This window comes from Streptomyces venetus, from assembly GCF_039540295.1.
Lineage (GTDB): Bacteria > Actinomycetota > Actinomycetes > Streptomycetales > Streptomycetaceae > Streptomyces > Streptomyces venetus.
In genome coordinates, this window is the sequence record NZ_BAABET010000002.1 from 57,672 (window position 1) to 114,076 (window position 56,405).

The window sequence follows — 56,405 nt, forward strand, 5'->3', positions numbered from 1 at the left end:
CACCTTCTGTGTGGAGCTGAAGGGGAGCCAGTGGTTCCTCCAGAAGGGGAAGATGGTCGCCTACTACGGGTCGATCGACTTCAACGGCGTCGGACACGGCCGGCTCGACCGTCTTGTCCGTACGTCCTTTCATTCGCCTCTGCACGCGAGCGACTGGGTCGTGGCGGAGGGCTCGGGCAAGATGCTCCTCGCCGACCGGGCCTTCGACGTCAATTCGTACGACCTCGAGGACGGCAATCTGACCATTCGCTCCGGCAACCTGCTCGCTTTTCAGCCAAGTCTGTCGCTGAAGCAGTCAATCGTGCCGGGTTTCCTGACCCTCATCGGAACCGGAAAGTTCGTGGCCGCGTCGAACGGCCCGGTGGTGTTCATGGAACCCCCCATCCGGGTCGATCCCCAGGCGCTGGTCGGATGGGCCGACTGCCCCTCCCCCTGTCACCACTACGACCACGGGTACATGACCGGCGTGATGGGCGGTCTACGTGCACTGACGGGCCTGGGAGGCGCCTCCGGCGAGGAGCACCAGTTCGAGTTCGTCGGCGCCGGCACCGTGCTGCTCCAGTCGTCCGAAACCCTGATGGCCGAGCAGGCCACGGGGGCCGTTCCGCACCAGGCCGGCGTGCCCGGCGGCGGGCCGTCGGGGCCCCAGCCAGGTCAGTCCGGCGTACCGCGCCTTCCCGGACAGCTGGGGGACCTCCAGCGTCGCTTCGGGCTGTGAGCGGTAGTCTGCGGAGTGTGACATCGAACGCCTGCGCACCAATGTTCGGCAGGCGTGCGCCGGCACACGAAAACCCTCACTAGTTCGCCTTTCAACCTTTTAGGTAGACTTCATTCATGGAGACCGAGACGGCCACGCGCTGGCTGACCGATGCGGAGCAGTGCGCCTGGCGCACCCACCTGGAGGTCAACAGGCTGTTGACGTACCAGCTCGAAAAGGACCTGCAGCCGTTCGGCCTGACAATGAACGACTACGAGATCCTGGTGAACCTCTCCGAGTCGGAGGACCAGCGGATGCGGATGAGCGACCTCGCCTCCGCCACCCTCCAGTCCAAGAGCCGCCTCTCGCACCAGATCACGCGCATGGAGAACGCGGACCTGGTCCGGCGGGAGAACTGCGAGTCCGACCGCCGGGGGCTCTACGCGGTCCTCACCGACCACGGCATGACGACGATGCGGCAGGTCGCGCCCCACCACGTGGCGTCCGTACGGAGGCACTTCATCGACCTGCTGCCCCCCGAGGCCCTGACCGAACTCGACAAGGCCCTCAAGCCCATCGCGGAGCACCTGCGCGACCAGCGCGGACGCCCGTGACCACGCGCCGTCCCGGCTAGGCGAGAGGCAGGCGGAGTTCGAACAGGGCTCCGCCTGCGGGCCCCTGGCCGGCCGTGAGGGTGCCGCCGTGCCGTACGGCGACGTCCCGGGCGATGGCGAGCCCCAACCCGGCCCCGCCGTCGTCACGGCTGCGGGCGGCGTCCAGCCGGACGAACCGTTCGAAGATCCGCTCCCGGTCGGACTCGGGCACACCCTCCCCGTCGTCCGCCACCCCGACCACGGCCGTACCACCCTCCGGCCGGACACGCACGGTGACGGCCGACCGGGCGTGCCGCTGGGCGTTGTCGAGCAGATTGGCGAGCACCCGACCCAACTGCCCCTGCGATCCGGCCACCTCCACCGGTTCCGCGTCCACCGTCACGCCCGTCCGTCCCTCGGCCTCCTCCCGGGCCAGCCCGGCGAGGTCGACCCGTGCGTCGCCCAGCCGCTCCCCGGCGTCCAGCCGGGCGAGCAGCAACAGGTCGGCGGCGAGCCGCTGGAGCCGCACGGTGTCCTCCACGGCCCCGTCGAGGTCCAGCAGCTCGGGATGGGCCGCGGCCACCTCCAGTTGCGTCCGCAGCGAGGCGATCGGGCTCCGCAACTCGTGGGACGCGTCGGCGACGAACCGCCGCTGCCGCTCCACGGAGGTCTCCAGGGCCGCGAGCGTCTCGTTGGTGGTGCTGGCGAGCCGGGCGATCTCGTCGTGCGTGTCCGGCTCCGGGACACGCCGGGCGAGGTCCTCGGAATGGGTGATCGCGGCCATCTCGCGCCGGATGCCCTCCACCGGCCTGAGCGCGCGCCGGGTGACCAGCCAGGTCACTCCCGCGACGACGCCGAGCAGCAGCGGAAACCCGATCAGCATCACCGTCAGCGCGGTCTGCACGGCCCCGTGCTCGGCGGCCAGCGGGGAACCGGCGTAGACCTTGAGACGCCCCCGGTCCTGGGTCTCCACCTCCACCGCGGCGAACCGGTAGTCCTCCGTGTCGCCGTCGATCGTCACGGACCCGTTGCTGAAGACGCTCTTCCCGGCGATCTCCCCGGGCTTGAGGGCCTCTTCGTGGTCGTCGGGTTCGTCGTCATCGTCGTCACGAGGTGCGGCCGACGGCTGCGGCTTCACCCGATCGGAGTCGGTACCGCTGATCTTCTCCAGATCCTCACTGGCCGCGACCAGCCGCTTGTCCTCGTCGAGGACCTGTACCGGCCCGTCGTCGCCGTCCAGCCCCGAGAGCTTGTCGTACGGCGTCCCGGCGGCGAGCTCGGAGGCGACCGCCCGGGCGGACCGCTCCGCCTGCGTACCGGCCTCGCCGATCAGATTGGACCGCAGGGACAGCAGCACGGCGGCCCCGGCCGCGACGAGCGCCACCGCGACCACGAGGGTGGCACCGAGCGTGGCCCGCGCCCGAACGGACCCGAAGAACCGCCTCACGGCGAGACCTCCAGCCGGTACCCGGCCCCGCGCACGGTCCGGATCAACCCGGCCCGCAGCTTGCGCCGCAGGGTGCTGACGTACACCTCGACGATGTTCGGATCACCCTCGTACGCGAAGTCCCACACGTGTTCGAGGATCTCCGGCTTGGACACCACCTCCCCGGCTCGCAGCACGAGCTGCTCCAGCACGGAGAACTCCTTCGCGGTGAGGGTGATCTCGTCGTCCCCCAGAAACACGCGTCGAGCCGCCGTGTCCACCTTCAGATCCCCGTGCACATGCACGGGCGAGGCCCCCGCGCCCACCCCGCGCCGCCGCAGCAAGGCCTTGATCCGGGCGACGAGCACGACATACGAGAACGGCTTGGTCAGATAGTCGTCCGCCCCGGTGTCCAGCCCCTCGGCCTCGTCGTACTCGCCGTCCTTGGCGGTCAGCATCAGGATCGGCACCTCGTGCCCCGCGGCGCGCAGGGCGGCGCAGACCCGGTAGCCGTTGAGGCCGGGCAGCATGATGTCGAGGATCACCAGGTCGTACGTCCCCTCCGAGGCCTGGTGCAGCCCTTCCCTCCCGTCGTGGACGACGTCCACGGCGTACCCCTCGGCCGTCAGGCCCCTGGCGAGCGACAGGGCCAGCCGCTTCTCGTCCTCCACGATCAACAGGCGCATGCGTAAAGAGTGGCAAAGCCAACCTGAAGATCCCTTCAGGGGCCTTCAGCTTCCTCTCAGCCTCCCTCAGCCAGATTGGAAGACGTCGAAAACGAAACGACTCGGGAGGAATCCGCATGAAGCGCAACATCGTGCTCGCCGCTGTGACCGCCGCCGCTCTGGTCGGAGGCGGTACGGCCACGGCGCTCGCGACCACGGGAGGCGACGAGGGCTCGGCGCGCCAGGCGGCGAACACGCGGCTGTCGGACGACGACGGCCGGGACGACGACGCGGACGACCGGGACGACGCGAAGGCGCCCTCCGCGGACGTCACGGCGCCCGAGGCGATCTCCTCCGCGCTGAAGCACACGCCCGGCACGGTCGTCTCCGCCGAGCTGGACGACGAGGACGACGGCGACAAGGTGACCTGGAAGGTCGACGTCCTGTCCGGCGACGACACCTGGCACAGCGTGAGCGTCGACCCGTCCAGCGGCAAGGTCCTCGGTTCGCACACCGACGACGAGGACGACACGGCGCAGGTGCGGGCGGCCCTGAAGGGTTCCTCGGTCACGGCTGCGGAGGCGGCGAAGGCCGCTGCCGGCAAGGGTGTCGTGACGTCCGTCGACCTCGACGAGGACGGCAAGGACACGTCCTGGGAGGCCGAGACGCGCAAGGCCGGCGGGGCCGAGCAGGACTGGAAGATCGACCTCGACTCGGGCAAGGTCACGGCGGACGTGTCCGACGACCAGGACTGATCAGCAACTGTTCACTTTCCAACGCCCCGGCGTCGCTGCTGACGCCGGGGCGATGCGCAGCTCGGCGCCGCGGGGTGCCGCCGCGCCCACCCTCCCCCAAGCTCTCGGCTTCGCTCGAGCAGGGAGGACCCCCATCGCCCCAGCGGCACGACTGCCCGCAGCACCGGCGCCAGGTGCTCGGCGTCGGTGCCCGGCGCGGGGTGTTGCGCAGCCCGGCGGAGCGGGGTGCCGCTGCGCCCACCCGTGCCGCCCCAAGCGGCACGACTGCCCGCAGCTGGGGCGGATGCGCCCGCAGCCGCGGACGCGCGCGAGGGGCCGTGTCGGGGGGTGTTCGCCCGCAGTGGGCGGCGCGTGTGACGCCAGTGAGCCGGTAGATGACCTGGTCGCGCCGTTCCGAGGACGGACACCCCCCGGCGCGGCCCCGACCCACCCCCACGCGCCCCGCCCCAGGCTCAGCCCTCCGTCAACCCCGCAACCAGCTCATCAGCCGCCCGATAAGGATCCAGCTCCCCACCCACGATCCGCTCCGCCAACGCCCCGAGCCGACGATCCCCGTGCAGGTCCCCGATCCGCTCCCGCAACGCCGTCACCGCGATCGTCTCGACCTCCCGCGCCGCACGGGCGGCACGCCGCTCCGCGAGCACCCCCCGCTCCTCCATCCACGCCCGGTGCTTCTCCAGCGCCTCGACGACCTCGTCCACGCCCTCCCCCCGCGCGGCGACCGTCTTGACGATGGGCGGGCGCCAGTCCCCCGGCCCCCGGGCCTCCCCCAGCCCCAGCATGTGGTTCAGCTCCCGAGCCGTCGCATCGGCCCCGTCCCGGTCCGCCTTGTTCACGACGTACACGTCACCGATCTCCAGGATCCCGGCCTTGGCCGCCTGGATCCCGTCCCCCATCCCCGGCGCGAGCAGCACCACGGACGTGTCCGCCTGCGAGGCGATCTCCACCTCGGACTGTCCCACCCCCACCGTCTCGACGAGGATCACGTCGCACCCCGCCGCGTCCAACACCCGAATGGCCTGGGGCGCGGCCCACGCGAGACCACCCAGATGGCCCCGGGTCGCCATGGAACGGATGTACACCCCGGGATCCGAGGCGTGGTCCGACATCCGCACCCGGTCACCGAGCAGCGCGCCCCCGGAGAACGGGGACGACGGGTCGACGGCCAGCACGCCGACCCGCTTGCCCTGCTTGCGATAGGCCGTCACGAGCGCCGAGGTCGACGTGGACTTGCCGACCCCGGGCGACCCGGTCAGACCCACGACGTACGCCCCGCCCGTGAGGGGCGCGAGCGCAGCCATGACCTCCCGCAGCTGCGGGGACGCCCCCTCCACCAGGGAGATCAACCGGGCCACGGCCCGCGGCCGGCCCTCCCTGGCCTGGGCGACCAGCGTGGAGACGTCCTGCATCACAGCTCCGTTCTTGAAAGGGAGGTCCGAAAACCGGTGCTCAGGCCTTCGGTACCCGCACGATCAGCGCGTCACCCTGCCCACCGCCACCGCACAGCGCCGCAGCGCCCACACCCCCACCGCGCCGCTTCAGCTCCAGCGCGAGATGCAGCACGAGTCGCGCACCGGACATCCCGATCGGGTGACCCAGCGCGATGGCACCACCGTTGACATTCACCTTTTCGGTGGACAGCCCGAGGTCCTTCATTGACTGCACGGCGACCGCCGCGAACGCCTCGTTGATCTCGACGAGGTCGAGATCCTCGACGCCCAGGCCCTCCTTCTTCAGCGCGTGCTGGATCGCGTTGGACGGCTGGGACTGGAGCGAGTTGTCCGGCCCGGCCACGTTCCCGTGCGCCCCGATCTCGGCGATCCACTCCAGGCCGAGCTCCTGCGCCTTGGCCTTGCTCATCACCACGACGGCGGCGGCACCGTCGGAGATCTGCGAGGACGAACCGGCCGTGATCGTGCCGTCCTTGGCGAACGCCGGACGCAGCTTGCCGAGCGACTCCGCGGTCGTGTCGCCCCGGATGCCCTCGTCCTTGCTGAACAGCACCGGATCACCCTTGCGCTGCGGGATCTCCACCGGCGTGATCTCGGCCTCGAACAGGCCGTTCTTCTGCGCGGCGGCCGCCCGCTGGTGCGACAGCGCGGCGATCTCGTCCTGCTCGGGCCGGGCGATGCCCAGCCGGGTGTTGTGCCGCTCCGTGGACTCGCCCATGGCGACGCCGTCGAAGGAGTCGGTCAGCCCGTCGTGGGCCATGGCGTCGAGCATCTCGACCGCGCCGTACTTGAAGCCCTCACGGGACTTGGGCAGCAGGTGCGGGGCGTTGGTCATGGACTCCTGGCCGCCGGCGACGACCACGTCGAACTCACCCGCACGGATGAGCTGGTCCGCGAGCGCGATCGCGTCCAGGCCCGACAGACACACCTTGTTGATGGTCAGCGCCGGCACGTTCATCGGGATGCCGGCCTTGACCGCGGCCTGGCGGGCCGGGATCTGCCCCGCCCCGGCCTGGAGCACCTGCCCCATGATCACGTACTGCACCTGGTCGCCGCCGATCCCCGCACGGTCGAGGGCGGCCTTGATCGCGAAGCCGCCGAGGTCGGCTCCGGAGAAGGACTTCAGCGATCCGAGCAACCGCCCCATGGGCGTCCGCGCGCCCGCGACGATCACCGATGTCGTGCTGTTCGATCCAGACATGAGCTGCGATCCCCTTACCGGCTGCACTGCCGAGGAGTGAACGAGGGTTTACTTCGAATGTACTGAGTGGCACTCCGTGCCGTCATCGGGCCGTCGGTGTGATCGCGCGCACGTTGCGTAACCACCGCAGGAGCGCTGCACTGAATTCATGCTGACGCGAATCGACCACATCGGGATCGCCTGTTTCGACCTCGACAAGACTGTCGAGTTCTACCGTGCCACCTACGGCTTCGAGGTGTTCCACTCCGAGGTCAACGAGGAGCAGGGCGTGCGCGAGGCCATGCTCAAGATCAACGAGACGTCCGACGGCGGGGCCTCCTACCTGCAGCTTCTGGAGCCGACCCGCGAGGACTCCACCGTCGCGAAGTGGCTCGCGAAGAACGGGGAGGGCGTCCACCACATCGCTTTCGGTACGGCGGACGTCGACTCGGAGGCCGCGGACATCAAGGACAAGGGCGTACGCGTGCTGTACGAAGAGCCCCGACGCGGTTCCATGGGGTCACGGATCACCTTTCTGCACCCCAAGGACTGTCATGGCGTACTGACAGAACTGGTCACTTCGGCGCCTGTTGAGTCACCTGAGCACTGACCCTCGTACATAAGGGCCGGTAGGGTTGGGTCCGGTCGCCGCTCAGTCCAGGGTGACCGCGGTCCCGCCGTGCGACGGCAGGACTACCGGGGTCCGGGTTTCGGGGGACGAGCGTCGGGGCAGCAGCCCGTGCTCCGCCGATGATCTGACACCATTCCCCGGGGGCCCCGTTCGGTGGATGGACGGAGCTCGTTGGAGAGAGTTGCGACCAGGGGACGGATGGGACCGCGCAGTGCGGGGCTACGAGAGCCAGGAGCGAGAGCCGGCGGCTGACGTCGACCACCTCTCTCGGTTCGAAGCCGAGATGAAGCGGCTGAAGACCGAGCGGGAAAAGGCGATCCAGCACGCCGAGGACCTCGGCTACCAGGTCGAGGTGCTGCGCGCCAAGCTGCACGAGGCGCGGCGCACCATCATGTCCCGGCCCTCCTTCGAGGGGGGCGACATCGGCTGGCAGGCCGAGCAGTTGCTGCGCAACGCGCAGGTGCAGGCCGACCAGATCCGCGCGGACGCCGACCGCGAGCTGAGCGAGGCCCGGGCCCAGACCCAGCGGATCCTCCAGGAGCACGCCGAGCAGGCGGCCCGGCTCCAGGCGGAGCTGCACCAGGAGGCGGTGACCCGCCGCCAGCAGCTGGACCAGGAGCTGGCCGAGCGCCGCCAGACGGTCGAGTCGCACGTCAACGAGAACGTGGCGTGGGCGGAGCAGCTGCGGGCCCGCACCGAGCAGCAGGCCCGCCGGCTGCTGGAGGAGTCCCGGGCCGAGGCCGAGCAGTCCCTGGCCACCGCCCGCGCGGAGGCCGAGCGGCTGGCCAATGAGGCCCGGCAGCGGCTGACGAACGCGGCCGAGGAGGCCCGTGCCGAGGCCGAGCAGATCCTGCGGCGTGCCCGCACGGACGCCGAGCGGCTGCTGAACGCCGCCTCCACGCAGGCGCAGGAGGCCACGGACCACGCCGAGCAGCTGCGCACGTCCACGGTCAGCGAGTCGGAGTCCGCGCGCCGCGAGGCCCAGGAGCTGAGCAAGGCCGCCGAGCAGCGGATGGCCGAGGCCGAGGAGGCGCTGCGCAAGGCGCAGGCCGAGGCGGACAAGATGGTCGCCGAGGCCAAGGACGCCGCCGCCAAGGCCCTGGCCAGCGCGGAGTCCGCGAACGAGACGCGCACGCGCACGGCCAAGGAGCAGGTCGCCCGGCTGGTCGAGGAGGCCACGAAGGAGGCCGAGAACACCAAGTCCGAGGCCGAGCAGCTGGTCGCGGACGCCCGCGCCGAGGCGGAGAAGATCGTCGCGGAGGCCTCCGAGAAGGCCCGTACGCTCACCGCCGAGGAGACCGCGACCCAGCTGTCCAAGGCGGCCCGGACCGCCGAGGAGGTCCTCACCAAGGCGTCGGAGGACGCCAAGAAGACCACCAAGGCCGCGGCCGAGGAGGCCGAGCGGATCCGCAGGGAGGCCGAGGCCGAGGCGGACCGGCTGCGCGCCGAGGCGCACGACATCGCCGCGGAGCTCAAGGGCGCGGCGAAGGACGACACCAAGGAGTACCGCGCCAAGACCGTCGAGCTCCAGGAGGAGGCCCGCCGGCTGCGCGGTGAGGCCGAGCAGCTGCGGGCGGACGCGGTCGAGGAGGGCGAGAAGATCCGCGCCGAGGCCCGCAAGGAGGCCGTGGCGCAGATCGAGGAGGCGGCGCGGTCCGCCGAGGAGCTGCTCGCCAAGGCCAAGGCGGACGCGGACGAGCTGCGGACGACGGCCCAGACGGACAGCGAGAAGGTCCGTACGGAGGCCATCGAGCGGGCGACGACCCTGCGCCGGCAGGCCGAGGAGACCCTCCAGCGCACCCGGCAGGAGGCCGAGCGGCACCGCGAGGAGGTCATCGAGCAGGCCGAGTCCCTCAAGGCGGACGCCGAGCGCGCGGTGCTGGAGCTCCACGAGGAGACCGAGCGGGCCATAGAGGCCCGCCGCGCCGAGGCCGCCGAGGAGCTGACGCGGCTCCAGACGGAGGCGGAGGAGCGGCTCACCGCGGCCGAGCAGGCGCTGTCGGAGGCCCGTGAGGAGGCCGCCCGGATCCGTCGCGAGGCCGCCGAGGAGAACGAGCGGCTGCGGTCGGAGGCCGCCGAGCGGATCCGTACGCTCCAGCAGCAGGCCGAGGCGGAGGCCGAGCGGCTGCGCGACGAGGCCGCGTCCGACGCCTCCGCCGCGCGCGCCGAGGGCGAGGCCGTCGCCGTACGCCTGCGCTCGGAGGCCGCGAACGAGGCCGAACGGCTGAAGTCGGAGGCACAGGAGAGCGCCGACCGGGTGCGCGCGGAGGCGCAGGCCGCCGCCGAGCGGCTGGCCACGGAGGCGTCCGAGACGCTGGCCGCCGCCCAGGAGGAGGCCAACCGGCGCCGGCGTGAGGCCGAGGAACTGCTCGGCAGCGCCCGGCAGGAGGCCGACCAGGAGCGCGAGCGGGCCCGCGAGCAGAGCGAGGAACTGCTGGCCTCGGCGCGCAAGCGCGTGGAGGAGGCGCAGACCGAGGCCGTCCGGCTGGTCGAGGAGGCCGACCGGCGGGCCACGGAGATGGTGTCCGCGGCCGAGCAGCACGCCCAGCAGGTCCGCGACTCCGTCGCCGGGCTGCACGAGCAGGCCCAGGAGGAGATCTCCGGGCTGCGCAGCGCCGCCGAGCACGCGGCGGACCGGACGCGCCGGGAAGCCCAGGAGGAGGCGGACCGGGTCCGCTCGGACGCCTACGCGGAGCGGGAACGGGCGAGCGAGGACGCCGCCCGGCTGCGGCGCGAGGCGCACGAGGAGACCGAGGCCGCCAAGACGCTCGCCGAGCGGACGATGTCCGAGGCGATCACGGAGGCGGAGCGGATCCGCGCGGATGTCGCCGAGCACGCCCAGCGGGCGCGTACGGAGGCGGCGGACGCCATCGCCGAGGCCGAGCAGAGCGCTTCGCGCACCCGGGCGGACGCCCGTGAGGACGCCAACCGCATCCGTTCGGACGCGGCGACGCAGGCGGACACGCTCATCACCGAGGCGCGCAGCGAGGCGGAGCGGCTCACCACCGAGACGATCCAGGAGACCGACCGGCTGCGGATGGAGACGGTCACCGAGGCCGAACGGGTCCGTACCGAGGCCCTCTCCGAGGCCGAGCGCGTCCGGTCCGAGGCGGCCGCGAAGGCCGATCGGGTGCGGGCCGAGGCGGTCGCCAAGGCCGAACAGCTGGTCGGCGAGGCGACGGGCGAGGCGGAGCGGCTGCGGGCCGAGGCCGCCGAGACGGTCGGCTCGGCGCAGCAGCACGCCGAGCGGGTCCGCGGCGAGGCCGACCGCGTCAAGGCCGCCGCCGAGGCGGAGGCGGAGCGGCTCGTCACGTCGGCGCGCGAGGAGGCCGACCGCACGCTGGACGAGGCCCGCAAGGACGCCAACAAGCGGCGCTCCGAGGCGGCCGAGCAGGTCGACAAGCTCATCACGGAGACCACGGCGGAGGCCGACAAGCTGCTCACCGAGGCGCAGCAGCAGGCGCACAAGACCACCGCGGAGGCCGAGTCGCAGGCCGACACGATGGTGGGCGCGGCCCGCAAGGAGGCCGACCGGCTGGTGTCCGAGGCGACCGTCGAGGGCAACTCGCTGGTGGAGAAGGCCCGTACGGACGCGGACGATCTGCTGGTCGGCGCGCGCCGGGACGCCACGCAGATCAGGGAGCGCGCGGAGGAGCTGCGCGACCGGATCACCGGGGAGATCGAGGAGCTGCACGAGCGGGCCCGCCGGGAGTCGGCGGAGGCGATGAAGACGGCGGGCGACCGCTGCGACGCGCTCGTCAAGGCCGCCGAGGAGCAGCTCGCGAAGGCACAGGCGAAGGCCAAGGAGATCGTCTCGGAGGCCAACTCCGAGGCGGGCAAGGTCCGTATCGCCGCGGTGAAGAAGGCGGAGGGGCTGCTCAAGGAGGCCGAGCAGAAGAAGACCACGCTGGTCCGGGAGGCCGAGGAGCTCAAGGCCGAGGCGATCCGCGAGGCCAAGCGCACGGTCGAGGAGGGCAAGCGCGAGCTGGAGGTCCTGGTCCGCCGTCGCGAGGACATCAATGCGGAGATCTCCCGTGTCCAGGACGTCCTGGAGGCGTTGGAGTCCTTCGAGGCCCCGTCCCCGGCGAAGGACAACGGGGTCAAGGCGGGCGCGACGGTCGGCGCACCCCGTTCGGGTGGCAAGTCCTCGGAAGGCTAGAACCTGCCCGGCGGTCCGGGCCAGACTGGAGGGTGAGTCCGGTGTCTGCCGGGGCCGTTGACCGAGTCTTTGGCAAGCCGTCCTGTGGGGAGCCACCCAAAAGGGGTGTCATTTTCCAGATCAAACGCGCATCCGCTCGATGACACACCGTTTCGGCCCCTAGGATTCCACCTATCACCTCACCGGTCTCTTTCGACAGGAACCCCATGAGCGACACTTCCCCCTACGGCTTCGAGCTTGTGCGGCGTGGGTACGACCGCGCTCAGGTGGACGAACGTATCTCCAAGCTCGTCTCCGACCGTGACAGCGCTCTCGCCCGCATCACCGCTCTGGAAAAGCGCATCGAAGAGCTCCACCTCGAGACGCAGAACGCCCAAGCCCAGGTCAACGACGCCGAGCCGTCGTACGCCGGTCTCGGCGCGCGTGTGGAGAAGATCCTCCGCCTCGCCGAGGAAGAGGCGAAGGACCTGCGCGAGGAGGCCCGGCGCGCGGCCGAGCAGCACCGTGAGCTCGCCGAGTCGGCGGCCCAGCAGGTGCGCAACGACGCCGAGGCGTACTCGGCGGAGCGCAAGGCCAAGGCCGAGGACGAGGGTCTGCGGATCGTCGAGAAGGCCAAGAGTGACGCCTCCCAGCTGCGTTCCGAGGCGCAGAAGGACGCGCAGTCCAAGCGCGAGGAGGCGGACGCCCTCTTCGAGGAGACCCGCGCCAAGGCCGCGCAGGCCGCCGCCGACTTCGAGACGAACCTCGCCAAGCGCCGGGAGCAGTCCGAGCGCGACCTGGCCTCCCGTCAGGCCAAGGCCGAGAAGCGTCTCGCCGAGATCGAGCACCGCGCCGAGCAGCTGCGGCTGGAGGCCGAGAAGCTGCGCACGGACGCCGAGCGCCGCGCCCGCCAGACGGTGGAGACGGCCCAGCGTCAGGCCGAGGACATCGTGGCCGACGCCAACGCCAAGGCCGACCGCATCCGTTCGGAATCCGAGCGGGAGCTCGCGGCCCTCACCAACCGCCGCGACAGCATCAACGCCCAGCTGACGAACGTCCGCGAGATGCTCGCCACGCTCACGGGCGCCGCGGTGGCCGCCGCCGGTACGCCGGCCGAGGACGAGCCGATCTCCCGTGGGGTGCCGGCCCAGCAGTCCCGGTAACAGCCCGGCATACGGAGTCTGAATCTCCGCAAAGCCCTCTGCCGCTCGGGTGGCAGAGGGCTTTGTCACGTTCTAGCGTGGCGGCATGATTGAGCTCGAGGGGCTGACCAAGCGTTACGGCGAGAAGGTGGCGGTCAACAACCTGTCCTTCACCGTCAGACCGGGCATCGTCACGGGCTTCCTCGGGCCCAACGGTGCGGGCAAGTCCACGACCATGCGGATGATCCTGGGTCTCGACCACCCCACCGCCGGCCACGTCCGTATCGACGGCAAGCGATACCACCAGCTCAAGGACCCGCTGACGTACATCGGCGCCCTGCTGGAGGCCAAGGCCTGGCACGGCGGGCGGACCGCCTACAACCACCTGCTGTGCCTCGCGCAGAGCAACGGCATAGCGCGCAGCCGGGTGCGGGAGGTGCTGGAGACGGTCGGGCTGACGGCGGTCGCGCGGAAGAAGACCAAGGGCTTCTCGATGGGCATGGGGCAGCGGCTCGGTATCGCGGCCGCGCTGCTCGGCGATCCGCGGATCCTGATGTTCGACGAGCCGGTGAACGGCCTCGACCCCGAGGGCATCCACTGGATCCGCACCCTGATGAAGTCTCTGGCGGCGCAGGGGCGGACCGTGTTCGTCTCCTCCCATCTGATGAGCGAGATGGCCCTGACGGCCGAGCACCTCGTCGTCATCGGGCAGGGCCGGCTGCTCGCGGACACCTCCATGGCCGACTTCATCGCCCGCAACTCACGGTCGTACGTCCGGGTCCGCAGCCCGCAGCGGGAGCGGCTGCTCGACGTGCTGCACCAGGCCGGGATCGTGGCCGTCGAGAGCGGTGACGGGGTGCTGGAGGTGGACGGCGGCAAGGCCGAGCTCGTCGGTGAACTGGCGGCGCGGCACGGGCTCACGCTGCACGAACTGAGCCCGCAGCAGGCCTCACTGGAGGAGGCGTTCATGCAGCTCACCGCGGAGTCGGTGGAGTACCACGCACACAGCGAGACGAGCCCGCAGCCGCCACAGCAGCAGTGGGGCGACGGCTGGAAGAGGGGCTGAGCATGGCGACGACCCAGGTCGTACGGTCGGAGTGGACCAAGATCCGGTCGGTGGCGTCCACGGTGTGGACGCTCTCGCTGGTGGTGGTCGTGACGGTCGCCCTCGGCATGCTGATCTCCGCCCTGTCGAAGAACGAGTTCGACAGCATGAGCGCGCGGGACCGGGCGCAGTTCGACCCGACGTTCATCAGTTTCGCGGGGATGAGTCTCGGTCAGCTCGCGATGATCGTGTTCGGGGTGCTGGTGGTGTCGAACGAGTACAGCACCGGCATGATCCGCACCTCACTGGCCGCGGTGCCGAAGCGCGGCTCGTTCCTGTTCAGCAAGATCGCGGTGGCCACCGGTCTCGCCCTCCTCGTCGGCCTCGTCACCAGCTTCGCCGCGTTCTTCCTGGGGCAGGCGATGCTTGGCGACCACCGGGCGGAGATCGGTGACCCGGGGGTGTTGCGGGCCGTGATCGGCGGGGGCCTCTACATGGCCCTCATCGCGATGTTCTCGATGGGCGTCGCCGCGATGCTGCGCTCGCCGATGCTGTCGCTGGGCATCCTGATGCCGTTCTTCTTCCTGATCTCCAACATCCTCGGGAACGTCGACGCGACGAAAAAGGTCGGCCGGTTTCTTCCGGACCAGGCCGGCAGCAAGATCATGCAGGTGGTCACCCCCGTCGACGACGACACCCCGTACGGACCGTGGGGCGGCCTCGGGATCATGGGGCTGTGGGTCCTCGCGGCACTCGTCGGCGGGTACGTGCTGCTGAAGAAGCGCGACGCCTAGGGCGGGGGTGTCGCGCCCCACCCTTTACTTTGATTTGGGTGGAACCGTCAGCTCGTCGATAGGCTCCTAACCCTTACGGGGGCGTGTGCCCCGCTGTCCTGAACCTTGCGATGGGTGCGGAGCATGATCGAAGCAGTCGGCCTGACGAAGCGCTACGGCGACAAGACCGCTGTGTACAACCTTTCCTTCCAGGTGCGGCCCGGAGCCGTCACCGGCTTCCTCGGGCCGAACGGCTCGGGCAAGTCGACGACGATGCGGATGATCCTCGGTCTGGACAATCCGACGGCCGGGCAGGTGACGATCGGCGGTTATCCGTACCGCAAGCTGCCCAATGCCCCTCGCCAGGTCGGGGCCCTGCTGGACGCCAAGGCGGTGCACGGCGGCCGGGCCGCCCGCAACCATCTGCTGAGCCTGGCCCAGCTGTCGGGCATCCCGGCCCGGCGCGTGGACGAGGTGCTCGGGGTCGTCGGTCTCCAGGACGTGGCCAAGAAGCGGTCCAAGGGCTTCTCCCTCGGCATGGGGCAGCGGCTCGGCATCGCCGCCGCGCTGCTCGGCGACCCGCAGGTGCTGCTGTTCGACGAGCCCGTCAACGGCCTCGACCCCGAGGGCATCCTCTGGGTCCGCAACCTGATGAAGGCGCTGGCGGCGGAGGGCCGTACGGTCTTCGTCTCCTCCCACCTGATGAGCGAGATGGCGCTCACCGCCGACCACCTCATCGTCATCGGGCGCGGTCAGCTGCTCGCCGACATGAGCGTGACGGCCTTCATCTCCGCGAACTCCGCGGACTTCGCACGCGTCCGGACGCCCGACACCGAGCCGCAGCAGCGCGAGAAGCTGTCGGCCGCGCTCACCGAGGCGGGCGGTCATGTGCTGCCCGAGCAGGACGGGGCGCTGCGCGTGACCGGGCTGCCGCTGCCCCGCATCAGCGACATCGCGCACGGCACCGACGTACGGCTGTGGGAGCTGTCGCCGCACCAGGCCTCGCTGGAGGAGGCATACATGCGGATGACGCAGGGCGCGGTCGACTACCGCTCGACCATCGACCAGAAGGAAGGCCTCCAGCAGCCGCTGCCGCCGGGCGCGCAGCCGCCGATGCCGGTGCCGGGGCAGGGCCAGCCCGGCTGGTACGCCCCGCCGCCGCCCCAGCAGGGCAGCCAGCCGTTCGGGATGCCGCCGCAGGGGGCGCCGGGCCAGGCGCCGTCGGGCCCGTACGGCGCACCCGGGGTCCCGGGCGCCCCTGACGCCTCCGGCGCGGGTACGCCCAACCCGTACGCCCAGTCGGCAGGCCATGCGCCGCAGGCGCCCGCCCAGAGCGCCCCTCAGCCGCCGCAGGCCCCCGCACAGCCCGCGGGCCCGGCGCCCCAGGCCCCGGCGGCGCCCGCCGCCGCGCCCGCTCCCGTCCCGACCTCCGACCTGACCAAGCCCGAGGACGCCCGATGAGCAGCCCCCAGCCCCAGATGCCGCAGGCCGCACCCCGCTGGGAGGCGGCACCCGGTGCCACGCATCCCGCCCCCGGCTCGGCGTACCCGGGCTACACCTCGCCGATCCCGGTCGTGCGCACGCACCTCGGGCACGCCATCGCCTCCGAGTGGACGAAGATCAGGTCGGTGCGCTCCACGATGTGGACGCTCGGCGTGTTCGTCCTGCTCGTCGTGGGCATCGGCCTGCTGACCGGCGTGGTGGTGTCGAGCTCCTCCCCGGACGACGCCCTGGCCGGCGAGAACGCACTGTCCCTGGGCTTCTTCGGGCTGCTGCTCGGCAGCATGTGCATCATCACGCTGGGCGTGCTGACCACGGCCTCCGAGTACGGCACGGGCATGGTCCGTACCACGATGGTCGCCTGCCCGAGCCGCGGACGGGTGCTGGCGGCGAAGGCCATCGTGTTCTTCCTGGTCGCGTTCGTGGTGACGCTGGTGTCCGCCTCCATCGTCGCGTTCCTGCACGTGGCCATGATGGAGGGCAGCGGCGCCGCGGACCCCACCGGCGGCGAGTGGCTGAAGGCCACGGTCGGCATCGCGCTCTACATCGCGCTGCTGGGCCTGCTCTCGCTCGTCGTCGGCTCGATCATCCGGCACTCGGCGGGCGCCATCACCATCATGATCGGTGTCCTGCTGGCCCCGCTGGTGATCGCGCTGTTCATGTTCTCCGAGTCCCTCGCAGCCGTGCGCGACGCCCTGTTGGAGTACTCGATCCCGAACCAGCTCAGCGTCTTCTACGCCAACTCCCTCAGCCAGTCCGGCCCGTCCGGCTGGGACCCCCTGTGGATCATCCTCGGTGTCACGGCCGTGGCCTTCGGCGGCGCCTTCGCGCTGCTGGAGAAGCGGGACGTGTAGTCACAGGACCTGGAGCCGACCGCGAGCGGCCTAGAATCTCGGCGCGTTTCGGGACCGCCGCACCCCGGGGGTGCGGCGGTCCCGCGCGTTCCAGCAGGCCTTGTGCCAGTGCCGGCGGTCGTCGACGCCCGTGTGCTCGGACCAGGCCACCACGTGCGGCACACCGTCGGGGATCATCTGGTCGCAGCCGGGGCAGCGGTAGGACTTGCCCTGCGCGCTCGCGCCGGCCACGTGCCGCACGTTCCAGTTCTCGCCCTGCCAGTCCTGCGAGGCCTGCCAGCCGCCGTAGCGGCCGGGGCGGTCGTCCTCGGCGCTCCGGCCGGAAGAACCGGCGCCGTTGGGTCGGTTGCGACGCGGAGACACGGGACACCTCTCGGGGCTATACAGGGAGCACGGGCCGTGTCCAGCCTACGCGGCGCGGACGGGGGTACGCGTACGGCACCAATCGCCACAAGTGCCTCGTCGCGCGAGGCGGGCTCCCCGCCGGGTCTCCCCCGGGCTCCGCGCGGAACGCTCCATTCTGCAGACAATCCGCAAAATACTCCGCCCGGCCGTGTCCTCGGCACGTGTCAGACGGTTATGCCCTGTGGGGGAGCTCCGTGTCGGAGCCAAGGAAGCAGGAAAGCAATGCGCGTTGGAAGTTTCGTGTTGGCGGCCCAGTTCCCCGGTCAGGGCGAGGGAGAAGCGCTGCACCGCGCGGTCCGCTCGGCCGAGGTGGCCGAGGAGGCCGGGCTCGACACGGCCTGGCTGGCCGAGCACCACTTCGTGCCCTACGGCACCTGCCCGTCGGCCGTCACGCTGGCCGCACTGCTGCTGGGCCGCACCCGTCGCCTCCGGGTCGGCACGGCGGTCAGTGTCCTGCCCACCGCCCACCCCGTGGCCCTCGGCGAACAGGCCGCGCTGCTGCACCACACGAGCGGCGGCCGTTTCACGCTCGGTGTCGGCCGGGGCGGGCCGTGGGTCGACCTGGAGGTGTTCGGCGCGGGCCTGGAGGCGTACGAGAAAGGGTTCCCGGAGTCCCTGGACCTTCTGGTGCGCTGGCTGCGCGAGCCGTCCGTGGCGGCCGACGGGGAGCGCTTCCGCTTCCGTGCGGTCCCGGTGGTGCCCCGGCCGTCGGAGGCTCTGGGCGAGATCGCGGGGCCCGAAGTGGTCGTCGCCTGCACCTCGCCGTCGAGCGTACGGCTGGCGGCCGAGCGCGGCCTGCCGATGCTGCTCGGGATGCACGTGGGGGACGAGGAGAAGGCCGACATGGTCGCCCTGTGGCGGCAGCACGCGCGGGCGTGCGGCCGGCCGTCCGAAGAGATCCTCGGGGCGTCCCATGTGTCGGCGGGCGTCTGCCAGATCGCGGACCGGCGGGTCGACGCGGCGGAGACGCTGATGAAGGCGATGCCCGGCTGGCTGAAGCAGGGCCTGGAGGCGCACGTCACGGTCGACGGGCGCACGCGCAGGATGCGTGACCCGCTGGCCTACACCGAGCTGCTCTGCGGGCTGCACCCGGTGGGCACCCCGCGGCTGTGCGCCGACCGGCTGGCGGCGACCAGCGAGCGGACCGGCATCTCCCGCTTCGCCCTGCTCGTCGAGGGCTCCGGGGATCTGGCGGCGACCGAGGAGAACGTAAGGCGGCTGGGGGCCGAGGTGCTCCCCCAACTCGTCTGAGCGCACCGTGGATTCCTGGGGGCTTGCCGCTCCGGTACAAAACCGCACCTCCCGCGTACGGAGCGGCAAGCGTGCGGCGCCTCAGCAGTCGCGGAACTCGGGCGACTGGTTCAGCACCTGGCTGCGGACCGAGGTGAAACGGTCCAGCTTCTCGTCGACCGAGGAGTCAAGCGGGAACACGGCCACCCGGTGGCAGTTCTGGAAGGCCAGCCGCACACCGAAGTGCCGTTGCAGCGCGCCGCGTATCGCGTCACTCGCAAGCGCACGCAGCAACTGACCGCGTGCCTGCTCGTCCGGCGGAGGCGTCTGGTTGTCGGCGAACGCACCGCCGTCCACCTTCAGCTGGGCCACCAGGGAGCTGATCATCTCCCACGCATAGGGCAGGGAGGTCCGGACGCAGTCGACGAATTCCGCTTCGTCGACCTCGCCTCGCTCGGCCTGTTCGAGTAGGGCCGGTGAGACGTCGAGCGACATGAGTTCTCCTCTCGCACCCCCGCCCGGCGGGCAGGGGTTGCCGGACAGATAAGGGAGTTCGCGATACCGGACACGCTGCGTACACACGTCGCGACCTCCCGTTCATACGGTAAGCAACCGACGGTGACGGCACCAGGAGAATGAGCAGATGGCACACTCTCAATGAGCACACCATGCACACAATCGGCCATTACTGAACACGCGTTTTCCAGGGCGAATCGCGTCGACAGGCGCCTGTCGAGTAGCGTTGCCGACCATGCGTCTCGTCATTGCCCGCTGCTCCGTGGACTACGCCGGGCGGCTCACCGCCCACCTTCCCTCGGCCCCGCGCCTGATTCTGGTGAAGGCGGACGGCAGCGTCTCGATCCACGCCGACGACCGGGCCTACAAGCCCCTGAACTGGATGTCGCCGCCCTGCACGCTGAAGGAGGGCACCGGCGAGGACGAGGGCGTCTGGACCGTCATCAACAAGGCGGGCGAAAAGCTCATCATCACGATGGAGGAAGTTCTCCACGACTCCTCGCACGAACTGGGTGTGGATCCCGGCCTGATCAAGGACGGCGTGGAAGCGCACCTCCAGGAGCTGCTCGCCGACCGCATCGAGACACTCGGCGACGGCTACACCCTGATCCGCCGCGAGTACCCGACGGCCATCGGGCCCGTCGACATCCTGTGCCGGGACGCCGAGGGCAAGACCGTCGCGGTGGAGATCAAGCGGCGCGGTGAGATCGACGGTGTGGAGCAGCTGACGCGCTATCTGGAGCTGCTGAACCGCGACCCCCATCTCGCCCCGGTCCGCGGTGTCTTCGCCGCGCAGGAGATCAAGCCCCAGGCCCGCGTCCTCGCGACCGACCGGGGCATCGGCTGCCAGGTCCTCGACTACGACGCGCTGCGGGGCATCGAGGACGACAAGCTGCGGCTGTTCTGACACACCACCACGACGAAGAGGGCCGGGTCCGCGGAACGGACCCGGCCCCGCTGTGTGTACGGGTGTCAGATCACCGGCGCCGAGCTGCTCTGCGACGCGCTCGCGGTGGTGGTGGTCGGACTGCTCGGCGCCGGGCCGCTGGCCGTGTCCGAGGTGCTCGGGCTGGTCGTCGGAGTCGCCGTCGGCGGTTGCGAGGTCGGCGACTCGGACGTGGGCGGCTGCGAGGTCGGCGGCTTGGAGGTCGTCGGGGGCTTCGACGTCGTGGGGGGCTTCGACGTCGACGGCGGCTTGGACGTCGTCGGAGGCTTCGACGACGTCGGCGGCTTCGTCGTGGCCCCGGGGTCGCCGGTGCTCGGCGAACCGCTCGGTTCGCCCGTCGGTGTCGGATCGTCCGCCGTGCCCGGTGTGCCGTCCGGGCCCGGGTCGGTCGGGCGGCTCGTCGCCGCGCCCGTGTCGCCGTTGCTGTCGTCCGCCGGACGGTCGGCGCCCAGACTGCCGCCGCTCAGACCCTGGCTGGCCGAGGGGTTGACTCCGACCTGGTCGGACGGGGGGTGCCGGTCGTTGTCGGAGGTGGCGCCGAGCGTCATCACCGTGCCGAGCACGGCGACGAGGAGGGCACCGGCGCCGGCGGCCACCAGGTTGCGCCGGGCCACGCCCTTGAGGCCACCCTGGGCCGCCCGTGCGGAGGCGGGCGTGGAGCGGTGGGTGACCAGGGTCGGGGAGGCGGGCTTCTGAAGGGTCGGGAAGGCCGCCGGAACACCCTCGGCCGGGGATGCCGACTCCTCGTACCGGGCGTCGGGCACCTCCTCACCCGCGGTCGGTCCGAGGCTCAGCGGGGTGCCCGAACGGTCCGCGACCAGGGCGAGGGCGCGGCGGCCGGCGACGGTGCCGCGCTTGTCGGAGAGGGCGCCGCGCAGGCCGACGGCGGCCTCCAGTTCGGCACGGGCCCGGTCGAGCTGTCCGCGGCACAGGGCGAGGACGCCGAGCTCATGGTGGAAGTACGCCTGTTCGGCGACGTCCCCGGCGAGCCGGGCGGCCTCGGCACCGGCCCTGAGGGTCCGCTCCCAGGCGTTCCAGTGCAGTCCGGCGGCGAACGCGGGTGCGGCGGTGCGCGCCAGGTGCACGGCCGCGCTCTCCTCGCCCTCGGCGGGAGGCACGGTGAGCGGGGTGAGGACCGCCAGGGCGGCGAGGAGCGCGTCGGCCTCGGCGGACACCCGCTCCGGCGTGACCGAGGGGTGCCCGGCCCACCAGGAGTAGTGCTGGGCGGCGCTGCGGGCGCCGGCCTCGGCCTCGTCGGCGTAGCCGGCGGCTTCCAGCTGGGCCGGGACACCGGCGGCGAGCCGGTAGCGGGGGCCGACCGCGGAGACCAGGCCGCAGGCGGCCAGTTCACCGAGGGCGGCGTCGGCGTGGGTGTCGCCGACCAGGGCGGGCAGATGTGCCTGGTGCGGGACCTCACCGCCGAGGGCGACGGCGAACCGCAGCGTGGCCCGGGCGGAGGCGCTCAGCCGGGCGGCGAGCAGGGGGGCGGGGGCGGCGGCCTCGCCGAGCGAGGGCAGTGAGGCCTCGTCGGCGTCGGCGGCATCGTGCGTCTCGGCCGGGGGCGTGTCCTCGAAGGGGCCGAACTCGTCGGCGGCACCGGCGCGCAGCCGGTCCCGCTGCCGCAGCAGGGCGCCGGCCTGCACGAAGCGCAGGGGCAGGCCCTCGGACTCGAACCAGAGGTCACCCGCCCAGTTGGACTCCTCCTCGGTGAGGGGCCGGCCGACGGCGTGCTCCAGCAGTTCGCGTCCGGCCGCGCGGTCGAGGCCGCCGAGGGGGACCTCCTCGACGGCGGCGTCGGCCGAGGGCGCCGGCACGTCCGGGGTGGTGCCGAGCAGGAAGGCGCACTCAGGGGTGGCCTCCAGCAGCTCGTCGAGCGCGGCCCCGCCGAACTCGAGGTCGTCGAGGACGACGACGGCTCCGATCTCACGGACGTGGGTCAGCAGTTCGTCCCGTTCCGGGCGGTGCAGGGGGGCTTTGTACACCGCGTAGAAGAGGTCGTACAGCAGTTCGCCGGAGGTGCGGCCGAAGCCGTTGAGGCGGACGACACCGTCGGGGGCGAGGTCCGAGCAGTCCTCGGCGACGAGGTCGAGGAGGCGGGTGCGGCCGGAGCCGGCGGGGCCGACGAGGCGGACGGTGCGGCCGCGGGCGAGCAGTCGTACGAGCTGTTCGCGCTCGTCCTGGCGGGCCAGCAGCGGCAGGGCGGGCTGCGCGGGGCCGGGCGGGACGGGCGGCAGGGCCGCCCGTTCGGCCTCGGCCCGCTCGGCCGTGCCGAGCTTGACGGGACGGGCGGGCCGTTCGGCGGGCGGGCAGACCTCTATCTCACTGCCGTCGACGGGGTTGACGGTCAGCAGGAAGTCGCCGGAGACGAGCTGCACCGTGCGGGCGAGCGCGGGCGCGTGCTGGCTGAAGTCGGGCGTGAGGGATTCCCGGGGCGGACGCTGGCGCGGCCCCTGGCCGTCGCCCTCGTGGCCGTACTCCTCGGGTCCCCGGGTGTTCGGGTCCATAGGTCAAGCCCCCCAAAAGCGAGTGTGTGCTCTGAAAGCCCCTCCCGGCCTTGCTGCACACCGCGCTGTCGCTTCTGGTCCGGGCCCGCTAGAAGGGTTTCAAGGCAGCGGGCAGCCGAACCCTAAACCTTCGCACAGTATCTACGACAGTCCGGGGTGCCGTGTCGTCCGAGACGTCACGTTCTCGTGAGGATTGTGCGTGTCGCACGACCGGACGATGTCCGTCCGGGTCTCCCCGGTCGCCCGGTTCACACCCGCACGCACCGTCACACTCGGGGCAGTGTCTCCACCCCGATGCCCCCCTCGATCGCCAGGATCCGGTGCAGGCGGGTGGCGACCAGCAGGCGCTGCATCTGCGGCGGCACGCCGCGCAGGACCAGGCGCCGGCCGCAGCGGCCGGCCCGACGGTGCGCCCCCATGATCACGCCCAGTCCGGTGGCGTCCCAGGAGTCCAGTTCTGACAGGTCCAGTACCAGGTCGCCGACTCCGTCGTCGACGGCCGAGTGCAGGACCGTACGGGCGTCCGCCGCGCTCCGGACGTCGAGGCGGCCCCCGACGACCAGCTCGGCGTGGTCGCCCCTGATGTGCATATGCGCTCCCCGTGCGTGCGTCTCGTGCTCCGCGTTCTGATAAGGGTGATGCAACCTCTGACTGTGTGGAGGTCACAGAGGTTGCTTCTTGTAAGCGAACCGATACCGAATTCACCCCGGGGTGTGATGACCCCGGGGCGTGTGCGGTTTCAGTGCTTGTAGAAGCCCTGCCCGCTCTTGCGGCCGATGTCACCGGCGTCAACCATCCGGCGCATCAGCTCGGGGGCCGCGAACTTCTCGTCCTGGGACTCGGTGTAGATGTTGTTCGTGGCGTGCAGCAGGATGTCCACGCCCGTCAGGTCCGCGGTCGCCAGCGGGCCCATGGCGTGGCCGAAGCCCAGCTTGCAGGCCAGGTCGATGTCCTCGGCGCTCGCCACGCCCGATTCCTGCAGCTTCGCGGCCTCCACGACCAGGGCGCAGATGAGACGGGTCGTCACGAAGCCTGCGACGTCGCGGTTGACGACGATGCAGGTCTTGCCGACCGACTCGGCGAACGCCCGGGCGGTGGCCAGGGTTTCGTCACTGGTCTTGTAGCCGCGCACGAGTTCGCACAGCTGCATCATCGGCACCGGCGAGAAGAAGTGCGTGCCGACGACCCGCTCCGGGCGCTCCGTGGCGGCGGCGATCTTGGTGATCGGGATCGCGGAGGTGTTGGAGGCGAGGATCGCCTCGTCCTTCACGATCTTGTCGAGGGCACGGAAGATCTCGTGCTTGACCTCGAGCTTCTCGAAGACGGCCTCGACGACGACGTCCGCGTCGGCCGCGGCGTCCAGGTCGGTGGTGGCGGTGATGCGCGCGAGGGCGGCGTCGGCGTCGTGCGCCTCCAGCTTGCCCTTGGCGACGAACTTGTCGTACGACGCCTTGATGCCGTCGGTGCCCCGCTTGAGTGCCTCGTCGGTGACGTCGCGCAGGACGACCTCCCAGCCCGCCTGTGCGGAGACCTGGGCGATGCCGGATCCCATGAGGCCGGCTCCGATGACGGCGAGCTTCCCTGCCACTGTGCGACTCCCCTGACGCGCTGTTTATGTCTGCCTCTCCGGCGGACACTAGCGCTCGTGAGGGCCGGTGTGACCAGTAAGTAATGCGCGTCACGTCTCACATGACGGACATCACACCAGCAGGGGTCACGGGGCGCCTCGGACGGCGTAGTTGAGCACCTTCTCGCTCAACAGCCCCTCCATCTCGTCCAGCAGCACCAGTGTCTCGCGGGACACCTCGTTGCGGTCGCGCCCGGCGACCATCGCCCGGCCGATGGTGCCCATCACCGTCTGGTGGAGCCAGTTGAGCTGCCCGGCGATCAGGGTGGGCATCGGGTCGTCGTCCGCGGCGCCGGTCTCCTCGCGCAGGGTCGCCTCCAGGTTGTCCTGGACCTCCTGCTGGATGGCCCACAGCCGGGAGCGCAGGGGCGGCGCCTCGTGAATGACCTTCATGAACCGGTCATAGCCCTCGATGAGGCCCACCCGGGGGGACACCGCCTCGACCTCGTCGCGCAGTTCGCGCAGCACGGCGGCGGCCGCGGACTCCCCCTCGTCCCGCGCGCGCACCCAGCGCGAGAGCCGGTCGACGACGCCCTTGCTGCGGTCGAGGAAGAGGTCCTCCTTGGCCGGGAAGTAGTTGTAGACGGTGTTCACGGAGACGTCGGCCGCCTCCGCGACGTCCGCGATGGTCACCGACACGAACCCGTGCTCCAGGAACAGTCCGGTGGCGATGTCCGAGATGCGCTGTCTGGTCTCGCGCTTCTTCCGCTCCCTGAGCCCCTCTGCCATGCCCCGATCCTAGCTTCCTTGGACCCCATGAACCTTTGGGGCTCATGCATGTTTAGGGTCTATGAAATCTTGGAGGCATTGCAAAATTTCAGTGGTTCTGTTTTTCTGGACGGCATGACCATCATCAGTACGGCCGGGCTGGCCCGTACCTTCCAGACGAAACGCGGCCCCGTGGAGGCCGTGCGCGGTATCGACCTGACGGTCCGCGAGGGCGAGATCCTCGGCTTCCTCGGCCCGAACGGGGCCGGCAAGACCACGACCCTGCGGATGCTGACCACCCTGCTGGCTCCGACCGGCGGCGCGGCCACCGTCGCGGGGTGCGACCTGGCCACCGACCCGGCCGGGGTGCGGCGGGCCAGCGGTTACGTGGCGCAGTCCGGCGGGGTGGACCCGCAGATCACCGTGCGGGAGGAGCTGGTGACGCAGGGGCGCCTGTACCGGCTGACGAAGAGGCAGGCCGCCGAGCGTGCCGGGGAGCTGGCCCGCGACCTGGGCCTCACCGAGCTGCTCGACCGCAAGTGCGCCGCGCTCTCCGGAGGGCAGCGGCGCCGCCTGGACATCGCGATGGCGCTCACCCACCGCCCGAAGGTGCTGTTCCTCGACGAGCCGACGACCGGTCTCGACCCGGGCAGCCGCGCCGACCTGTGGGACCTGGTGCGCCGGCTGCGCGACGAGCACGGCACGACGGTGTTCCTGACCACGCACTACCTCGACGAGGCCGACGCCCTCTCCGACCGGCTGGTCATCGTCGACCAGGGCGTGGTGGTCGCCGAGGGCACCCCGGGCGCGCTGAAGCTCGAGTACGGCGGCTCGCTCGACGCCCCGCTCCAGGACACCTTCCTCGCCATCACCGGCCGCAATGCCGCACCGGCCGACCAGACCCCCCTCGCCGTATAGGAGCAGAGGACTCACGATGCTGTCGCACGACACCGCGCTCGTCTACGGGCGCTATCTCCGCCAGTCCCTGCGCTCCCGCTTCGCGCTGCTCTTCGGCGTGCTGATGCCGCTGCTGTACCTGTTGTTCTTCGGCCCGCTGCTGACGGATCTGCCGCTGGGCGGGCAGGGCAGCTCGTGGCAGGTGCTGGTGCCCGGGCTGCTGCTCCAACTCGGACTGTTCGGGGCGTCCTTCGCGGGCTTCTCGATCATCATCGAGAACGGCCAGGGAGTGGTGGAGCGGATGCGGGTGACACCGGTCAGCCGCCTCGCCCTGCTGCTGGGGCGGGTACTGCGGGACGCCACCGTGTTCGTCTTCCAGGCGGTCCTGCTGGTACTGGCGGCAGTGGCGATGGGCCTGCGGGCCCCGCTCGCCGGCGTCCTGATCGGCTTCGCGTTCGTCGCGCTGCTGACGGTGTCGCTGGCCGCGCTGTCGTACGCGCTGGCGATGAAGGTCCGCACCCCGCAGGAGTTCGGCCCGGCGATCAACGCCATGACGATGCCGATGATGCTGCTGTCCGGCCTGATGCTCCCGATGACACTGGGGCCGAGATGGCTGGACGTGCTGTCCCACTTCGTACCGTTCCGCTATCTGGTGGACGCGGTCAGGGACGCGTACGTCGGCTCGTACGCCACGGATCACATGCTGTACGGCGTTCTGGTGGCCGTCGGCTTCACCGCGCTGGCCGTGACAGTGGGCACACGCGTGTTCCGAACCGCCGGGGCGTAACTACGCTGGCCACATGGTCAATCTGACGCGCATCTACACCAGGACCGGCGACCAGGGCACCACCGCCCTCGGCGACATGAGCCGGGTCGCCAAGACCGACCTGCGGATCTCCGCGTACGCCGACGCCAACGAGGCGAACGCGGCGATCGGCACGGCGGTCGCGCTGGGCGGCCTGGACGAGGAGATCGTCAAGGTCCTCACCCGCGTCCAGAACGACCTGTTCGACGTGGGCGCGGACCTGTCGACGCCGGTGGTGGAGAACCCGGAGTTCCCGCCGCTGCGGGTCGAGCAGTTCTACATCGACAAGCTGGAGGCGGACTGCGACCGCTTCAACGAGCGGCTGGAGAAGCTCCGCTCCTTCATCCTGCCCGGCGGCACTCCCGGCGCGGCCCTGCTGCACCAGGCCTGCACGGTCGTCCGCCGGGCGGAACGCTCGACCTGGTCGGCCCTCGAAGTCCACGCCGAGACGATGAACCCGCTGACGGCCACCTACCTCAACCGCCTCTCCGACCTCCTGTTCATCCTCGCGAGGACGGCGAACAGGGAGGTCGGAGACGTGCTGTGGGTGCCGGGCGGCGAACGCTAGGTTCTCCCTCGCGCGGCGTGCCAGAGGCCGTTGGCGGAGAGGACCCCGCCGACGATCATCAGCACCATGCCGACCTTCGTCAGGGTCACGACGGGCACGTCCACGTCGCCGGTGAACCGCCACAGCAGCAGGCCGATCAGGAAGGTGACGACACCTTCGGTCAGATACTGCTTCGCCTTGCTCATGAGTGGCTCCTCTCCTTCGATGTCGTGACCGCCTCCGGCTCACCCGCAGGGGCCTTCCGCGGCCAGATGAAATAACTCAGCGCGATCAGTCCGTGGATCCCTGCCGCACGCCAGGCCGTGAAGCGCCAGCTCTCCAGGGGGGTCACACGGCTCGGGTCGTCCACGTACCAGATCGCGAGCTGCAGGAGCACGGTCGCGACGACCGCGCCCGTCAGCGTGCCCAGCCAGACCTTGCCCTCGTGGCGCGCCCGGGCCATCCCGTAGCGCGGGGGCCCCAGCGGGGGCGGGGCGCCGCCCAGCCGGTGGGCGGCGTGGCCGTCCAGCCATTTCACGGTGCGGTGGCCGTGGCCGACGGTGTAGCCGATGTACAGCGCGGCCAGCCCGTGCGTCCAGTTCGGCTCGGCACCGCTCCTCAGATCCAGCACGGTGGCGACCAGCAGGACGACCTCCAGCAACGGCTCGCACAGCAGCAGGCCCAGCCCCAGACGGGGCATCCGCAGCAGGTAGCGGGCGCTCAGCCCGGCCGCCAGCAGTACCCAGAAGCCGATCTCGCAGGCGGCGATCAGTGCGACGATCACGGTTCGCTCCTCTCGGTCACCTTTTCAGGCTCCCGTGGGGTGCGTCCGGAATCGTCGTCGCGACTGACGAACCCCGGGTACATCGAAAGATGCAGCCGGAGCCCCTACGCGGGGATCATGCGCGAGGCGCGACCGGCCGTGTTGGATGGTGCCATGGCCGCACGACTCCCCCGACCACGCCGTTTCGACGTCTACGTCGCCCTGGGCAGCCTGCTCGGCGGGCTGCTGCTGTGGGGTGTCGGCCTGGCCACCAGACCGAGCACCGAGGTGTACGTGCTCCTGCCGGGGCGCTGGCCGGTCCTGCTGCCGCTGTTCGTCCTAGCCGGCTGCGAGTTGCTGCGCCGGACCGCCCCGCGCACCGGCCTGCTGATCGGCACGGCCGCGATCGTCCTGGACGTCGTCACGCAGGGCAACCTGGTCTCGATCCTCATCTACACCGACCTCATGTACGCGGCCGTCCTGTACGGCCCGCCCGCCTCGGCCCACCGCATCCCGCGCATCACCGGGCTGCTCTCGGTGGCGGGGGCCGTGGTGCCGTTCGCCCTGTGGCGCCGGCCCGAGGCGCTGCTGATCGGGGTGGTCACGGGCATCGTGGCGTTCGGCCCGGCCGCCACCGGCCTGATCGTCCGCAACCACCGCGAGGCCGCCGAGGCGGCCCGGCTGCGTGCCGAACAGACCGCGCTGCTCGCCGAGATGGACCGCACCCAGGCCGTCACCGCAGAACGCGCCCGGATGGCCCGGGAGCTGCACGACATGGTCGCCAACCACTTGTCCGCGATCGCCATCCACTCCACCGCCGCCCTCTCCCTCCACGACCCGAAGACCTCCCAGGAGGCCCTGGTGGTCATCCGCGAGAACAGCGTGGAGGGGCTCGCCGAGATGCGGCGGCTGATCGGCATCCTGCGCGACAGCAGCGGTGACGTGGAGCCGGCCGCGGCCCCGACGCTCGACGGCCTGGGCTCGCTGGTGGAGAACGCCCGGACCAACGGCCTCGACGTCACCCTGGAGGCCGACCAGGGCGAAGTGCCCGCGCCCGTCGAACTCGCCGCCTACCGCATCGTGCAGGAGTCGCTGACCAACGCGCTCAAGCACGCCGCCCCGGGCCGGGTGACGGTGTCCCTCGCCCGGCGGGACGGCTCGCTCCTCGTCGACGTCACCAGTCCCTACGGCGACCGGGACGGCCCGCGCGCGCCCGGCTCCGGTGCCGGTCTGGTCGGCATGGAGGAACGCGTGGCCCTGCTGGACGGCACCTTCGCGGCCGGACCCGAGGACTCGCCCGAGGGCAAGGTCTGGGTCGTACGCACCGCCCTGCCCGTCAACGACACCGTCGAAGGAGACACCACATGAGCGGGACCGTCCGGGTCCTCGTCGCCGAGGACCAGTCCGCCGTCCGCGCGGGGCTGGTCCTGATCCTGCGCAGCGCGCCCGACATCGAGGTGGTCGGCGAGGCGGCGGACGGCGAGCAGGCGGTGGCGCTGGCCCGTGAGCTGCGGCCGGACCTGGTGCTGATGGACGTTCAGATGCCGCGGCTGGACGGAGTCTCGGCCACCCGGCAGGTCGTCACGGAAGGGCTCGCCGACGTGCTGGTGCTGACCACCTTCGATCTCGACGAGTACGTCTTCGGGGCGCTGCGGGCGGGCGCTGCGGGCTTCCTGCTCAAGAACACCGAGGCCAGGCAGCTGCTGGAGGCCGTACGGACGGTGGCGCGCGGAGAGGGCCTCATCTCCCCCGCCGTCACCCGGCGGCTCATCGCCGAGTTCGCCGCGAAGCCCAGCCGGGAGCCCGCCGCCGACCTGTCCGTCCTGGACCGGCTGACCCGGCGTGAGCGCGAGGTGCTGTCCTGCCTGGGTGAAGGTCTGTCCAACGCGGGTATCGCCGAGCGGCTCGACATGGCCGAGGCGACCGTGAAGACCCATGTCAGCCGGTTGCTGGGGAAGCTGGAGCTGCGCAGTCGGGTGCAAGCGGCGGTGCTGGCGCAGGAGTTGGGGATCTGACGGGGACGAGTGCGGTGGTCCAGACCTATTGACCGGTGGTCCAGACCTTTCTATTCTCACCGCACCTGGCGGCGTGAGGCTCAGTCACGCCCCACAACCTCATCGAGGAGGCGCAGCATGCGCTTCAGACACAGAGCCGCGGCAGGCTTCGCGACCCTGTTGCTCCCGCTGGCCGGAATGGTCGGCCTCGCCACGCCCGCCGAGGCGGCCACGTCCGCCACCGCGACCTACGCCAAGACGCAGGACTGGGGCTCCGGCTTCGAGGGCAAGTGGACGGTGAAGAACACCGGGACCACGGCCCTCAGCTCCTGGACCGTCGAGTGGGACTTCCCGTCCGGCACCTCCGTCACCTCCGCCTGGGACGCCGACGTCACCTCCTCCGGCACCCACTGGACCGCGAAGAACAAGTCCTGGAACGGCACCCTCGCTCCCGGCGCCTCCGTCTCCTTCGGCTTCAACGGGACGGGCTCCGGCTCCCCCGCCAACTGCAAGCTCAACGGCGGCAGCTGCGACGGCGGCACCACCGAACCGGGTGACAGCGCGCCGAGCGCCCCCGGCACCCCCACCGCCTCCGGCATCACCGACACCTCGGTGAAGCTGTCCTGGTCCGCCGCGACCGACGACAAGGGCGTCAAGAACTACGACGTCCTGCGCGACGGCACGAAGGTCGCCACCGTGACGACGACCTCGTACACGGACACCGGCCTGACCAAGGGCACGGACTACTCCTACTCGGTCCAGGCCCGGGACACCGCCGACCAGACCGGCCCGGTCAGCGGCGCCGTACGGGTCCGCACCACCGGCGGCACCACCGAGCCGCCACCCACCGGCGACAAGGTCAAGCTCGGCTACTTCACCGAGTGGGGCGTCTACGGCCGCAACTACCACGTGAAGAACCTGGTGACCTCGGGCTCGGCATCGAAGATCACGCACATCAACTACGCGTTCGGCAACGTCAAGAACGGTCAGTGCACCGTCGACGACACCTACGCCGCCTACGACAAGGCGTACACCGCCGACCAGTCCGTCAGCGGCACCGCCGACACCTGGGACCAGCCGCTGCGCGGCAACTTCAACCAGCTCCGCCAGCTCAAGGCCAAGTACCCGCACATCAAGGTGCTGTACTCCTTCGGCGGCTGGACCTACTCCGGCGGCTTCGGCCAGGCCGCCGCCAACGCCGCCGCGTTCGCCAAGTCCTGCAAGGCCGTCGTGGAGGACCCGCGCTGGGCCGACGTCTTCGACGGCATCGACATCGACTGGGAATACCCGAACGCCTGCGGCCTGACCTGCGACACCTCCGGCCCCGCCGCCTTCCGGAACCTGATGTCGGCGCTCCGTACGGAGTTCGGCCCGAACTACCTGGTCACCGCGGCCATCACGGCCGACGGCTCCTCCGGCGGCAAGATCGACGCGGCCGACTACGGCGGCGCCGCACAGTACCTCGACTGGTACAACGTGATGACGTACGACTACTTCGGCGCCTTCGACAAGGACGGCCCGACCGCCCCGCACTCCCCGCTCACCTCGTACCCCGGCATCCCGCAGGAGGGCTTCAACTCGGCCGACGCGATCGCCAAGCTCAAGGCGAAGGGCGTCCCCGCGAAGAAGCTGCTGCTCGGCATCGGCTTCTACGGCCGCGGCTGGACCGGCGTCACCCAGTCCGCCCCGGGCGGCTCGGCGACCGGCGCGGCTCCGGGCACCTACGAGGCGGGCATCGAGGACTACAAGGTCCTGAAGAACTCCTGTCCGGCCACCGGCACCGTCGCCGGCACCGCCTACGCGTACTGCGGCAGCAACTGGTGGTCCTACGACACCCCGTCGACCATCGCCGGGAAGATGACCTGGGCCAAGAACCAGGGCCTGGGCGGCGCGTTCTTCTGGGAGTTCAGCGGCGACACCGGAGGCGGTGAGCTGGTGACCGCCATCGACAGCGGCCTCAAGTAAGAGACGACCTAGGCGACATTGACGCGCTGTCCGGGCGGGGCTGCCTCAAGCCACGCGAGGAAACCGGTCAGCGCGTCTTCGCTCATCGCGAGTTCGAGACGCGTGCCCCGGTGCAGACAGGCGAGGATCACATGGTCGGAGAGGAGCGCCAGCTCCTCCTCACCCGCCGGGACCCGGCGGCCGGCCACCTCGATCGCCGAACGCTCCAGGATGCGGCGCGGGCGTGGCGAGTAGGAGAAGACACGGAACCACTCGACCCGGTCGCCGTTGTACCGGGCCACCCCGTACGCCCAGCCCTTGCCGTTGGAGTCGCCCTTCTCCGGGGCGTCCCAGCGCAGGCTGGCGTCGAAGGTGCCGCCCGAACGCTGGATGAGCCGGCGGCGCAGACCGAAGACGAAGAGGCCCACCACCACGAGGGCCACGAAGATTCCGCACACAGTCAGAGCGAGGACCATCGGCACCGACCTCCTCGTCTCCTAGGTAACGGAACGTAAAAAACACCCACATCCACCTCAGCCGCGGCTGGGTCCGGATCACTCCGGTACCCAGCCGCGGCTGAGTGACGTCATCACACGGCGGGCTGGTTCAGCGCGCCGCCGTGGCCGCCCGCAGACGGACGTCCGCGCGGCGCTGGGCCTCCGCGTCGTCCTCCGCCTTCGCACGCTCCAGCTCCCGCTCCGCGCGCTGGACGTCGATCTCGTCCGACAGCTCGGCGACTTCGGCCAGCAGCGAGAGCTTGTCGTCCGCGAACGAGATGAAACCGCCGTGGACCGCGGCGACGACCGTCCCGCCATCGCTCGTACGGATGGTCACCGGGCCCGACTCCAGCACACCGAGCAGCGGCTGGTGACCGGGCATGACGCCGATGTCGCCGGACGTGGTGCGCGCGACGACCAGGGTGGCCTGGCCGGACCAGACCTCACGGTCGGCCGCGACCAGCGCGACGTGCAGCTCAGCAGCCAAGGGTGGCTCCTCGGGTCACCACCCGGCGGGAGTGCCGGGTGTTGGTTACAAGTCTAATGGGCGTGAATGAGGGGGCGGGACGAACCCCGCCCCCTCATGACTCGAGCGCGGCCCGGGTCAGGAGACGCCCAGCTCCTTCGCGTTCTTCTTCAGGTCCTCGAGACCACCGCACATGAAGAACGCCTGCTCCGGGAAGTGGTCGTACTCGCCGTCGCAGATCGCGTTGAACGCGGCGATCGACTCGTCCAGCGGCACGTCCGAACCGTCCACGCCGGTGAACTGCTTGGCGGCGTGGGTGTTCTGGGACAGGAAGCGCTCCACGCGACGGGCACGGTGGACAACGAGCTTGTCCTCCTCGCCGAGCTCGTCGATACCGAGGATCGCGATGATGTCCTGCAGGTCCTTGTACTTCTGCAGGATGTTCTTCACGCGCATCGCGGCGTTGTAGTGCTCCGCCGAGATGTACCGCGGGTCGAGGATGCGGGACGTGGAGTCCAGCGGGTCCACGGCCGGGTAGATGCCCTTCTCGGAGATCGGACGGGAGAGCACCGTCGTCGCGTCGAGGTGGGCGAAGGTGGTGGCCGGGGCCGGGTCGGTCAGGTCGTCCGCGGGGACGTAGATCGCCTGCATCGAGGTGATCGAGTGACCACGGGTCGAGGTGATGCGCTCCTGGAGGGTGCCCATCTCGTCGGCCAGGTTCGGCTGGTAGCCCACCGCGGAGGGCATACGGCCGAGCAGGGTCGACACCTCGGAACCGGCCTGGGTGAAGCGGAAGATGTTGTCGATGAAGAACAGCACGTCCTGCTTCTGGACGTCACGGAAGTACTCCGCCATCGTCAGGCCGGCCAGGGCCACGCGCAGACGGGTGCCCGGGGGCTCGTCCATCTGGCCGAAGACCAGGGCGGTCTTGTCCAGAACGCCGGACTCTTCCATCTCCGCGATGAGGTCGTTGCCCTCACGGGTGCGCTCGCCGACGCCCGCGAAGACGGAGACGCCCTCGTGGAGGTTGGCGACACGCATGATCATTTCCTGGATCAGCACGGTCTTGCCGACACCGGCACCACCGAACAGACCGATCTTGCCGCCCTTGACGTACGGGGTGAGGAGGTCGACGACCTTCAGGCCCGTCTCGAACATCTCGGTCTTCGACTCGAGCTGGTCGAACGCGGGGGCCTTGCGGTGGATGGACCAGCGCTCGCCCGTGTGGGTCTCGTCGGTGTTCAGCACCTCACCGAGGGTGTTGAACACCTTGCCCTTGGTGAAGTCGCCGACCGGGACGGTGATGCCCGCGCCCGTGTCGGTCACCGGGGCCTGGCGGACCAGGCCGTCGGTGGGCTGCATGGAGATGGCGCGGACCAGGCCGTCACCCAGGTGCTGGGCGACCTCCAGGGTCAGCGTCTTCTTCTCGCCCGCCAGCGCCGGGTCGGCGACCTCGACGTGAAGGGCGTTGTAGATCTCCGGCATCGCGTCGACGGGGAACTCCACGTCGACGACCGGGCCGATGACCCGCGCGACGCGGCCCGTCGCCGTGGCCGTCTCAACAGTGGTGGTCATTTATCGGTCACTCCCCGCGGTCGCGTCGGCCAGGGCACTGGCACCACCGACGATCTCGCTGATTTCCTGGGTGATTTCGGCCTGGCGGGCCTGGTTGGCAAGCCGGGTGAGCGTCTCGATGAGCTCACCGGCGTTGTCGGTGGCCGACTTCATCGCGCGCCGCGTGGCGGCGTGCTTGGAGGCGGCCGACTGGAGCAGCGCGTTGTAGATGCGGCTCTCGACGTAGCGCGGCAGCAGGGCGTCGAGGACGTCCTCCGCCGAGGGCTCGAAGTCGAACAGCGGGAGGATCTCGCCCTTGGGCTTCGCCTCCGCGGCCACCTCGTCGAGGCTGAGCGGCAGCAGCTGGGCCTCGATCGCCGTCTGCGTCATCATCGACACGAACTCGGTGTAGACGATGTGGAGCTCGTCCACACCGCCCTCGGCCGTCTCCGTCTCGATGGCCTCGATCAGCGGGGCCGCGACCTTCTTGGCGTCCGCGTACGTCGGGTCGTCGGTGAAGCCCGTGAACGACTCCGCGATCTTGCGCTCGCGGAAGTTGTAGTGGGCGACACCGCGGCGGCCGACGATGAAGTTGACGACCTCCTTGCCCTCGGCCTCCAGCTTCGCCGTCAGCTTCTCCGCGGCCTTGATGGCGTTGGAGTTGAAGGCGCCGGCCAGACCGCGGTCGCTCGTGAGGAGCAGGACCGCGGCACGGGTCGGGTTCTCCGCCTCCGTCGTCAGCGGGTGCTTGGTGTTAGAGCCGGTGGCGACCGCCGTGACCGCGCGGGTGAGCTCGGTCGCGTACGGGGTGGAGGCCGCCACCTTGCGCTGCGCCTTGACGACGCGCGAGGCGGCGATCATCTCCATCGCCTTGGTGATCTTCTTGGTCGCGGAGACGGATCGGATGCGACGCTTGTAGACCCGGAGCTGGGCTCCCATGAGTCAGGTCCCTTCCGTCGTCACTTGCCGGCAGCCGGGGCGTCCTCGCCGAGCAGCTTGCCGTCGGAGGTCTCGAACTGCTTCTTGAACTCCGCGATGGCCTCGGCGACGGCCTGAAGGGTGTCGTCGGACATCTTGCCGCCCTCGCGGATGGAGGTCATCAGACCCTGCTCCTTGCGGTGCAGGTAGTCCAGCAGCTCCTTCTCGAAGCGGCGGATGTCGGCGACGGGGACGTCGTCCATCTTGCCGGTGGTGCCGGCCCAGACGGAGACGACCTGGTCCTCGGTGGCCATCGGCTGGTACTGCGGCTGCTTCAGCAGCTCGACCATGCGCTGACCGCGCTCCAGCTGCGCCTTGGACGCGGCGTCCAGGTCGGAACCGAAGGCGGCGAACGCCTCCAGCTCACGGAACTGGGCGAGGTCCACGCGCAGACGGCCGGAGACCTGCTTCATCGCCTTGTGCTGCGCGGAACCACCGACTCGGGAGACGGAGATACCGACGTTCAGCGCGGGGCGCTGACCGGCGTTGAACAGGTCCGACTCCAGGAAGCACTGGCCGTCGGTGATGGAGATGACGTTGGTCGGGATGAACGCCGAGACGTCGTTGGCCTTGGTCTCGACGATCGGCAGACCGGTCATCGAGCCGGCACCCATCTCGTCGGAGAGCTTGGCGCAGCGCTCCAGCAGACGGGAGTGCAGGTAGAAGACGTCACCCGGGTAGGCCTCACGGCCCGGCGGGCGGCGCAGCAGCAGCGACACGGCGCGGTAGGCGTCGGCCTGCTTCGACAGGTCGTCGAAGATGATCAGGACGTGCTTGCCCTCGTACATCCACTGCTGACCGATGGCCGAACCGGTGTACGGCGCCAGGTACTTGAAGCCGGCCGGGTCGGACGCCGGGGCGGCGACGATGGTCGTGTACTCCAGCGCGCCGGCCTCTTCCAGAGCGCCGCGCACACCGGCGATCGTGGAGCCCTTCTGGCCGATGGCGACGTAGATGCAGCGGACCTGCTTGTTCGGGTCGCCCGAGCGCCAGTTGTCGCGCTGGTTGATGATCGTGTCGACGGCCAGGGCGGTCTTGCCGGTCTGGCGGTCACCGATGATCAGCTGACGCTGGCCACGGCCGACGGGGGTCATCGCGTCGACGGCCTTGTAGCCCGTCTCCATCGGCTCGTGCACCGACTTGCGCTGCATGACCGTGGGGGCCTGCAGTTCGAGGGCGCGGCGGCCCTCGGACTCGATCTCGCCGAGGCCGTCGATCGGGTTGCCGAGGGGGTCGACCACGCGGCCGAGGTAGCCCTCGCCGACCGCGACGGAGAGAACCTCACCGGTACGCGAGACCGGCTGACCCTCCTCGATGCCGCTGAACTCACCGAGGACGATGGCACCGATCTCGCGCTCCTCGAGGTTGAGGGCGAGGCCGAGGGTGCCGTCCTCGAACTTCAGCAGCTCGTTGGCCATGGTCGAGGGCAGACCCTCGACCTTCGCGATGCCGTCGCCGGCAAAGGTGACCGTACCGACCTCCTCGCGCGAGGCCGCGTCCGGCTTGTACGCCTGGACGAAGTTCTCCAGCGCGTCCCGGATCTCCTCCGGCCGGATCGTGAGCTCCGCCATCTGGGTTCCCTGCTCTCCTTGTTGGGCCCGAAGTTTCTTAGGGGGTCTGGGGGCGACCCCCAGGATTCTTCTGCACGGCCCAACCAGGGCCGTCGTAAGTACGTTGTGCCTATTGAGTTGCTGCTCAGCCGGCGAGCCGGCGGCTGGCGTCCTCGATGCGGTCCGCGAGGGAGCCGTTGATGACCTCGTCGCCGACCTGCACCCGGATTCCGCCGAGGACCTCGGGGTCCACGTCCAGGTTGAGGTGCATCTGGCGGCCGTAGAGCTTCGCGAGGGCGGCACCCAGGCGCTGCTTCTGCGGGTCGCTCAGCGGAACCGCCGAGGTGACGATGGCCACCATGCGGTCCCGGCGCTCGGCGGCGAGCTTGGACAGGGACTCCAGTCCCGCCTCCAGGCTACGTCCCCGCGGCGCGGTCACAAGGCGCGTCACCAGACGCACGGTGGCCGTCTGCGCCCGGCCGCCGAGCAGGCTGCGCAGCAGCTCGCTCTTGGCCGTGCCGGTGGCCTTGCGGTCGGTCAGCGCGGCACGCAGCTCGGTGCTGCCGGAGACGATCCGGCCGAACCGGAACAGCTCGTCCTCGACGTCGTCGAGCTTGCCCGCCTGCTGGGCGGCGGTGAGGTCGGCGGTGTTCGCCAGCTCCTCCAGCGCGTCCACCAGGTCGCGCGACTGCGACCAGCGGGAGCGCACCATGCCGGCCACCAGGTCGGCGGCCGGGCCGCTGACCTGGGTACCGAGCAGGCGCTGGGCCAGCTCGGCCTTCGCCTCACCGGCCTGCGCCGGGTCGGTCAGGACCCGACGCAGCGAAACCTCGCGGTCGAGCAGCGCGGTGACGGCGGCCAGCTCGTCGGCGAGCCGCGCCGCGTCCACGGACGTGGAGTCCGTCAGCGCGTCGAGACGCTCTCGTGCGGCTGCCAGGGCCTCGCGGCTCGCTCCGTTCATCGTCCGGCCTCGGCCTTCTCCTCGAGCTCGTCGAGGAACCGGTCGATCACGCGGCTCTGACGGGCGTGGTCCTCGAGGGACTCGCCGACGAGCTTGCCGGCCAGGTCGGTGGCGAGCTTGCCGACGTCCTGGCGCAGCGCGGACGCGGCGGCCTTGCGGTCGGCCTCGATCTGGGCGTGACCGGCGGTGACGATCTCCTCGCGCTGCCGCTGGCCCTCGGCCCGCATTTCGGCGATGAGGGCGGCACCCTGCTCCTGCGCCTCCTGGCGCAGACGCGCGGCCTCGTGCCGGGCCTCGGCGAGCTGTGCCTTGTACTGCTCAAGGACGCTCTGGGCCTCGACCTTCATGGTCTCGGCCTCTTCGATACCGCCTTCGATCGCCGTGCGGCGCTCCTCCAGAACCTTGTTGATGTTCGGAAGCAGCTTCTTCCAGAAGAAGAAGAACACGATGGCGAAGGCGATGGTGCCGACGAGCAGCTCGGGGCCCGGAGGAACGAGCGGGTTCTGCTCTTCCTCGGCCGCCAGCTGTACCAGGTTGGCGATCACATCAGTGCCTTTCGTCGATACGTGTCGGTGGGGAAGTCTTACTTCACACCGAACACGAACGGCATGACGATGCCGATGAGGGCGAGCGCCTCACAGAAGGCGAAGCCCAGGATCTGGTTGGCGCGGATCAGGCCGGCGGCCTCGGGCTGACGGGCGAGGGCCTGGGTGCCGTTACCGAAGATGATGCCGACGCCGATGCCGGGGCCGATAGCCGAGAGGCCGTAACCGACGGAACCGATGGAACCGGAGACAGCGGCGAGGGTCTCAGTGGCAGCCATGCTGAATCTTCCTTCTCTTAACGGACCGGTGGGGGTTGGCCACCGGACGACATGGGGGTGGAGTGGGGCGGCTCAGTGGTGCTCAGCGAGAGCGCCCTGGATGTACGTGCTGGCGAGGAGTACGAAGACGTACGCCTGGACGGCCTGCACGAAAAGCTCGAAGCCGATCATGGCGATGGTCATCACGAAGGAGACACCGGCCGCCGGGATCATCCAGCTGTTCAGCAGGTACCAGGAGGCGACGGTGAACATCACCAGCATCAGGTGGCCGGCGAACATGTTGGCGAAGAGTCGCACCGCGTGCGTGAAGGGCCGGACGAGCAGGTTCGAGAAGAACTCGATGACCATCACGAGCGGCAGCACCGGACCGAGCGACTTGTCGTAGCCGGTGACGTTCTTGAAGAACCCGACGAAGCCGTGCCGCTTGAAGGTCAGCGAGACCCACGTCACGTAGACGATCGCGGCCAGGACCGCCGGGAACGCGATGATCGACGAGACCGGGAACTGCGCGAGCGGGATCACGGACCAGATGTTCATGATCCAGATGAAGAAGAACAGCGAGACCATCAAGGGGACGTACTTCTCGCCCTCCTTCTTTCCGAGGGTCTCGTAGACGATGCCGCGGCGGACGAAGTCGTAGCCCGCCTCACCGACCATCTGCAGCTTGCCCGGCACGACCTTTGCCTTGCCGAAGGCCGCGTAGAAGAAGCCGATGACGAGGATGGTGGTGATGATGGCGAGCAGCATCACCTTGTTGAACTCGAATCCTCCCACCGTGGCGATCGGCTTGAAGAGGAACGAGTGCAGGCCCGGTGCCGGAAAACCACACCCGTCGGACATGATCCGACAGCTCCAGTCAAAGGCGAGCTGGGTCTGGTCAGCACTCACCGCGGGCTCCTTCGGTGTGACGCATGGGTACGGCAACCTCGTTGTGTCGGCGCGGCGCGCAGCCGCGGATCGGCACCGGACTGGTGTTACGGATGTGAGGGCGGCTGGGGGGCATCGAGCCTCGCGTTCGAGCAGGCGTCAGCTCAGATGCCCGCGCCCGCGATGCCGCAGTTGGCACCGGACGATAGCAGGAGTTCCCAGTGCTCTTTATCGCGCCCCTACTCGTCACGACGACGGCCCGGTCTTCTCGGGCTTCTCACTCTTCGCGGAGTCCGGGTCGATGTAGAAGAGCTTGGCCTTCATGTGCGCACGAGCCTGCGCAGCCATCCACACGACGGTCGCGACGACGATCCCGGCGGCGAACGCCTTCGGATTGAAGAGAGAGGTGCCCTTGAAGAGGGCGACGAAAAGAAGAAGCAGCAGGAGCTGGGCCATGTAGAGCATCAGCCCCATGGCCTGGAACAGCTGCGGGAGCGTTTTTGCCGTCCACTGGAGAACGAAAAGGCCGATTCCCATGAAGAGGATGGCCAGCACAGCGCCGACGGCGGCTCCGACAGCTCCCTTGCCTCCGGCCACCACGCCGCTGACGGCGACCGCGACCGCACCGGCAGCGGCTGTGGGAACAGCGCACTGCAAGAGGTTCCGGGCGTCATTGGACGGCATGGCGGCAACTCCGCTTTCGCAGGGGGCAGGGGTGTCGTCATGGACGAGCGTAGTCCCGGGCTGAGTGGAGACCTCACACCAATGGACCGTCGCACTGCGGTCCTTCGGCTCTATCCGGGGGTTCTCGTGAACCGTATCACAAACTATTTGATGCAGTCTTTACCTGGGGGTGTGCGGGCTGTCACACATGAGAGTGACGCTGCGCGTCTGTGCGTGAACAGAGCCGACTTGTCTGGTATTGGGGTGCTTCGCTCCCCCATCACAACCCCACGACTTGGCAATGCTCTAGTCAGATTCTTACCTTGTGCCCGCCCGGCCCCGTTCCGCAAGACGCGAACGGGGGCCGATGGCGGTCGCCCCGTTGACGCCCGAGACTCCGGACACGACCGGCGTGCGGTGCTCGTGCGCGACGGCGGCCGGCTGTTCGGCGGCGGACGCGGGCATCGAGGCGTCGGGAGACAGGGCCGCGACCGCGCCGCGACGGCGGTAGCGCGGCGGCACGAAGCGCTCCATCCAGCGCGGGGCGCGGGGCGTGAAGCGCGGCAGCAGGAGCAGGGCCAGGCCGATCGCGCTGAGGAACACCACGCCGAGGACGATCCACATGGACGCCGAGTTGACCGAGTAGGCGAGCGCGCCGAAGGCGATCAGCGCCGACCAGAAGTACATGATCAGCACCGCGCGGCTGTGCGAGTGGCCGATCTCCAGCAGCCGGTGGTGCAGATGACCGCGGTCGGCGGCGAACGGCGACTGCCCGCGCCAGGTGCGGCGCACGATCGCCAGGATCAGGTCGGCGGCCGGCACCGCGATGATCGTCAGCGGCAGCAGCAGCGGGATGTAGACCGGCACCGTCTGGTGCACGGCCTCCTTCTCGGAGCCGACGTACAGGTTGAGCGCGTCCGGGTCGACCTGCCCGGTGACCGAGATCGCACCCGCGGCCAGCACCAGGCCGATCAGCATCGAGCCCGAGTCACCCATGAAGATCCGCGCCGGGTGCATGTTGTGCGGCAGGAAGCCCAGGCACATGCCCATCAGGATCGCCGAGAAGAGCGTGGCGGGGGCCGCCGCCTCGACGCCGTACGAGTACCAGATGCGGTAGGCGTACAGGAAGAACGCGGTGGCCGCGATGCAGACCATGCCGGCCGCGAGGCCGTCCAGGCCGTCGACGAAGTTGACCGCGTTGATGGTGATGACGACCAGCGCGACCGTCAGCAGGGTGCCCTGCCACTGAGTGAGTGCGACCGAGCCGACACCCGGCACGGGCAGCCACAGGATCGTCAGACCCTGGACGACCATCACACCGGCGGCGATCATCTGCCCGCCCAGCTTGATCAGGGCGTCGATCTCGAACTTGTCGTCCAGCACACCGATCAGCCAGATCAGCGCAGCCCCGGACAGCAGGGCCCGGGGTTCGTTCGACGTCTCGAAGACCTGGTTGAGGTTGGTCAGGTGGTCAGCGACCAGCAGACCCGCGCACAGGCCGAAGAACATCGCGATACCGCCGAGCCGCGGAGTGGGTTCCCGGTGCACGTCACGTGCCCGGATCTCCGGCATCGCTCCGGCCACGATCGCGAATTTCCGTACCGGCCCTGTCAGCAGATACGTCACCGCGGCCGTGATGCAGAGCGTCAGCAGGTATTCACGCACAGGCTTCCCCACAGGTCTCGCTGGCCATCTCAGCCCCACACCCTAGCGATGCGCGCATATGTGTGGGGACTTCCGGGTAGCGACGATGGTTGCACGAGTAGCTGTGCACCCTGGTGCGCTTACCCCGACTCAGGCCGGATACGGCGGAAATCCACCGGCCAGCTCCCGCACTTCTTCACGGGCCCTCGCGGTCTCGGTCACGCCCGTGAGCACCCCGGTGAGCAGCTTGGCGATCCGTGCCATCTCCGCCTCGCCCATGCCCTGCGTGGTGACCGCGGCCGTGCCCAGCCTGAGGCCCCGGCCGTCGCCGTGAGGAAGCGCACAGCAGTCCAGGACCAGGCCGGCGGCGGCGAGCCGGCCCCGGGCGGTCCGGCCGTCGACGCCGAGCGGTGCCGGGTCGGCGGTGATCAGGTGGGTGTCGGTGCCGCCGGTGGTGACGACCAGGCCCTCGGCGGCCAGCCGGGCCGCGAGAACCCTCGCATTGGCGACCACCTGATGGGCGTACGCGGCGAAGGCCGGTGTTGCCGCCTCGCCGAACGCCACCGCCTTGGCGGCGATGGTGTGCATCTGCGCACCGCCCTGTGTGAAAGGAAACACGGCCCGGTCGACCCGCTCGGCCAGCTCCGCGCGGCACAGGATCATGCCGCCGCGCGGTCCCCGCAGCACCTTGTGAGTCGTCGCACAGACGATGTCCGCGTACGGCACCGGGTTCGGCGCCGCTCCCCCGGCGACCAGTCCGATGGGATGCGCGGCGTCCGCGATGAGATACGCGCCCACCTCGTCGGCGACCTCGCGGAAGAACGCGTGGTCGATGTGGCGGGGGTAGGCGATCGAGCCGCACACGATCGCCTTGGGCCGCCGCGTACGCGCCAGGGTGCGCACCTGCTCGTGGTCGATGAACCCGGACTCGGCCTCCACGCCGTACCCGACGAAGTCGAACCAGCGCCCGGAGAAGTTGGCGGGCGAGCCGTGCGTGAGGTGCCCGCCGTAGGGCAGGCCGAGGGCGAGGACGGTGTCGCCGGGGCGGAGCAGCGCGGCGTAGGCGGCCAGCACCGCCGAAGAGCCCGAGTGCGCCTGGACGTTGGCGTGGTCGGCGCCGAACAGCGCCCTGGCCCGCTCCACGGCGAGGCGTTCGGCGACGTCGACGATCTCGCAGCCGCCGTGGTGCCGCGCTCCCGGGTAGCCCTCGGCGTACTTGTTGGCGAGCGCCGAGCCGAGGGCGGCCAGCACGGCCGGCGAGGTGAAGTTCTCCGCGGCGATCAGCTGGAGCGTCGTGGACTGCCGCTCCCGCTCCCCGAGCAGGACGTCGGCGAGTTCCGGGTCCTGATGGCGCAGGACGTCGGCCTCGATGGCAGGGGTGACCGTCATGGTGGGCTCCGGGCGGCGCATCTCTGGGCGGTTCGCCGTGGTGATGTACGTCCAATGTAGGCCCGGGGCCCCCGGGGCGCTCGGTCGCTACGCCCGTGCGGGGACACCCGTGAGGGCGGTGACGACCGGGTCGAGTGCCAGGTGTATCTCGTCCCCGATGGAACGGAAGAACGTCAGGGGCGCCCCGTACGGGTCGTACACCTCGTCCGCCTCGGCGTTCGGTGCCAGCAGCCACCCGCGTAGAGCCGCCGCAGCCCGCACCAGCGCACGCGCGCGTACGACCACGCCCTCTTCGAGGGACGGCAGGGTCGCCGGGTCGATGGCCTTGACCAGGCGGGTGAACTCCTTCAGCGTGAAGGTCCGCAGGCCGGCCGAGTGGCCCATCGAGATGACCTGCGCCCGGTGGTCCCGGGTGGCGGTCAGCACCAGGTCGGCGCGGATGACGTGCTCGTCGAGGAGCTCGCGCCCGGTGAAGCCGGAGGCGTCCGCGCCGAAGTCGGCCAGGACGGTCTCCGCGTGGGACTCCATGGGCGCGCCCTCGTGACCCCAGGTGCCCGCGCTCTCCACGATCAGCCCGCCGCCCAGGATGCCGAGCCGCTCCCGCACGAAATGGCGGGTCAGCCGCTCGGTGATGGGCGAGCGGCACACGTTGCCGGTGCTGACGTGGAGGATGCGGAAGCTGTCGCGCGGAAGCCCCACGAACGTCGTCGTGATCTCCGCCGCGCTTTCCCCGTTGCCTATGCCACGCCCCGTCTCAGGGGCCGTCAATTCGCCACCTCGAGGTCGGGTACGACCTTTCGCAGCTCGTCCGCCGAGAGCGCGCCCGCCCGCAGCAGCCGCGGCACCTCCTGGGTCACGTCGACGATCGACGACGGGACGTTGCCGGGGGTCGGGCCGCCGTCCAGGTAGACGGAGACCGAGTCGCCGAGCATCTCCTGCGCGGCGTCGCAGTCCTCCGGAGCCGGGTGGCCGGTGAGGTTGGCGGACGACACGGCCATCGGGCCCACCTCGGTGAGCAGCTCGATGGCGACCGGGTGCAGCGGCATGCGCACGGCGACCGTGCCACGGGTGTCCCCGAGGTCCCACTGGAGGGACGGCTGGTGCTTGGCGACCAGCGTCAGCGCGCCCGGCCAGAAGGCGTCCACCAGCTCCCAGGCCAGCTCGGAGAAGTCCGTGACGAGGCCGTGCAGGGTGTTCGGGGAGCCGATGAGGACGGGCGAGGGCATGTTGCGGCCCCGGCCCTTGGCCTCCAGCAGGTCGCCGACGGCCTCCGAGGCGAACGCGTCCGCGCCGATGCCGTACACGGTGTCCGTCGGCAGCACCACCAGCTCGCCACGGCGGACGGCGGACGCTGCCTCGCGCAGACCGGTCACACGGTCGGTCGCGTCATTGGTGTCGTATCGCCGTGCCATCTTTAGCTGGCCTCCTCGTACACGTGCTGCTGGGATGAAGACTGCGAGAGCTGTGGAGACTGCGGTGTGCTCACGGCAGCGCCTTGCGGGCCGTGGCGAAACGCGGGCGGTTGTTGAGGTCCGGGTGGTCGGCCGCGTCGGCCCAGCCCCGCTCCTCGGTGAAGATCCACGGCACCTGGCCGCCCTGGGTGTCGGCGTGCTCCACGACCACGACGCCGCCGGGGCGCAGCAGCCGGTGCGCGGTGCGCTCCAGACCCCGAATGAGGTCGAGGCCGTCCTCGCCGGAGAACAGGGCCATGTCCGGGTCGTAGTCCCGCGCCTCGGGAGCGACGTACTCCCACTCGGTGAGCGGGATGTAGGGCGGGTTGGAGATGACCAGGTCGACCTGGCCGTCGAGGTCCGGGAACGCCGTCAGGGCGTTGCCCTGCCGCAGCTCGACCCTGGACCCCTCGACGTTCTTGCGGGTCCACTGGAGGGCGTCCTCGGACAGCTCCACCGCGTGCACACGCGAGCGCGGCACCTCCTGGGCGAGGGCGAGCGCGATGGCGCCGGAGCCGGTGCACAGGTCGACGATGCACGGCTCGACGACGTCCATGGCCCGTACCGCGTCTATGGCCCAGCCGACCACGGACTCGGTCTCCGGCCGCGGCACGAACACCCCGGGGCCGACCTGGAGTTCCAGGTACCGGAAGTAGGCCCGCCCGGTGATGTGCTGGAGCGGTTCGCGGGCCTCGCGGCGGGCGATGACCTCCCAGTAGCGGGCGTCGAAGTCGGAGTCCCCGACGGAGTGCAGCTCGCCGCGCTTGACGCCGTGCACGAACGCGGCGAGTTCCTCCGCGTCGGTGCGCGGCGAGGGCACGCCGGCGTCGGCGAGCCGCTGGGTGGCCTGGGCCACCTCCGCGAGCAGCAGGTTCACGCGAGTCCTCCGGTACTCAGTACTCCTACGTCTCTTACGCGTTTACGCGGCTGCCAGCTTCGCCGCCGAGTCCGCGTCCACACAGGCCTGGATCACCGCGCCCAGGTCGCCGTCCAGGACCTGGTCCAGGTTGTACGCCTTGAAGCCGACGCGGTGGTCCGAGATGCGGTTCTCCGGGAAGTTGTACGTGCGGATCTTCTCGGAGCGGTCGACGGTGCGGACCTGGCTGCGACGGGCGTCTGCGGCCTCCCTCTCCGCTTCCTCCTGCGCCGCCGCGAGCAGCCTGGAGCGCAGGATACGCAGTGCCTGCTCCTTGTTCTGCAGCTGGCTCTTCTCGTTCTGGCAGGAGGCGACGACTCCGGTCGGGATGTGCGTGATGCGCACGGCGGAGTCGGTGGTGTTGACGGACTGTCCGCCGGGCCCGGACGACCGGTAGACGTCGATGCGGAGGTCGTTGGGGTTGATCTCGACGTCGATCTCCTCGGCCTCGGGCGTCACGAGGACACCGGCCGCGGAGGTGTGGATACGGCCCTGGGACTCCGTCGCCGGCACGCGCTGCACGCGGTGCACACCGCCCTCGTACTTCAGCCGCGCCCACACGCCCTGCCCGGGCTCGGTGGCGCCCTGGCCGCCCTTGGTCTTCACCGCGACCTGGACGTCCTTGTAGCCGCCGAGCTCGGACTCGGTGGAGTCGATGATCTCGGTCTTCCAGCCGACGCGCTCGGCGTAGCGCAGGTACATGCGCAGCAGATCGCCGGCGAACAGGGCGGACTCGTCGCCGCCCGCGCCCGCCTTGATCTCGAGGATGACGTCCTTGTCGTCGCTGGGGTCCCTGGGGACCAGCAGCAGGCGGAGCTTCTCCGTGAGCTCCTCGCGCCGCTGCTCCAGCTCCTTGACCTCGGCGGCGAAGTCGGGGTCGTCGGCCGCCAGTTCACGCGCGGTCTCGATGTCGTCGCCCGTCTGCGTCCAGGAGCGGTACGTGGCGACGATCGGGGTGAGCTCGGCGTAACGCTTGTTCAGCTTGCGCGCGTTGGCCTGGTCGGCGTGGACCGACGGGTCGGCGAGCTTCTTCTCCAGGTCGGCGTGCTCGGCGACGAGTTCCGCGACGGCCTCGAACATCTTGGGCTCCTGTGTACGGACGGGGGTGAAGGGCGGGCGACCAAAAACGCCGGTCCCGGCGCGCCCTCGGTGGGGGCGCGGCCGTGGACCGGCGAATTGAGGCTCGCTACTTCTTGGAGCCGGCGGCCTTGCCGAAGCGGGCCTCGAAGCGGGCCACACGGCCACCGGTGTCGAGGATCTTCTGCTTGCCCGTGTAGAACGGGTGGCACTCGGAGCAGACATCGGCGCGGATGGTGCCGGACTCGATGGTGCTGCGCGTGGTGAACGACGCGCCGCAGGTGCAGCTGACCTGCGTCTCGACGTACTCGGGGTGGATGTCGCGCTTCAAGGTGTCTCCTAGGTTTCGGGAGGGCGCCGGGTCGCTGACGCGGGATGCGGGAGCGTGAACCGGAGCCGACGTACCAGTCTGCCAGGACTGGGGCCTACTCCCAAAACCGGGGGTTGCCGTTGTTTGTTCCCCGCGGCAGGGGGGTGGGTTGCTCGCGCAGTTCCCCGCGCCCCTACGGGGCGCTGACGACACCCTTGGCTTCGCCCGAGGCCGAGCCGGACGTCGCCGACTTCGGGATCGGCTTGTCCTGCTCCAGGGCGTTCCAGATCTCCTGGGCCTTCTTCTTCTGGAGGAGGACGCGGTTGGGGTCGTCCGGGTCGTAGGCGACCGGCATCGTGACCATGTGCATGTGGGACGGGCTGATGCCCTTGAGTCCGTCCGCGAAGGACGCGAGCTTGTTGACCGAGCCGAGGTCGGAGTCGGCCGTGACCGTCTTGGTCGCGGTCTCCGCGAGGTCGAGCAGCTTCTTGGGGTTGCTGAAGACGCCGACGTCCTTGACCTGGTTCAGCAGGGCCTTGATGAAGGCCTGCTGGAGCTGGATGCGGCCGAGGTCGGAGCCGTCGCCGACGCCGTGGCGGGTGCGGACCAGGCCGAGGGCCTGCTCACCGTCGAGTCTGTGGGTGCCGGCCGGCAGCTTCAGGTGGCTGTCGGGGTCGTCGATGCTCTTGGTCGTGGTGACCTCGACGCCGCCGAGGTCGTCGATGAGCTTCTGGAAGCCGGCGAAGTCGACCTCCAGGTAGTGGTCCATCCGCAGGTCGGTGATCGACTCGACGGTCTTCACGGCGCAGGCGGCCCCGCCCGTGGAGTAGGCGGAGTTGAACATCACGCCGTTCGCGGCGGGGTACTCCTTGCCCTTGGTGTCGGTGCAGGAGGGCCGGTCGATGAGGGTGTCGCGCGGGATGGAGACCACGCTGGCGCTCTTGTGGCCCTTGTAGATGTGCACGATCATCGCCGTGTCGGAGCGGGCGCTGCCGTCGTCGGTGCCGCCGCCGATCTTCTTGTTGCCGCCGGCGCGGGTGTCGGAGCCGAGGACGAGGATGTTCTCGGAGCCGTTGTCGGCCTTCTTGGGCCGGTCGGTGCCGAGGGCCTGGTCGATGTCGACGCTCTTGAGGTTGCCGTTGAGCTTGAAGTACACGTACCCCACCCCGGCGCCGCCGAGGACGACGATGCCGGCCGCGGTCCAGGCCATGACCATCATGCCCTTGTGACGCTTGCGGGGCTTGCGGCGTCGGCCCTTGACGCGTTGGCGCGGTTCGTTGCCGGTCTTGTCCGGTATGCCCGGATCCGGCGTGCTCTCGGCAGACATGTGCTCCTCAGCTCGTCTACGGTCTGTTACCCCCTGCGTTCGGCGCCAGGCGTTCTCGGTCGGGGACTTCCCCTGGCACCATCGTCGCTCCGCCTGGTCAGACGGGGAAACTCGGGAAAGGGTTGCACAACGGACTGTGCCCACCGCGTGCGCCGACGGGCACGGTGCGTGTTCGGACGTAGCGGGGCGTACGCCGCTCACCTGCGATGTCAGCCGAAAATGCCGTACTGCTTGAAATCGGTACCGACTGACTTCCTTGTGGCGAAGATCTCGCTGATCCGTATCCGGCAAAGGGCCGCCCCCCGTCCGCTTCTGAACGGGGGGCGGCCCTTACGCCCCTGAGTGGCGCGGGGAACTGCGCGACCGGCCACGACGAAGCCGCGGCCGGCGTACAGCCAACCTCGACGGTGCTCAGTCGCCGTTGCCCGGCGTCGGCGTCGTCTTCTGGATCTGCATCAGGAACTCGACGTTCGACTTGGTCTGCTTCATCTTGTCGAGGAGCAGCTCGATCGCCTGCTGCTGGTCGAGCGCGTGCAGGACCCGGCGCAGCTTCCAGACGACGGAGAGCTCCTCGTTGCCGAGCAGGATCTCTTCCTTACGGGTGCCGGACGCGTCGACGTCCACCGCCGGGAAGATGCGCTTGTCGGCGAGCTTCCGGTCGAGCTTGAGCTCCATGTTGCCGGTGCCCTTGAACTCCTCGAAGATCACCTCGTCCATGCGGGACCCGGTGTCCACCAGGGCGGTGGCGAGGATGGTCAGCGAGCCGCCGTCCTCGATGTTCCGCGCCGCACCGAAGAAGCGCTTCGGCGGGTACAGCGCCGTCGAGTCGACACCACCGGACAGGATGCGGCCGGAGGCCGGGGCGGCCAGGTTGTACGCACGGCCCAGACGCGTGATCGAGTCGAGCAGCACGACGACGTCGTGGCCCAGCTCCACCAGCCGCTTGGCCCGCTCGATGGCGAGCTCCGCGACCGTGGTGTGGTCCTCGGCCGGGCGGTCGAAGGTCGAGGAGATGACCTCGCCCTTCACCGACCGCTGCATGTCGGTGACCTCTTCCGGACGCTCGTCGACGAGGACGACCATCAGGTGGCACTCGGGGTTGTTGTGCGTGATCGCGTTGGCGATCGCCTGCATGATCATGGTCTTACCGGTCTTCGGCGGGGCCACGATCAGACCGCGCTGACCCTTACCGATCGGCGAGACCAGGTCGATGATGCGGGTGGTGAGCACGCCCGGGTCCGTCTCCAGGCGGAGGCGGTCCTGCGGGTAGAGCGGCGTCAGCTTGTTGAACTCCGGGCGGCCACGGCCGTGTTCGGGGGCCATGCCGTTGACGGAGTCGAGGCGGACCAGCGCGTTGAACTTCTCGCGCCGCTCGCCCTCCTTGGGCTGACGGACCGCGCCGGTGATGTGGTCGCCCTTGCGCAGGCCGTTCTTGCGGACCTGGGCGAGGGAGACGTACACGTCGTTCGGGCCGGGCAGGTAGCCGGACGTGCGGATGAAGGCGTAGTTGTCGAGGATGTCCAGGATGCCCGCGACGGGGATCAGGACGTCGTCCTCGGCGATCTGCGGCTCCTGCACGTCGTCGCGGCCACGACGGCCACGGCGGTCGCGGTAACGCCCGCGACGGCCACGACGGCCGCCCTCGAAGTCGTCGTCGTCCTGCTGGCCGCGGTCCTGGCGGCCGCCGCCCTGCTGGTTCTGCTGCTGGCCGCGCTGGCCGCCCTGCTGGTCGTCACCCTTGTTGCCCCGGCGGTCGCGGTCGCGGTCGCGGCCGCGGTCCCGGTCACGGTCGCGGCGGTCACGGCGGCGGCCCTCGCCTCCGTCGCCGGAGTCGGACTTGGCGTCGCTGTTCTGGGACTGCTGCTGCGACTGCTGCTGGGCAGACCCCTCGCCCTTGGACTCGTTCTTCGCCTCGGCGGCGACCGTCTCGGGAGCGGAGGCCGGAGCCCCGGCGTCGGCGGTGGCCCGGCGACGGCGGCGCTCGGAAGGCGCGTCGTCTCCCCCACGCTCGGCTTCTCCCCCACGCTCGGCTGCGCTCGCGCGGGAGGTACCCCCATCGCGGGAGGGGCCCCCGGCGGGCTGGCCGGGAATCTCGATCTGCTGCTGGGCCGCGGCCTTGTCGGCCTTCTCGGCGGGGGCCTCGGAGGCCTGCTTCGCGTCCGCCTTCTTGTCGGCCTTCTCCGCGTTGTCGCCCGTACGGGCCCGGGAGGTGGCGCGGCGCTTCGGCTTGGCCTCGGCGGGGGCGTCGGCCTTCGCGGCCGGAGCGGCGCCGCCGGACGCCTGCGCCTCCTTGATGACCTCGATCAGCTGGCTCTTGCGCATACGCGCGGTGCCCCTGATGCCCAGGCCCGATGCGACCTGCTGCAGCTCGGCCAGCACCATGCCCTCGAGGCCGGTACCACGGCGCCGCCGGGAGCCGGCACCGGTGGCAGGCGCGGAGGCGTCCGTGGCGGGCGCGGCAGCGGTCTCCTCGACACGTGCGCCCATCAGATCGGTGGTGTCGCTCACGAAGGGTCCTTCCCTGGAGCGGACGTCGGCCTGTCTGGCTCGGCGACCGGTTGTGCTGTCCGACTTCGGTCCGTGTGGTGTGAACCGTGCCGGGGCGGTGGTCCGCCTAAGCGGCGGAGGAATCTGGTGATGGCGCTTCCTTGTGCCGTGGCACCCAGTGTCAGTGTCACGCGGCGTGGTCGCACCGGTTCCGGAGCGTGCCCTGCGCCCCGCTCAGTGTCCGTGTACGGCGTACGGTCCGACGTACAGAACACAGTGCGGCTTGGGGAGCTCCCGGAAGAATGTCTGTCCCGGACGGGGACACGAGGCACCTCGCCATGGTGGGGTCGGGTGCAGACTTGAGGTTAACACTACCGGATCCAACAAACATTCCCCCTCTCCAAATCCGGCAACCGTGTGCTTTCAGAAGTCACTGGGGGTCGAGAGCGGCAGCACGCTCGCGCCCTGCTGGTCGAGGAGCAGCCGGTTCGCCGCCCAGCCCGTGCCCGCCAGGGCCTCGACCTTGTCGGCGGTGCCCGCGTCGGCCAGCGCCATGACCGTCGGCCCGGCACCGGAGATGACCGCGGGGACGCCCTCGGAGCGCAGCCGCTCCACGAGCGCCGCGCTCTCGGGCATGGCCGGGGCGCGGTACTCCTGGTGCAGGCGGTCCTCGGTGGCGGGCAGCAGCAGCTCGGGGCGACGGGTCAGGGCCTCGACGAGCAGGGCGGCCCGGCCGGCGTTGGCGGCAGCGTCGACGTGCGGGACGGTGCGCGGGAGCAGACCGCGCGCCGTCTCGGTCAGTACCGGCTTTCCGGGGACGAAAACCACCGGAACGATGGAATCGGCGGGGTCCATCCTGATCGCGCGGGCCGCGCCACCCTCCATCCAGGACAGGGTGAAGCCACCCAGCAGACACGCCGCGACGTTGTCCGGGTGGCCCTCGATCTCCGTCGCCAGCTCGAGCAGCGCGGTGTCGTCGAGCTTGGCCTCGGCGCCTATGGTCACGGCGCGGGCGGCGACGATCCCGGCACAGATGGCGGCCGAGGAGGAGCCGAGGCCCCGGCCGTGCGGAATGCGGTTGGCGCAGACGATCTCCAGCCCGCGGGGCTGTCCGCCCAGCAGGTCGAAGGCGGTGCGCAGGGAACGGACGAGGAGGTGCTGCTCGTCGCGCGGGAGGGTCTCGCTGCCCTCTCCCGCGATGTCGATGTGCAGCCCGGAGTCGGCCACCCGGACGACCACGTCGTCGTACAAGCCCAGCGCGAGGCCGAGGGCGTCGAAGCCCGGGCCGAGGTTGGCGCTGGTGGCGGGGACGCGCACCCGGACGGCGGCGGCGCGGAACGCTGGACCGGCCATCGCTCGATGACTCTCCTTGAGCTGCGTGATTGTCGAATGACGTGGGACGGACATTCGATGGTGTACGAGAACCCTGGGGGCCGCTGCCGGCCGGGGCGGCCGGCCGCTGTACCGGCCGTGGAGACGACGCGGCGCCGAGCCCTGTGCTGAGGCATATGCGGCGGGCGGGTTCAGTACAGCCTATCGAAGGAAGGTTCTGTGGCGACATAGGGCGCACAGGAGGCGCACGATGCGTGTCGTAAGCCCCCTGTGCACCCCCCGTAGGGAAGCCCCTCGGGCAAGCGCCGTCTTGCGCCGGACCGTGCCGGACACTGCACCGGCGCTCGGTGTGTCGGCGCACGTCAGGCCGGTCCGAGGGCGCCCCTCAGACGAGGCCCAGGCGCTCCGCCGCGGTGGCCGCGTCGACGGGGACGGTGACCGGCTGCGGGGCTCCGGCGACGGCCCAGTCGGGGTCCTTCAGACCGTTGCCCGTGACGGTGCACACGATCCGCTGCCCCGGGTCGACCTTGCCCTGCTCGGCGGCCTTCAGCAGACCGGCGACGGACGCGGCGGACGCGGGCTCGACGAAGACGCCCTCCTGCGAGGCCAACAGCCGGTAGGCGCGCAGAATCTCACGGTCCGTCACCTCGTCGATGAAACCGCCCGATTCGTCCCGCGCCGCAAGCGCGTACTGCCACGAGGCCGGGTTGCCGATGCGGATGGCGGTGGCGATGGTCGACGGGTCCTTGACGATCTCGCCCCGCACGATCGGCGCGCTGCCGGACGCCTGGAAGCCCCACATCCGGGGGGTCCGGGAGGCGACGCCGTCGGCGGCGTACTCCCTGTAGCCCTTCCAATAGGCCGTGATGTTGCCCGCGTTGCCGACCGGCAGCACATGGATGTCGGGCGCGTCGCCGAGCATGTCCACGATCTCGAAGGCGGCCGTCTTCTGGCCCTCGATACGTACCGGGTTGACCGAATTGACCAGCGCCACGGGGTAGTTGTCGCTCAGGCCGCGCGCGAGCGTGAGGCAGTCGTCGAAGTTGCCGTCGACCTGGAGGATCTTCGCGCCGTGCACGAGGGCCTGACCCATCTTGCCGAGCGCGATCTTGCCCGTCGGCACCAGCACGGCGCAGACCATCCCGGCCCGCACGGCGTACGCGGCGGCGCTCGCCGACGTGTTGCCGGTGGAGGCGCAGATGACGGCCTTCGCGCCCTCCTCCTTGGCCCGGGTGATGGCCATGGTCATGCCGCGGTCCTTGAAGGAACCGGTCGGGTTCGCGCCCTCCACCTTGAGGTGGACCTCGCAGCCCGTGCGCTCGGAGAGCACCTGCGCGGGCACGAGGGGCGTGCCGCCCTCGCGGAGCGTCACGACCGGCGTGGTGTCGGAGACGGGCAGCCGGTCCCGGTACTCCTCGATGATTCCGCGCCACTGGTGGGTCATTGCTGGTTACTCTCCTTCAACCCGCATGATGCTGGCGACACCACGCACGGTGTCGAGCTTGCGCAACGCCTCGACGGTCCCGGTGAGGGCCGCGTCGGACGCACGGTGCGTGACGACGACGAGGGAGGCCTCGCCGTCCTTCCCCGACTGGCGAACCGTATCGATCGAGACTCCGTGCTCGGCGAAGACGGTCGCGACCTGGGCGAGGACACCCGGTTTGTCGGCCACGTCGAGGCTGATGTGGTACCGCGTGACCACGTCGCCCATCGGCGACACCGGCAGGGCGGCGTATGCGGACTCTCCCGGTCCGGTCGCGCCGCCGATCCGGTTGCGGCAGACGGCGACGAGGTCGCCGAGCACGGCGGACGCCGTCGGGGAACCGCCCGCTCCGGGCCCGTAGAACATGAGCTGCCCCGCGGCGTCGGACTCGACGAACACGGCGTTGTAGGCGCCGCGCACGGAGGCCAGCGGGTGGCTCAGCGGAATCATGGCCGGGTGCACGCGCGCGGTGACGGACGCGCCGTCCGCGGCCCGCTCGCAGATGGCGAGCAGCTTGATGGTGCAGCCCATCTCCTTGGCGGAGGCGAAGTCGGCCGCGGTGACCTCGGTCATGCCCTCGCGGTAGACGTCGTCGAGGCGCACGCGCGTGTGGAAGGCGATGCCGGCGAGGATGGCGGCCTTGGCGGCGGCGTCGAAGCCCTCGACGTCGGCCGTCGGATCGGCCTCCGCGTACCCGAGCGCGGTGGCCTCGTCGAGCGCCTCCTGGTAGCCCGCGCCGGTCGAGTCCATCTTGTCGAGGATGAAGTTGGTGGTGCCGTTGACGATGCCCATCACCCGGTTGATCTTGTCGCCGGCGAGGGACTCGCGCAGCGGCCGGATCAGCGGGATGGCACCGGCGACGGCGGCCTCGTAGTAGAGGTCCTTGTCGTGCTCGTCGGCGGCGGCGTGCAGGGCCGCCCCGTCCTGGGCGAGCAGCGCCTTGTTGGCGGAGACGACGGACGCGCCGTGCTCGAAGGCGGTGGTGATGAGGGTCCGCGCGGGCTCGATCCCGCCGATCACCTCGACGACGACGTCGATGTCGCCGCGTTTGACGAGGGCGGTGGCGTCGGTGGTGACGAGCTCGGGGGCGATGCCCTCGCGCACCCTGTCGGGCCGCCGTACGGCCACGCCCGCGAGCTCCACCGGGGCACCGATGCGGGCCGCGAGGTCGTCGGCGTGCGTCGTCATGATGCGCGCCACCTCTGAGCCGACCACTCCACAGCCCAGCAGCGCCACCTTCAGCGGACGCGTACGCATCATCCGACCTCGTTTCCTCATACCGTCTACGGTTGCACCAGTCTCACTCACCGGACGGGAGTTTCTGCCCTTCGTCCGGATCGTGAGACATCTATTTCATTTGTACCGGGGTGGCAGACAGGAGATCTTCCACCCCGGGTCCCGGTTCGGCTCAGCCGACGTCGAGACGCAGCAGGTCCTCCTCGGTCTCCCGGCGGACGATCACCCGGGCCTCGCCGCCCTGCACGGCGACGACCGGCGGCCGCAGCACGTGGTTGTAGTTGCTGGCCATCGACCGGCAGTAGGCGCCCGTGGCCGGCACGGCGACGAGGTCACCCGGTGCCAGATCGGCCGGCAGGAACGCGTCCTTCACCACGATGTCCCCGCTCTCGCAGTGCTTGCCGACGACACGGGCGAGCATCGGCGCGGCGTCGGAGGTGCGGGAGACCAGCGCGACGCTGTACTCGGCGTCGTACAGCGCGGTACGGATGTTGTCCGACATGCCGCCGTCGACGGAGACGTACGTGCGCAGCCCGTCGAGCGGCTTGATGGTGCCGACCTCGTAGAGCGTGAAGGCGGTCGGCCCGACGATGGCGCGCCCCGGCTCGACGGAGATGCGCGGCGTGCGCAGCTTCGCGGCCTCGCACTCCCGGCTGACGATCTCACTGAGCGCCTTGGAGATCTCGTGCGGCTCACGGGGGTCGTCGTCACTGGTGTACGCGATGCCGAGCCCACCGCCGAGGTCGATCTCGGGCAGTTCGACGCCGTGCTCGTCACGGACGTCCTTGAGCAGCGAGACGACCCGGTGGGCGGCGACCTCGAAGCCGGACATGTCGAAGATCTGCGAGCCGATGTGGCTGTGGATGCCGACGAGCTCCAGCCCGTCGAGCTTCAGCGCACGCCGTACGGCCTCGGCGGCCTGCCCGCCGGCCAGCGGGATGCCGAACTTCTGGTCCTCGTGGGCCGTGGCGATGAACTCGTGCGTGTGGGCCTCGACGCCGACGGTGATCCGGATGAGCACCTTCTGCCGCTTCCCCAGGCCCTGCGCGATGTGGGCGACGCGCACGATCTCCTGGAAGGAGTCGAGCACGATGTGCCCCACACCGGCCTCGACGGCCCGGGTGATCTCGTCGACGGACTTGTTGTTGCCGTGGAAGGCGATGCGCTCCGCGGGCATGCCCGCGGAGAGGGCGGTCGCCAGCTCGCCGCCGGAGCAGACGTCGACGTTCAGCCCCTCCTCGTGCAGCCAGCGCACGACTGCACGGGACAGGAACGCCTTGCCGGCGTAGTAGACGTCGGCGTCGGACCCGAAGGCGGTGCGCCACGCACGCGCCCGGGCCCGGAAGTCGGCCTCGTCGAGGACGTAGGCGGGGGTACCGAACTCCTCGGCGAGCCGGGTGACGGGAATCCCGCCGACGGTGACGACACCGTCCGCGTCACGCGTCACTGTCTGCGCCCAGACCTTCGGGTCGAGGGCGTTGAGGTCGGCGGGCGGGGCGGAGTAGTGGCCCTCGGGGAGGACATCGGCGTGACGGGGCCCGGCGGGGTGTGCGGAACGGCTCATGTCGTGTGTCTCTTCTTGGCTCTCAGAGGTGTTCAGGTGCGTCGATGCCGAGCAGGGACAGGCCGCCGGCCAGCACCGTCCCGGCGGCTTCGGC

General features: G+C 70.3%; 54 protein-coding genes (2 of these 54 cut by a window edge). 18 read left to right on the plus strand and 36 right to left on the minus strand.

The features are described from left to right. Positions 1–718, plus strand: partial view of an AIM24 family protein gene (locus ABEA82_RS05105; protein ID WP_345660170.1) — the 3' portion only. The gene continues 83 nt to the left of window position 1, outside the view; only the last 718 of its 801 coding nucleotides appear in the window; its start codon lies off the left edge, out of view; the stop codon is at positions 716–718. Between the two features lie 116 nt (positions 719–834). Further along, positions 835–1,311 carry a MarR family winged helix-turn-helix transcriptional regulator gene (locus tag ABEA82_RS05110; protein WP_345660171.1) on the plus strand — a complete coding sequence of 159 codons (477 nt, stop codon included), beginning with the start codon at positions 835–837 and terminating at the stop codon, positions 1,309–1,311. Between the two features lie 16 nt (positions 1,312–1,327). Here the strand turns inward: ABEA82_RS05110 and ABEA82_RS05115 are convergent, their stop codons facing one another. After that, complete coding sequence (locus ABEA82_RS05115; protein WP_345660172.1) at positions 1,328–2,737, minus strand: sensor histidine kinase; 1,410 nt, start codon at positions 2,735–2,737, stop codon at positions 1,328–1,330. Then, entirely contained in the window at positions 2,734–3,402 is a 669-nt protein-coding gene (locus tag ABEA82_RS05120; RefSeq protein WP_345660173.1) for a response regulator transcription factor, read from the minus strand. The genes ABEA82_RS05115 and ABEA82_RS05120 overlap by 4 nt, the downstream gene beginning before the upstream one ends. 116 nt (positions 3,403–3,518) lie before the next feature. Between ABEA82_RS05120 and ABEA82_RS05125 the strand changes: the two genes are divergently transcribed. Beyond that, a complete protein-coding gene (locus ABEA82_RS05125; protein ID WP_345660174.1) occupies positions 3,519–4,136 on the plus strand; it encodes a PepSY domain-containing protein in 618 nt (205 codons plus the stop codon). 452 nt (positions 4,137–4,588) lie between these two features. Here ABEA82_RS05125 and meaB read toward each other — a convergent pair whose 3' ends face one another. Further along, entirely contained in the window at positions 4,589–5,545 is a 957-nt protein-coding gene (gene meaB, locus ABEA82_RS05130; RefSeq protein ID WP_345660175.1) for a methylmalonyl Co-A mutase-associated GTPase MeaB, read from the minus strand. 40 nt (positions 5,546–5,585) lie between these two features. Then, positions 5,586–6,788: an acetyl-CoA C-acetyltransferase gene (locus ABEA82_RS05135; RefSeq protein WP_345660176.1), complete on the minus strand. Its 1,203-nt coding sequence runs from the start codon at positions 6,786–6,788 to the stop codon at positions 5,586–5,588. A 148-nt stretch (positions 6,789–6,936) separates the two neighbouring features. Between ABEA82_RS05135 and mce the strand changes: the two genes are divergently transcribed. From mce to ABEA82_RS05170, 7 genes are all read left to right on the plus strand, one after another. After that, on the plus strand, positions 6,937–7,377 hold the full coding sequence (mce, locus tag ABEA82_RS05140; protein ID WP_003993014.1) for a methylmalonyl-CoA epimerase: 441 nt from the start codon (positions 6,937–6,939) through the stop codon (positions 7,375–7,377). Between the two features lie 232 nt (positions 7,378–7,609). Beyond that, a complete protein-coding gene (gene scy, locus ABEA82_RS05145; protein ID WP_345660177.1) occupies positions 7,610–11,557 on the plus strand; it encodes a polarized growth protein Scy in 3,948 nt (1,315 codons plus the stop codon). Between the two features lie 206 nt (positions 11,558–11,763). Continuing rightward, positions 11,764–12,699, plus strand: coding sequence for a coiled-coil domain-containing protein (locus ABEA82_RS05150; protein WP_003993012.1), 936 nt, complete (start codon positions 11,764–11,766; stop codon positions 12,697–12,699). Between the two features lie 85 nt (positions 12,700–12,784). After that, complete coding sequence (locus ABEA82_RS05155; RefSeq protein ID WP_345660178.1) at positions 12,785–13,744, plus strand: ATP-binding cassette domain-containing protein; 960 nt, start codon at positions 12,785–12,787, stop codon at positions 13,742–13,744. 2 nt (positions 13,745–13,746) lie between these two features. After that, positions 13,747–14,517: an ABC transporter permease gene (locus ABEA82_RS05160; protein WP_345660179.1), complete on the plus strand. Its 771-nt coding sequence runs from the start codon at positions 13,747–13,749 to the stop codon at positions 14,515–14,517. A 123-nt stretch (positions 14,518–14,640) separates the two neighbouring features. Beyond that, the gene (locus ABEA82_RS05165; protein ID WP_345660180.1) at positions 14,641–15,957 is read left to right on the plus strand and encodes an ABC transporter ATP-binding protein; all 1,317 of its coding nucleotides are present in this window, start codon (positions 14,641–14,643) and stop codon (positions 15,955–15,957) included. After that, positions 15,954–16,850 (plus strand): ABC transporter permease, encoded by an 897-nt coding sequence (locus ABEA82_RS05170; RefSeq protein WP_345660181.1) that lies wholly within the window; start codon positions 15,954–15,956, stop codon positions 16,848–16,850. Before ABEA82_RS05165 ends, ABEA82_RS05170 begins: the two co-directional genes overlap by 4 nt. Before the next feature lie 30 nt (positions 16,851–16,880). On the opposite strand, the gene ABEA82_RS05175 is transcribed toward ABEA82_RS05170, so the two are convergent. Continuing rightward, the gene (locus ABEA82_RS05175; protein ID WP_345660182.1) at positions 16,881–17,213 is read right to left on the minus strand and encodes an ATP/GTP-binding protein; all 333 of its coding nucleotides are present in this window, start codon (positions 17,211–17,213) and stop codon (positions 16,881–16,883) included. Between the two features lie 264 nt (positions 17,214–17,477). On the opposite strand from ABEA82_RS05175, the gene ABEA82_RS05180 reads away from it, so the two are divergent. Continuing rightward, positions 17,478–18,506, plus strand: a complete 1,029-nt coding sequence (locus tag ABEA82_RS05180) for an LLM class flavin-dependent oxidoreductase (protein ID WP_345660183.1) — start codon at positions 17,478–17,480, stop codon at positions 18,504–18,506. An 81-nt stretch (positions 18,507–18,587) separates the two neighbouring features. Here the strand turns inward: ABEA82_RS05180 and ABEA82_RS05185 are convergent, their stop codons facing one another. Continuing rightward, positions 18,588–18,980 (minus strand): SCO5389 family protein, encoded by a 393-nt coding sequence (locus ABEA82_RS05185; protein ID WP_003993005.1) that lies wholly within the window; start codon positions 18,978–18,980, stop codon positions 18,588–18,590. A 256-nt stretch (positions 18,981–19,236) separates the two neighbouring features. On the opposite strand from ABEA82_RS05185, the gene nucS reads away from it, so the two are divergent. Further along, positions 19,237–19,908, plus strand: a complete 672-nt coding sequence (gene nucS / locus ABEA82_RS05190; protein ID WP_345660184.1) for an endonuclease NucS — start codon at positions 19,237–19,239, stop codon at positions 19,906–19,908. 65 nt (positions 19,909–19,973) lie between these two features. Here nucS and ABEA82_RS05195 read toward each other — a convergent pair whose 3' ends face one another. The 4 genes from ABEA82_RS05195 to ABEA82_RS05210 form a co-directional block, all read right to left on the minus strand. Then, positions 19,974–22,451 carry an ATP-binding protein gene (locus ABEA82_RS05195; protein WP_345660185.1) on the minus strand — a complete coding sequence of 826 codons (2,478 nt, stop codon included), beginning with the start codon at positions 22,449–22,451 and terminating at the stop codon, positions 19,974–19,976. A gap of 266 nt (positions 22,452–22,717) precedes the next feature. Beyond that, the gene (locus tag ABEA82_RS05200; protein ID WP_003993003.1) at positions 22,718–23,041 is read right to left on the minus strand and encodes an STAS domain-containing protein; all 324 of its coding nucleotides are present in this window, start codon (positions 23,039–23,041) and stop codon (positions 22,718–22,720) included. Between the two features lie 149 nt (positions 23,042–23,190). Beyond that, a complete protein-coding gene (locus tag ABEA82_RS05205; protein WP_345660186.1) occupies positions 23,191–24,039 on the minus strand; it encodes a 3-hydroxyacyl-CoA dehydrogenase family protein in 849 nt (282 codons plus the stop codon). A gap of 126 nt (positions 24,040–24,165) precedes the next feature. Then, positions 24,166–24,807, minus strand: coding sequence for a TetR/AcrR family transcriptional regulator (locus ABEA82_RS05210; protein WP_345660187.1), 642 nt, complete (start codon positions 24,805–24,807; stop codon positions 24,166–24,168). A gap of 114 nt (positions 24,808–24,921) precedes the next feature. Between ABEA82_RS05210 and ABEA82_RS05215 the strand changes: the two genes are divergently transcribed. Genes ABEA82_RS05215 through ABEA82_RS05225 form a run of 3 tightly spaced genes read left to right on the plus strand, consistent with a single transcriptional unit; the run spans position 24,922 to position 27,056 of the window. Beyond that, the gene (locus ABEA82_RS05215; RefSeq protein WP_345660188.1) at positions 24,922–25,704 is read left to right on the plus strand and encodes an ABC transporter ATP-binding protein; all 783 of its coding nucleotides are present in this window, start codon (positions 24,922–24,924) and stop codon (positions 25,702–25,704) included. 16 nt (positions 25,705–25,720) lie between these two features. Continuing rightward, positions 25,721–26,470: an ABC transporter permease gene (locus ABEA82_RS05220; RefSeq protein WP_345660189.1), complete on the plus strand. Its 750-nt coding sequence runs from the start codon at positions 25,721–25,723 to the stop codon at positions 26,468–26,470. A 13-nt stretch (positions 26,471–26,483) separates the two neighbouring features. Next, positions 26,484–27,056, plus strand: a complete 573-nt coding sequence (locus ABEA82_RS05225) for a cob(I)yrinic acid a,c-diamide adenosyltransferase (RefSeq protein WP_345660190.1) — start codon at positions 26,484–26,486, stop codon at positions 27,054–27,056. Here the strand turns inward: ABEA82_RS05225 and ABEA82_RS05230 are convergent. Together ABEA82_RS05230 and ABEA82_RS05235 are read right to left on the minus strand one after the other, a co-directional pair. Beyond that, entirely contained in the window at positions 27,053–27,241 is a 189-nt protein-coding gene (locus ABEA82_RS05230) for a DUF5708 family protein (RefSeq protein ID WP_345660191.1), read from the minus strand. The two genes, ABEA82_RS05225 and ABEA82_RS05230, sit on opposite strands and share 4 nt — an antisense overlap. Beyond that, positions 27,238–27,819 carry a hypothetical protein gene (locus ABEA82_RS05235; protein WP_345660192.1) on the minus strand — a complete coding sequence of 194 codons (582 nt, stop codon included), beginning with the start codon at positions 27,817–27,819 and terminating at the stop codon, positions 27,238–27,240. Before ABEA82_RS05235 ends, ABEA82_RS05230 begins: the two co-directional genes overlap by 4 nt. Before the next feature lie 153 nt (positions 27,820–27,972). Here ABEA82_RS05235 and ABEA82_RS05240 point away from each other — a divergent pair, with 153 nt between their 5' ends. From ABEA82_RS05240 to ABEA82_RS05250, 3 genes are all read left to right on the plus strand, one after another. Further along, complete coding sequence (locus tag ABEA82_RS05240) at positions 27,973–29,166, plus strand: sensor histidine kinase (RefSeq protein WP_345660193.1); 1,194 nt, start codon at positions 27,973–27,975, stop codon at positions 29,164–29,166. Next, positions 29,163–29,813: a response regulator gene (locus tag ABEA82_RS05245; RefSeq protein WP_345660194.1), complete on the plus strand. Its 651-nt coding sequence runs from the start codon at positions 29,163–29,165 to the stop codon at positions 29,811–29,813. Before ABEA82_RS05240 ends, ABEA82_RS05245 begins: the two co-directional genes overlap by 4 nt. Positions 29,814–29,930: 117 nt before the next feature. Next, a complete protein-coding gene (locus ABEA82_RS05250) occupies positions 29,931–31,757 on the plus strand; it encodes a glycosyl hydrolase family 18 protein (protein WP_345660195.1) in 1,827 nt (608 codons plus the stop codon). 8 nt (positions 31,758–31,765) lie between these two features. On the opposite strand, the gene ABEA82_RS05255 is transcribed toward ABEA82_RS05250, so the two are convergent. From ABEA82_RS05255 to nrtL, 24 genes are all read right to left on the minus strand, one after another. Further along, complete coding sequence (locus ABEA82_RS05255) at positions 31,766–32,212, minus strand: DUF2550 domain-containing protein (protein WP_345660196.1); 447 nt, start codon at positions 32,210–32,212, stop codon at positions 31,766–31,768. A 130-nt stretch (positions 32,213–32,342) separates the two neighbouring features. Continuing rightward, positions 32,343–32,720 carry a F0F1 ATP synthase subunit epsilon gene (locus tag ABEA82_RS05260; protein ID WP_094055913.1) on the minus strand — a complete coding sequence of 126 codons (378 nt, stop codon included), beginning with the start codon at positions 32,718–32,720 and terminating at the stop codon, positions 32,343–32,345. A 117-nt stretch (positions 32,721–32,837) separates the two neighbouring features. Beyond that, positions 32,838–34,274: a F0F1 ATP synthase subunit beta gene (gene atpD / locus ABEA82_RS05265; RefSeq protein WP_234848493.1), complete on the minus strand. Its 1,437-nt coding sequence runs from the start codon at positions 34,272–34,274 to the stop codon at positions 32,838–32,840. After that, positions 34,275–35,192, minus strand: coding sequence for a F0F1 ATP synthase subunit gamma (locus ABEA82_RS05270; protein ID WP_345660197.1), 918 nt, complete (start codon positions 35,190–35,192; stop codon positions 34,275–34,277). It lies immediately after the preceding gene. Between the two features lie 20 nt (positions 35,193–35,212). Further along, positions 35,213–36,802 carry a F0F1 ATP synthase subunit alpha gene (gene atpA, locus ABEA82_RS05275; RefSeq protein ID WP_345660198.1) on the minus strand — a complete coding sequence of 530 codons (1,590 nt, stop codon included), beginning with the start codon at positions 36,800–36,802 and terminating at the stop codon, positions 35,213–35,215. A 124-nt stretch (positions 36,803–36,926) separates the two neighbouring features. Further along, complete coding sequence (locus ABEA82_RS05280; protein ID WP_345660199.1) at positions 36,927–37,742, minus strand: F0F1 ATP synthase subunit delta; 816 nt, start codon at positions 37,740–37,742, stop codon at positions 36,927–36,929. Further along, entirely contained in the window at positions 37,739–38,287 is a 549-nt protein-coding gene (locus ABEA82_RS05285) for a F0F1 ATP synthase subunit B (protein ID WP_345660200.1), read from the minus strand. Before ABEA82_RS05285 ends, ABEA82_RS05280 begins: the two co-directional genes overlap by 4 nt. Positions 38,288–38,325: 38 nt before the next feature. Then, positions 38,326–38,565 (minus strand): ATP synthase subunit c family protein, encoded by a 240-nt coding sequence (locus ABEA82_RS05290; RefSeq protein WP_003992984.1) that lies wholly within the window; start codon positions 38,563–38,565, stop codon positions 38,326–38,328. 72 nt (positions 38,566–38,637) lie between these two features. Then, positions 38,638–39,453: a F0F1 ATP synthase subunit A gene (gene atpB, locus ABEA82_RS05295; RefSeq protein WP_479725925.1), complete on the minus strand. Its 816-nt coding sequence runs from the start codon at positions 39,451–39,453 to the stop codon at positions 38,638–38,640. Between the two features lie 225 nt (positions 39,454–39,678). Next, positions 39,679–40,116, minus strand: a complete 438-nt coding sequence (locus tag ABEA82_RS05300) for a Cg1360 family ATP-synthase-associated protein (RefSeq protein ID WP_345660201.1) — start codon at positions 40,114–40,116, stop codon at positions 39,679–39,681. A gap of 297 nt (positions 40,117–40,413) precedes the next feature. Next, complete coding sequence (locus ABEA82_RS05305) at positions 40,414–41,760, minus strand: MraY family glycosyltransferase (RefSeq protein WP_345660202.1); 1,347 nt, start codon at positions 41,758–41,760, stop codon at positions 40,414–40,416. A 129-nt stretch (positions 41,761–41,889) separates the two neighbouring features. Next, a complete protein-coding gene (locus ABEA82_RS05310) occupies positions 41,890–43,128 on the minus strand; it encodes a serine hydroxymethyltransferase (protein WP_345660203.1) in 1,239 nt (412 codons plus the stop codon). Positions 43,129–43,215: 87 nt separating this feature from the next. After that, entirely contained in the window at positions 43,216–43,896 is a 681-nt protein-coding gene (locus ABEA82_RS05315; RefSeq protein WP_345660204.1) for an arsenate reductase/protein-tyrosine-phosphatase family protein, read from the minus strand. Beyond that, positions 43,893–44,540 (minus strand): L-threonylcarbamoyladenylate synthase, encoded by a 648-nt coding sequence (locus ABEA82_RS05320; protein WP_345660205.1) that lies wholly within the window; start codon positions 44,538–44,540, stop codon positions 43,893–43,895. Before ABEA82_RS05320 ends, ABEA82_RS05315 begins: the two co-directional genes overlap by 4 nt. Positions 44,541–44,610: 70 nt before the next feature. After that, positions 44,611–45,456 carry a peptide chain release factor N(5)-glutamine methyltransferase gene (prmC, locus tag ABEA82_RS05325; protein ID WP_345660206.1) on the minus strand — a complete coding sequence of 282 codons (846 nt, stop codon included), beginning with the start codon at positions 45,454–45,456 and terminating at the stop codon, positions 44,611–44,613. A gap of 42 nt (positions 45,457–45,498) precedes the next feature. Further along, the gene (prfA, locus tag ABEA82_RS05330; RefSeq protein ID WP_345660207.1) at positions 45,499–46,575 is read right to left on the minus strand and encodes a peptide chain release factor 1; all 1,077 of its coding nucleotides are present in this window, start codon (positions 46,573–46,575) and stop codon (positions 45,499–45,501) included. A gap of 106 nt (positions 46,576–46,681) precedes the next feature. Then, positions 46,682–46,903 carry a 50S ribosomal protein L31 gene (gene rpmE, locus ABEA82_RS05335; RefSeq protein WP_003992975.1) on the minus strand — a complete coding sequence of 74 codons (222 nt, stop codon included), beginning with the start codon at positions 46,901–46,903 and terminating at the stop codon, positions 46,682–46,684. 172 nt (positions 46,904–47,075) lie between these two features. Then, positions 47,076–48,209 carry an LCP family protein gene (locus ABEA82_RS05340; protein ID WP_345660208.1) on the minus strand — a complete coding sequence of 378 codons (1,134 nt, stop codon included), beginning with the start codon at positions 48,207–48,209 and terminating at the stop codon, positions 47,076–47,078. Between the two features lie 411 nt (positions 48,210–48,620). Continuing rightward, complete coding sequence (gene rho, locus ABEA82_RS05345; RefSeq protein WP_345660209.1) at positions 48,621–50,717, minus strand: transcription termination factor Rho; 2,097 nt, start codon at positions 50,715–50,717, stop codon at positions 48,621–48,623. Between the two features lie 402 nt (positions 50,718–51,119). Next, the gene (gene thrB, locus ABEA82_RS05350) at positions 51,120–52,049 is read right to left on the minus strand and encodes a homoserine kinase (RefSeq protein WP_345660210.1); all 930 of its coding nucleotides are present in this window, start codon (positions 52,047–52,049) and stop codon (positions 51,120–51,122) included. A gap of 364 nt (positions 52,050–52,413) precedes the next feature. After that, a complete protein-coding gene (gene thrC / locus ABEA82_RS05355) occupies positions 52,414–53,472 on the minus strand; it encodes a threonine synthase (protein WP_345660211.1) in 1,059 nt (352 codons plus the stop codon). 6 nt (positions 53,473–53,478) lie between these two features. Further along, complete coding sequence (locus tag ABEA82_RS05360) at positions 53,479–54,771, minus strand: homoserine dehydrogenase (RefSeq protein ID WP_345660212.1); 1,293 nt, start codon at positions 54,769–54,771, stop codon at positions 53,479–53,481. Between the two features lie 148 nt (positions 54,772–54,919). After that, a complete protein-coding gene (gene lysA, locus ABEA82_RS05365; RefSeq protein WP_345660213.1) occupies positions 54,920–56,311 on the minus strand; it encodes a diaminopimelate decarboxylase in 1,392 nt (463 codons plus the stop codon). A 22-nt stretch (positions 56,312–56,333) separates the two neighbouring features. After that, positions 56,334–56,405, minus strand: partial view of an ArgS-related anticodon-binding protein NrtL gene (gene nrtL / locus ABEA82_RS05370; RefSeq protein WP_345660214.1) — the 3' portion only. 984 nt of this gene lie beyond the right edge of the window; the window shows 72 of its 1,056 coding nt (coding positions 985–1,056); the start codon falls outside the window, past its right edge; it ends in the stop codon at positions 56,334–56,336.

Bases quoted from the DNA above. Each gene is read 5' to 3' on its own strand.
- ABEA82_RS05210 (WP_345660187.1), bottom strand. From the start codon at position 24,807: ATGGCAGAGGGGCTCAGGGAGCGGAAGAAGCGCGAGACCAGACAGCGC.
- ABEA82_RS05225 (WP_345660190.1), top strand. From the start codon at position 26,484: ATGGTCAATCTGACGCGCATCTACACCAGGACCGGCGACCAGGGCACC.
- ABEA82_RS05240 (WP_345660193.1), top strand. From the start codon at position 27,973: ATGGCCGCACGACTCCCCCGACCACGCCGTTTCGACGTCTACGTCGCC.
- ABEA82_RS05320 (WP_345660205.1), bottom strand. From the start codon at position 44,540: ATGGCACGGCGATACGACACCAATGACGCGACCGACCGTGTGACCGGT.
- ABEA82_RS05150 (WP_003993012.1), top strand. From the start codon at position 11,764: ATGAGCGACACTTCCCCCTACGGCTTCGAGCTTGTGCGGCGTGGGTAC.
- thrC (WP_345660211.1), bottom strand. From the start codon at position 53,472: ATGACCCACCAGTGGCGCGGAATCATCGAGGAGTACCGGGACCGGCTG.
- thrB (WP_345660210.1), bottom strand. From the start codon at position 52,049: ATGGCCGGTCCAGCGTTCCGCGCCGCCGCCGTCCGGGTGCGCGTCCCC.
- ABEA82_RS05160 (WP_345660179.1), top strand. From the start codon at position 13,747: ATGGCGACGACCCAGGTCGTACGGTCGGAGTGGACCAAGATCCGGTCG.
- ABEA82_RS05215 (WP_345660188.1), top strand. From the start codon at position 24,922: ATGACCATCATCAGTACGGCCGGGCTGGCCCGTACCTTCCAGACGAAA.
- ABEA82_RS05170 (WP_345660181.1), top strand. From the start codon at position 15,954: ATGAGCAGCCCCCAGCCCCAGATGCCGCAGGCCGCACCCCGCTGGGAG.
- ABEA82_RS05155 (WP_345660178.1), top strand. From the start codon at position 12,785: ATGATTGAGCTCGAGGGGCTGACCAAGCGTTACGGCGAGAAGGTGGCG.
- nucS (WP_345660184.1), top strand. From the start codon at position 19,237: ATGCGTCTCGTCATTGCCCGCTGCTCCGTGGACTACGCCGGGCGGCTC.
- ABEA82_RS05120 (WP_345660173.1), bottom strand. From the start codon at position 3,402: ATGCGCCTGTTGATCGTGGAGGACGAGAAGCGGCTGGCCCTGTCGCTC.
- lysA (WP_345660213.1), bottom strand. From the start codon at position 56,311: ATGAGCCGTTCCGCACACCCCGCCGGGCCCCGTCACGCCGATGTCCTC.
- ABEA82_RS05220 (WP_345660189.1), top strand. From the start codon at position 25,721: ATGCTGTCGCACGACACCGCGCTCGTCTACGGGCGCTATCTCCGCCAG.
- ABEA82_RS05165 (WP_345660180.1), top strand. From the start codon at position 14,641: ATGATCGAAGCAGTCGGCCTGACGAAGCGCTACGGCGACAAGACCGCT.
- prfA (WP_345660207.1), bottom strand. From the start codon at position 46,575: ATGTTCGAGGCCGTCGCGGAACTCGTCGCCGAGCACGCCGACCTGGAG.
- ABEA82_RS05125 (WP_345660174.1), top strand. From the start codon at position 3,519: ATGAAGCGCAACATCGTGCTCGCCGCTGTGACCGCCGCCGCTCTGGTC.
- meaB (WP_345660175.1), bottom strand. From the start codon at position 5,545: ATGCAGGACGTCTCCACGCTGGTCGCCCAGGCCAGGGAGGGCCGGCCG.
- mce (WP_003993014.1), top strand. From the start codon at position 6,937: ATGCTGACGCGAATCGACCACATCGGGATCGCCTGTTTCGACCTCGAC.
- ABEA82_RS05230 (WP_345660191.1), bottom strand. From the start codon at position 27,241: ATGAGCAAGGCGAAGCAGTATCTGACCGAAGGTGTCGTCACCTTCCTG.
- ABEA82_RS05280 (WP_345660199.1), bottom strand. From the start codon at position 37,742: ATGAACGGAGCGAGCCGCGAGGCCCTGGCAGCCGCACGAGAGCGTCTC.
- ABEA82_RS05310 (WP_345660203.1), bottom strand. From the start codon at position 43,128: ATGACGGTCACCCCTGCCATCGAGGCCGACGTCCTGCGCCATCAGGAC.
- ABEA82_RS05200 (WP_003993003.1), bottom strand. From the start codon at position 23,041: ATGCACATCAGGGGCGACCACGCCGAGCTGGTCGTCGGGGGCCGCCTC.
- ABEA82_RS05340 (WP_345660208.1), bottom strand. From the start codon at position 48,209: ATGTCTGCCGAGAGCACGCCGGATCCGGGCATACCGGACAAGACCGGC.
- ABEA82_RS05255 (WP_345660196.1), bottom strand. From the start codon at position 32,212: ATGGTCCTCGCTCTGACTGTGTGCGGAATCTTCGTGGCCCTCGTGGTG.
- ABEA82_RS05245 (WP_345660194.1), top strand. From the start codon at position 29,163: ATGAGCGGGACCGTCCGGGTCCTCGTCGCCGAGGACCAGTCCGCCGTC.
- ABEA82_RS05360 (WP_345660212.1), bottom strand. From the start codon at position 54,771: ATGATGCGTACGCGTCCGCTGAAGGTGGCGCTGCTGGGCTGTGGAGTG.
- atpA (WP_345660198.1), bottom strand. From the start codon at position 36,802: ATGGCGGAGCTCACGATCCGGCCGGAGGAGATCCGGGACGCGCTGGAG.
- ABEA82_RS05270 (WP_345660197.1), bottom strand. From the start codon at position 35,192: ATGGGAGCCCAGCTCCGGGTCTACAAGCGTCGCATCCGATCCGTCTCC.
- ABEA82_RS05110 (WP_345660171.1), top strand. From the start codon at position 835: ATGGAGACCGAGACGGCCACGCGCTGGCTGACCGATGCGGAGCAGTGC.
- ABEA82_RS05185 (WP_003993005.1), bottom strand. From the start codon at position 18,980: ATGTCGCTCGACGTCTCACCGGCCCTACTCGAACAGGCCGAGCGAGGC.
- ABEA82_RS05290 (WP_003992984.1), bottom strand. From the start codon at position 38,565: ATGGCTGCCACTGAGACCCTCGCCGCTGTCTCCGGTTCCATCGGTTCC.
- ABEA82_RS05195 (WP_345660185.1), bottom strand. From the start codon at position 22,451: ATGGACCCGAACACCCGGGGACCCGAGGAGTACGGCCACGAGGGCGAC.
- ABEA82_RS05180 (WP_345660183.1), top strand. From the start codon at position 17,478: ATGCGCGTTGGAAGTTTCGTGTTGGCGGCCCAGTTCCCCGGTCAGGGC.
- ABEA82_RS05135 (WP_345660176.1), bottom strand. From the start codon at position 6,788: ATGTCTGGATCGAACAGCACGACATCGGTGATCGTCGCGGGCGCGCGG.
- ABEA82_RS05300 (WP_345660201.1), bottom strand. From the start codon at position 40,116: ATGCCGTCCAATGACGCCCGGAACCTCTTGCAGTGCGCTGTTCCCACA.
- atpD (WP_234848493.1), bottom strand. From the start codon at position 34,274: ATGACCACCACTGTTGAGACGGCCACGGCGACGGGCCGCGTCGCGCGG.
- ABEA82_RS05250 (WP_345660195.1), top strand. From the start codon at position 29,931: ATGCGCTTCAGACACAGAGCCGCGGCAGGCTTCGCGACCCTGTTGCTC.